Below are 56438 nucleotides of genomic sequence, written 5' to 3'. Positions count from 1 at the left end.
CACCCGGTCCGGCTATCCCAGTCCGGCGCCGCTGAGGGGGTCGAGCTTCAGTTTCATCCTGATGGACGATCCCGAACACGCCCGTCAGCGGCGGATGGTGACGGCACCCTTCACGATCAGGCGGGTGGAAGCGCTGCGGCCCGCCGTCCAGAAGATCGTGGACGGACTGATCGACGAGATGCTGTCCGGCCCCGCGCGGGCCGACCTCGTCCAGGCCTTCGCCCTTCCGGTCCCCTCGCTCGTGATCTGCGAGCTGCTCGGAGTGCCCTACGCCGACCACGACTTCTTCCAGGCGAACAGCAAGACCCTCATCAGCCGTACCGCACCGCCCGAGGAGCGGGGCGCGGCCCACGCCAACCTGATCGGATATCTGGACGAGCTGATGGGCTCCAAGATCGCCGGTCCGGCGGACGATCTCCTGTCGGGCCTCGGTACGCGCGTCGAGGCGGGGGAGCTGTCCCGGCGCGAGGCGGCCGAGATGGGCGTACTCCTGCTGCTCGCCGGTCACGAGACCACCGCGAACATGATCGCTCTCGGCACCCTCGCCCTCCTCGAGCACCCCGCCCAGCTCGCCCTGCTGCGCGACACCGAGGACCCGAAAGCGGTCGCCGGCGCCGTGGAGGAGCTGCTGCGCTACCTCAACATCACTCACGGGGGCCGCCGTCGTGTGGCGCTGGAGGACATCGAGATCGCCGGTGAGGTCATCCGGGCGGGGGAGGGGATCATCGTGCCCAACGACATCGGCAACCGTGACCCGGAGGTCTTCGCCGACCCCGACCGGCTCGACCTCCGGCGCGACGCGCGACGCCATGTCGCGTTCGGTTTCGGCGTGCACCAGTGCCTCGGCCAGCCGCTGGCCCGCATGGAGCTGCAGGTGGTCTACAGCACCCTCTACCGGCGCATCCCCACCCTGCGTCTGGACACCGGCCTCGACCAGCTGTCGTTCAAGCACGACGGAGCCGTCTACGGCGTCCATGAACTGCCCGTGGCCTGGTGACCCCGCACCCCCGTACCTGCCCGACAGCGACAGCGACACCGACGACGAAGGAGTGCTCATGAAAGTGACCCTCGACCAGGACAAGTGCGTGGCGTCCGGGCAGTGCGTGGTCGCGGCCGACGACGTGTTCGACCAGGACGACGACGGCATCGCGGTGCTGCTCGACCCCGCGCCGCCGTCGGAACGGGCCGACGACGTCCAGCAGGCCGCGGCGGTCTGCCCGGCCCTCGCCATCATGGTCCAGGACTGACGGGGAGGGGCCGGAGGCGGCGGTGGTCCACTGCCGCTCCCGGCCTCCGTCGCCCGTCCTCCTCCCGCCGTGGCCCTGTCCGCTACGGGACGGGGAGGAGCGTGCCCGTGGTGGAGCGGGACTCGATGTCGCGGTGCGCCCGCTCCGCGTCCCGCAGCGGGTAGCGCCCTCCGACACCGGAGGCGTGGCCATCCTGATGTCCACCGGCCGGACCGCCCATCTGGAGGCCGCGCCGGACACGTCGCCGGACCTGCTGCGCGCCACGGGCGCGCCGGCGCTCTCCCCCGAGGTCCGACCGTAGGGGTCTGACGCACGGGCGCGTCTCCGGCCGGGCGCGCCGCGGTCTGCCGGCGGCCCCTCCCGGCCCCGCCCCCCTTCCGGGGCGCCGCCCACCCCTTCCGCTCAGTGCGGACTCCAGCTGAGCTTGCCGCCTCCCACCCACCTGACGGACGCCGGGTCGTCGAGGTCGTGGACCGGGACACCGGCCGCGGCGGCGGCGATCAGGACGTCCGTCATGGCGGTCGCGCTCCCGATCACCTCCCCGTCGATCTCCACGATGCGGAAGGGCGGGTCGCCCGGCTGGACGGGCAGGACGGTGATCCGGGGGGTGGGGGCGTAAGGGCTCTCGGTCATAGGCGGATCGGTTCCACGCCGACGCCCCGGGTACGCCTGCAGACATCATCCGTGAGTCAAATGCCCGTTTTAGAACGTTTTTAGAAATTAATCCCGTAATCCATAAAAGGCCATTTCGTGGGACCTGGCCCCCTTCGCTCGGGCGCAAATCGCCCGAATCGGACTCCGTGACCAGGGTCACCTCCGGCGCCCCGGACGCGGGTGTGCGGCAGTCGGTTCCCTTCTGCGCCAAGAGAAATGAATGACGCGGTGTGGGGTGGATTACATGAATTCCCGTGAATCGATCTTGCGGATGAATTGTGATCACTCCGCCAGGCTTGTTCCTTTCCCTATTTCTCGCCTACGGTCACCATCACTCCGGGCGGAACGCCGAATCCTGCCGCCGTCCGGTTACCCGACCACTTCTCGTACGGCAGGAGCGGGGGACCCAAGTAAGCGCCGATCCGGTTTCCGGAGCGGCTCGGGGTGAAGTCGCATTCACATGCGGCCGGGCATCTCCAGCTCGAACCCGACAGCTCACTTCGCAGGCGACGGAGAGGAATTCAGCATGCCCGAAAACGGTAAGCACCGTCGTTCCAGGACCACTTCGCTCACCCGCGGCATCATCGCCGTGAGCACGGGTGGAGCCGCCCTGGCCCTTCCCCTGATCGGTGCGACCGGCGCCTTCGCCGCCCCGGCCCAGCCCGCCGCCGTGGAAAAGGCCGCAACGTCGACTGCTGTGTCCGGCAAGGGAATTGCCGCGCAGAAGTCCAAGTCCACCACCTATTCCGTCGTCCTGGGTGACACCCTGGCCAAGATCGCTCGCGAGCATTCCGTGAGCGGTGGCTGGAAGGCCCTGTACAAGGACAACGAGAAGGTCGTCGGCGGAAACCCCGACCTCATTCACCCCGGCCTGAAGATCACTATCGGCGCCAAGGGCGGGAACAAGTCCGCGGACAAGGCCGAGAAGGCCGAATCCAAGGCTTCCGACCGTGCCGAGAAGAGCGCCGACCGCGCCGACCGTTCGGAGCGCACGAGCACCTCGCTCGCCGCCGAGGGCGCTCCCGCCGCCGAAGCCGCTCCCGCGGCCGAGCCGGCCTCGTACACGAACGACCTCGACGGCTGGATCAAGGAGTCGCTGGCCGTCATGGCCGAGCACGGCATCCCCGGCACCTACGAGGGCATCCACCGCAACATCATCCGCGAGTCCGCGGGTGACCCGCAGGCCATCAACGACTGGGACATCAACGCGATCAACGGCGTCCCGTCGAAGGGCCTGCTGCAGGTCATCGACCCGACCTTCCAGGCCTACCACGTGCCCGGTACGTCGATGGACAGCTACGACCCGGTCGCCAACATCACGGCCGCGTGCAACTACGCCGCGGACAGGTACGGCTCGATCGACAACGTCTTCGGTGCCTACTGAGTCCTCATGGACGCGGGTCCTCCGACGCACGGGCGTGTGACGGAGGGCCAGAACTGACGGGTGGTACGGGTTCGGCGGAACCCGTACCACCCGTCTTTCGTGTCCGGGGGCCCATGTCGCGTCGCCGCAGCGCAGGCCGGCGCCCCCGCGACAGGCCGGTCGGAGTACGGCTGACTGGTCTCGTACAGGTTCGTCGTCCATACTGCCCGCCGTGGAGCAGCGCATAGATTCGAACGACAAGCCCGAGTTCGCCGCGGGGACAGACCCGGCGTACGTCCCCGGCCTGACGGCCCCTGCCCCCGCGCGGACGGAGGCGGAGGCGGCAGCGGAGAAGGCGGAGCCCGAGGGGGCCCCGGCGGCCGATGTCGCGGACGCTCCCGCCGAGGGGGCGGCCGTGGACGGTCCCACGGCCGCCGGCGCCGCGATCCCGGAGCACGGGGCCGAACCGGTCGACCGGGCCGACCCGGACGGCGAGGACGCCGGAGGCGGGGACGGCCCCGTCTTCGAGGTCAGCGACCGGCGCGGGTCCATCAGGGTGGACGCCGAGGGCGTCCGGTTCCGGCTCGACGACCAGGAGGCGGAGTTCGACTGGTCCGAGATCGGCGCGGTCGAAGTCAAGACCGGCCGTTTCGGACGCCGGTTCACCGTGACGGTGCACCTGTCGAGCCGCCGGTGGTTCAACGCCGAGGTCGAGGCCGGATCCCGGGGCGACCTCAAGGGGTGGACGGCGGAACTCGACGAGGTGCTCGACGCCTACTTCGAAGAGGCCTGACCTCCGCGTCCACGGCCGCACACCGGGCTGCTCGCCGGCCCGGTGTCCGGCATGCCGTGACGGGCTTCAGCCTCCGGCCACCGCGCCGAGCACCACGGACCGCGTCAGATGACGCGGCAGGTCGGGGTCGAGCCCACGGGCCTCCGCGCGGGCGATCGCCAGCCGCTGGACCCGGACCAGATCGGCCAGCGGGTCCAGGCCGCTCTCCACCCAACGGGCCCCGGTCGCCAGCACCTGCTCGCGGAGCCCCTCCGGAGCGGTGCCGAACATCCAGGTCGCCGTCCCGGCCGTGGCGATGCTGATGGGGCCGTGGCGGTATTCCATCGCCGGATACGACTCCGTCCAGGAGAGTGACGCCTCCTTCATCTTCAGCGCCGCCTCGTTCGCCAGCCCGACGGTCCAGCCGCGTCCCAGGAAGCTGAACTGGGTGCATTCCAGGAGCCCTTCGGGAAGCGGCTCCGCCAGTGCGGTCTCCGCGTCCCGTACGGCGTCCTCGGTGTGCAGTCCGAGATGGGCGCGGAACAGGGTCAGCGCGGTGGTCGCGAAACGCGTCTGGACCACGGACCGTTCGTCGGCGAAGTCGAGGACGACCACCTCGTCGGCGGCGTCCATCACCGGGGTCTGCGGGTCGGCCGTCACGGCGAGGGTCCGGGTCGTGCCGCGCAGGCGGGTCAGCAGGTCGAGCACCTCGGTCGTGGTTCCCGAACGCGTCAGCGCCACCACCCGGTCGTACGCGCGCCCGAAGGGGAACTCCGAAGCGGCGTAGGCGTCCGACTCGCCCTGCCCGGAGGCCTCTCGGAGCGAGGCGTACGCCTGTGCCATGTAGTACGACGTTCCGCAGCCGACGACGGCGATGCGCTCACCTGCGGCGGGCAGGGCCGCCTTCCGGTCGGCAGCGACCTCCGCCGCGCGGCGCCAGCAATCCGGCTGGCCGGCTGTCTCGGTCTCGACATGGGACATGTCCGCACTCCGCTTCCGCTGCTGCTCGCGCCTGATGGGTGGGGCCGGTTGGACGTGGGGCCGGTTGGGATCGTCACCCGTTTGTTCAATGTTGCATGTTAGCTGGGTCAATCGAGCAAGAACAAGCAAACCGGCTCTGCCGTCATGATCCACGCGTGGTCGGTTTTCAGCCATGCTCGGTGGGTAGTCGGCTCAATCCGGTTCTGTCGCCCGCGTGTGGGTATCCGTCCGGCGGCGCGACAGTGGCAGGCGATATCTGGTGCATCAGGTGAAAAGTTCCCCGTGAGGTCGATCTGCGGCAACCCCGGACGGTCACCGCCGCACGACGGTCCGTCCGGGCGAGGGGCGATTTCGCGTCATAGGCTTGAGGCATTGGCCGAGTTCGAACGCGCTGCCGGATCGGGGTCGGCATAATCGCCCCATGTCGATCACGGGTGGGGACGTCGTTGACCTCGGCAGGGGCCTGTACGCCTGGCTGCCGCCGAAGCGGGGCTGGGGCCTGGCCAACTGCGGCCTGCTCGTGTCGCCGCGCGGCGGGCTGTGGATCGACACCCCGTACGACCCGGTGCTGGCCGGCCAGTTCCTGGCGGAGAGCCGGAAGCGGCTGCCCGACGGGGCCGGGATCGACCGTGTGGTCGTCACCCATGCCAACGGCGACCACTTCTGGGGCGCCGGGGTGCTTCCGGACGCGGAGATCATCGTGACCCGGGAGGCCCGGGAACACATCCACTACGACCCCACCCCGCAGCAGCAGCACGCCCTGGTGGCCGGAAGTGATCCCTCCACACCCCTCGGCGCGTACCTCGGCCGGCACTTCGGAGGCTTCGACTGGTCGGAGACCGAGGCCGTGCGCCCGACGACCTACTTCACCGGAGAGCTCGAACTGACCCTGGGGAAGTACGCGGTGCAGGTCTCGTCCCTTCCGCCCGCGCACACGGGAGGTGACCTGATGGTGTACCTGCCCACGCAGCGGACGGTGTTCAGCGGCGACGTCATCTTCTCCTCCACCCCGGAACAGCCCGGGGACCACCCGGTGCACTGGGCCGGCCCCCTGAGCAATGTGATCGAGGCCTGCGAGCGCGTCCTGGCCACCGGCGCCGAAGTGATCGTCCCCGGCCACGGCCCCGTGCTCGACCCGGCCGGAGTGCGGGAGCACATGAGCTACCTCGCGTACGTACGTGAGCGCGCCCACGCCCTCCACGCGGCGGGGGTGCCCGCCATCGAGGCCGCGCGCCGCGTGATCGCCGAAGGCCGTTATCCGTCCCTCGGTCTGCCGGAGCGGCTCGTGGTCACCATCGGCAGCGAATACCGCCACCTCGACGGCTCCGAACTCCCCGGCGTCCTCCAGGTGATGGCGGACGTCGCCGCCCTCGCCCGCGAGACCGGCGCGGCGTGTACCGGCGAGCCGGCATGACGGCCGTCCGGCACGGTGGCGGCACGGACCGCCGGCCGTCCCCGACAACAGAGACGCGGTGACGCCGTGGTGGCATGGATCCTGGCCCTGATCGCCGTCGTGGTGGCGGTATGGACGTCGGAGCGCATGTACCGGGCGAGGCGGGAGGCCTACGGCGCCTCGGCCCACGCCGAGCTGGCCGAGCGTCAGGCCAGGGCGGCAGAGGCCCGGACCCTCGCCCTCACCGAGGAGATCCGCCAGCTCGCAAGAAAGCGGATACCCGCCGCGGCCACCGCGCTCTCCCACCGCACAGCCCCCGTTCCCGGCCTGCGCGAGGCCGCGGACATCGAAGGTGACGCCGCCCGTCTCCTGACCGAAGCCGTACAGGCGGCACGCACCGCGGTCCTGGAGGAACGCGGCCGGGTCGACGCGGCCGCAAGGTCGGCCATGCGCGGCACCTCCGCGAAGATCCAGTCGCTGCTCAACCAGTCGCAGCACCTGTTGCAGGAACTCCAGCACGAGTACGACGACCCGAGGATCCTCCAGCTCGACTTCCGCAACGAACTGGCGTTGCGCCGCACCCAGGCCACGGCCGTGCTCTGCGACGCCTGGCCGGGCCTCGCGCGGCAGAACTCCTCCCTCGTCGAGGTCGTGCTCGGCGCCCAGTCCCGGGTCGCGGGGTACGAGCGGATCAAGGTCGCCAACCACCTGCGCCAGGAGAGGCTCGCGCTGGTCGCCCGCGCCGCCGAACCCCTCGCCATCGCCCTCGCCGAGCTGCTGGCCAACGCGGCGGCGTACTCCCACCCGGACACCGAAGTGCCGGTGACGGTCCAGCAGACCCCCGGACGCGGCGCCCTGATCCTGGTCGACGACGCCGGGATCGGCATGGACGACGACGCGCTGAAGCGCGCCCGTGCCCTGCTGTCGGGCCCCTCCGAGGTGCTCCTCACCGAGCTCGGGGACCCGCCGCAGACCGGTTTCGCCGTCGTGGGGCGGCTCATCGCGCGCTACGGCTTCAGCTGCCACATCGAGTCGTCCCCGTACGGAGGCATGCGCGCGATGCTGCGCATCCCGGCCCATCTGCTGACCGTGATGGACGACGACCGGACCTTGTCCGTGCTCGCGCCGAAGCCGGTGCACGCGCGGGGGACGGGTGCCGAGCCCCACGCGGCCGACGCCCCGGCCTCAGCCGCACCACCGGCCGCGCCCTCGTCGGCCGGGTCCGACTCGCCGGTCCCTGTGCCGGCCGGGCCCGACTCGCCGGTCCAGGTCCCCGCGTCGGCCGAGCCCTCCGTGGTCGCGGAACCCGCTGCGCAGGCTCCCCCCGACGAGGGCGCGGCGCACACGGCGGAGCTGCCCACCCGGCGGCGCAGGTCCAGGAAGGCGGCCTCCCCGGAGGAGCCGGCCACCCGGCAGCAGGCGGCCGAGGAGCCTGTGCTCCGCACACCCGAACGGGCCGGAGCCGCCTGGTCCGCCCTCCAGGAGGGCACCCTCAGCGGCAGGAAGGCGCCCGACGCCCCGGCGCAGGCGCCCTCAGCATCCCCATCGGACGACCAAGGAGACGACGAGACGTGAGCGCCACCCCCACCGCCGGTGATCTCGCCTGGGTGCTGACCCCCCTGCTGGAGCTGCCCGGAGTGCAACACGCCGTGGTCGCCACCGGCGACGGGCTCGTCGAGGGCGCGTCGCCCGGCCTGGACCGCGCGTCCGCCGAACGCGTCGCGGCGATGACAGCCACCCTGCACGCGTCCGCCCGCGCCTTCACCACGGCCTTCACCGAGGCCGAGTCGCCGCGCCTGGCCCAGACGGTGGTGGAGTCCGATCTGGGCTTCGCCATCGTCGTACCGGCGGGCAGGAACACCACGCTGGCCCTGTTCGCGGCCCCCGACGCACACCTCGGGAACATCGCGTACCAGATGCAGGTGCAGGTCACCGCGCTGACCCGCGCCATGCACGCCCCCACCCGCCAACCGGACGCTGCCACCCGGCCATGACCCCCGGCCCAGGGCGCCGCCTGATCCCCGCCTATCTGGTCACCGGTGGCCGTTCCGTACCCACCGGTCCCGCACTCGACCGGCTCGCCGTGCTGCTCCGTACGGACTCGGCGCTGCCGCCGGACACCGGTTCGGAGCAGCGCAGGCTGTGCGAGCTCCTGGAACCGGGAGCCCTCACCGTCGTCGAATGCGCCGCCCACCTGGAACTGCCGGTCAGCGCGACGGTCTTCCTGGCCACGGACCTCGTGGCCGCCGGACATCTGCACGCTCGACCACCGATCCCCAGCGCCGGTGAGATCGACCGGTCGCTCGTCGAGAGGCTGCTCGTTGGACTCCGTTCCCTCCACTGACCGGGGCGGCATCGGCTATCTGCCGAGTGCCGCCGAGACCCTGATGAAACTCGTCGTCACGGGACCCTTCGGCGTGGGCAAGACGACCCTGATCCGCACCCTGTCGGAGATCCCGACACTGCACACGGAAGAAGCGATGACGCAGTCCAGCACGGGGCTGGACGACACCGCGGGACTTCCTGACAAGACCACGACCACGGTGGCCGTCGACTTCGGCCGGCTGACCGTCCAGGACGACCTGGTGCTCTACATGTTCGGCACCCCCGGCCAGGAGCGGTTCCTCCCCCTCTGGGAGGACATCGCGCGGGGTGCGCTCGGCGCCCTCGTCATGGTCGACACCCGCCGGCTCGAGGACTCCTTCGCCGTCATGGACATGGTGGAGGAGCAGGGTCTCCCGTACGCCGTCGCCGTGAACCGCTTCCCCGACGCCCCCGCCCACGCGGACGAGGTCCTGCGCAAACACCTCGACCTCGACGCCCGTACCCCGCTGGTGCAGTGCGACGCCCGCGAACGCCAGGGCGGCATCGACGCCCTGATCGCCCTCGCCGAGCACGCGCTGACCCGCCTGCCCACGTCCCAGGAACCGTCATGACGCCGACCGGCACCGGCACTTCACCCGGTACCACCCCCTCCGTCCTCGAGCCGATCGCGCTGTACGGCGCCGGTTTCGCCGCCGATCCGCACGGCCACTACCGCAGGCTGCGTGCCCAGGGGCCGGTGGCCAGGGTGCGTATCGCGCCCGGCGTCGACGCACTGCTGGTCACCGACTACCACGCGGCCGTCGACCTGCTGCGCGACACCGAGACCTTCACCAAGGACCCGCGCGCCTGGCAGGCGGGCATCCCCGCCGACTCGCCGGTCCTGCCCGTGCTCGGCCACCGGCCCACCGCCCTCTTCACCGACGGGGCCGTCCACGCCCGGTACCGCGACGCCATCAACGACACCCTCGCGCTGATCGAACCCCACCTGCTGCGTGCGGAGGTCGCCCGGGTCGCGCAGCGGCTCATCGCCGTGTTCTCGGCCACCGGCACCGGCGACCTCATCGCCCAGTACGCCCGCAGGCTCCCTCTGCACGTCTTCACCGCCTCCTTCGGTGTGGCGTCCCAGGACATCGAGCGCGTGGTCCGCGGCACCGTCGGGATGATGGACTCCGCGGCGGACGCGACAGCCGCCTACGACGACCTCGTCGGCGTCGTCACCGCTCTCGTCTCCGAGCGGCGGCGCAGACCCCGGCGCGACCTCACCTCGTACCTGCTGGAGCACCCGGCGGGACTCGACGACAACGAGGCCGTACGCCAGATCACGCTGATCATGAGCGCGGGCCACGACCCCACGACCAACCTGATCGGCAACGCACTGCTGCGCATGCTGAGCGACACCGGATACGGGGGGTCCCTGCACGGCGGCGCCATGACCGCGCGCGAGGCGGTGGACGACGTGCTCTGGCGCGATCCGCCGCTGGCCAACATGGGGGCCCACTTCCCGCGCCACGACACCGAGTTCCACGGGGTCCCGCTGCGCGCCGGGCAGTTGGTGCTGGTCTCGTTCGCCGCCGCCAACACCCAGTCGCCGCCCTCCGTCCAGGACCCCGCCGTGCGTTCCGGAGACGGCGCGCACCTGGCGTGGTCGACGGGACCGCACCGCTGCCCGGCCAAGCAGCCGGCCCTGCTGATGGCGATGACGGCCATCGAGCAGATCACCAGCCAGCTATGCGACCTGGAACTGGCGGTCGAACCCGGCGCGCTGGTCTGGCGGCCGGGCCCGTTCCACCGTGCCCCGGCCCATCTCCCGGTCCGTTTCACACCGCTCGACACCTTCCCCGAACCGGACGCCGCGGAAGCACCGGACACCTCCGATCACGTTCCGACCCGTGTCGGTGGTACGCCGAACGGGTGAGGGGCGAGAGAATTGCCCGATGAACAGCGAGCGCAGCCGGCGCACAGCCAACCGGCATACGGACGGGGTGGTTCTGTGAGCAGGTACGACAGGTACGACAGATACGACGCCACCGACGAACAGTGGGAAGGCCTCGCCCAGGTCGTACCCCTGCGGGGCCGCAACGAATGGCCTTCCCGGGTCGACCACCGGACGGTCCCCGGCCGGGAGGAGTCGGCGGAGCAGCGGCGCCTCGTCGTCCTGAGGGTGCAGGTGTTCGCCGACGCCCGCGAGGTGGCCGAGTACCTGGTGGCGCAGATCCCGGTCCTGCTGGACCTGACCGGGGCGGAGGGCGACGTGGCGAAGCGCATCCTGGACTTCAGCAGCGGCGTGGTCTTCGGGCTCGGCAGCGGGATGCACCGGGTGGACCGCAACGTCTTCCTGCTCGCGCCGGTCGGCATGGAGGTCGAGGGGGTCACAGCGGCGGGCGTACCCCAATCGTAGGAAGGTCGTGCGGGCGGAACGGTTCGCCGCTCAAGGGCGTGCGTACGGTCCGCTCATGACTGTGATCTCCTCGGGGAGGACGGCCCCTTCGCCGTCCGTCGCGGCCCGCCCCGCCCGCCCCTACGTCGGTGAACTCCGGCTCGACGCCTTCGCCTCGCACCGCCGTGCCGTCATCCCGCTCGGGCCGCTCACGCTGCTCACCGGGGGCAGCGGCAGCGGAAAGACGACCGCCCTGCGCGGGTACGAGGCGCTCGCCCGGCTGGCGGCCGGAGATCCGCTGGAGGACGTCTTCCCCGACCCGGCGTCGTGGGTGCCGGAACGGGCGGGCGCCGACGCGCAGGGCCGTCGCGGATTCCGGCTCGGCTGCACGGTCGAGGGCCCGGCCGGCCCGGTGCGGCTGGACCTCGCCGTGCAGGCCGAGCCCGTGCTCCGTATCGTCGGCGAGCGGCTGACCGACGACGGCGAGACCCTGCTGTCCACAGCACTGCTGGATCCCCGGCGCCCCTCCGTCCAGGCGGCCTGGCACACCGCGGGCGCCGTGCCGGTGACGCGTGCCCCCTTCCCCGACGACCGGCTCGGCACGGCGCTGCTGCCGCTGCGGGTCGCGGGGACGACCGATGGTCAGCTCAGGGTTCTGGCCGCCGCCGAACAGGTGGTGGTCGCCCTCCGGTCCGCCTTCGTCTGCGATCCGCAGCCCCGGCGGATGCGCGCGGCGGTCCCCGTCGGGGAAGGGCGCCTGACCTCGTCCTGCGACAACCTCGCCGAGGTCCTTTACCGCACCCACAGCCAGTGCGCGCAACGGCACGCCCGCCTGGTGGCCACCGCGGACTCCGGGTGTGCGGGGCGGGTCACCGGTCTGACCGTCGAGCGATTGGCGGACGGGACCGTACGCGCCATGACCGGCCGGGGCCCGGGACGCGGCACACCCATCGGCCGCCTCGGCGACGGCGAGCTCCGGTACCTCGCTTTCGCGCTCGTGCTGCTGACGGGCCCCCACGTCCTGGTGGTGGACCCGGCGGCGGAGGTGCCCTCGGCCATGCAGGCGCTCACCGTCCTGTCCGACGGACTCGACCGGAGCCTCGACGCCCGGCAGGCCGGGGAACTGCTGGCGCTGGCCGCCTCGATCTGCGCGGACGGGCACATGCGCCTGCTGGGGACTGTCGGTGAGGCGACGGCGGCAGCTGTCCGCGGAGCGACCGGCACGACAGTGGTAGACCTGGCTCCGTGACCGAACTGGATGTAGCACAACTGCAGCGGCGGCTGGCCGACTTCGCGGCGTCCCGGGCCTGGGAGCCGTACCACACCCCCAAGAACCTCTGCGTCGCGCTGAGCGTGGAGGCGTCCGAACTCCTGGAGATCTTCCAGTGGCTGACGCCGGAACAGTCGGCGAGGGTGATGGAGGATCCCGACACGGCGTTCCGGGTCGAGGACGAGGTCGCGGACGTCCTGGCCTATCTGCTGCAGTTCTGCGAGGCCCTGGGCGTCGACGTGCTGGCGGCGCTGGCGGCCAAGATGGAGCGGAACGAGACGCGCTTCCCGGTGCCGGGCGGCGTCGAGTCGGCAGGTCGTCACTCTTCGGAGTGATCGACTTATCCACAATCCATTTCCTGTCCACAGATTTCCGATTTCCTCTGGCTTTCATGTGCCGCGCAGCTCACTGTGGGTAATGAAGAAGTGAGCGGGTTTCTGTACGGGTGGTCTCGGCGACGGGGGAATCGCGTGGAAGCGGAGCGACTGATCGCGGCGGGGCGGAGCGCGCTGGCGGGGAGCCGGGGGGTGCCGGCCGTCATGGCGGAGGCATGGCAGGCCCAGGCACTCGCCCGGGCAGTCGGCGGACAGCTGGCGAGGTGCGGACCGGCGGAATTACGGACGGAGGCGCGGGAGCTGAGCGAGACCTGCGCCCTGGGCAGCGCCGTGCTCGACCACCCCATGGTTCCGGCCGGAGGTGTGCGGGCTTCACAGCTGACCGAAGTGGTCCATGTACCGCGGACGTTGGCCGCGCTCGCCCTCCTGCTCGGGGAGGCGGGCATCGGGCTGGTGGGTGTTGCCTGTGGCACGGAGGAGGAAGGGCTCTACTGGCAGTGCATCGAGGCGATAGACGCCGTCGACGAGTCCGTGGACCGGGTCCACGGCATGCTCAGACGGCTTGCGGAACAGGAGCGTGACCGGGAGAGGGAACAGGAGCCGGACCGGGAGCGGGACGGTCCGTACGGCGTGATCACCGGACCGGCGGGCTTCGTCGCCGGACAGCCGTGAACCCTGCGGCAGGGAGGCGACGCCTGCCGGCAGGCGGAAGGAGTGGGCCGGGGGAGACGGGGTGCGGCGGTTTCGAAGGTGCAGGATGGAGACATGGATCTTCGAATTTTCACCGAGCCCCAGCAAGGGGCGAGCTACGACACCCTGCTCACCGTCGCCAAGGCCACCGAGGAGCTCGGCTTCGACGCCTTCTACCGGTCGGACCACTATCTGCGCATGGGCTCGGGGGACGGGCTGCCCGGTCCGACCGACGCGTGGATCACCCTCGCCGGACTCGCCCGTGAGACCAAGCGGATCCGCCTCGGCACGCTGATGACGGCGGGTACCTTCCGTCTCCCCGGCGTGCTGGCCATCCAGGTCGCCCAGGTCGACCAGATGTCGGGTGGCCGGGTCGAGCTGGGTCTGGGTGCGGGCTGGTTCGAGGAGGAGCACACGGCGTACGGCATTCCCTTCCCGAAGGAGAAGTTCGGCCGGCTGGAGGAGCAGCTGGCGATCGTGACGGGTCTGTGGGAGACCGAGCCCGGCAAGACCTTCAGCTACGACGGGACCTACTACCAACTCACCGACTCGCCGGCGCTGCCGAAGCCCGCCCAGGCGAAGGTGCCGGTCCTGATCGGTGGCCACGGCGCGGTCCGCACGCCGCGGCTGGCCGCTCGGTACGCGGACGAGTTCAACATCCCCTTCGCGTCGATCGAGGACAGCGAGAAGCAGTTCGGCCGGGTCAGGGACGCCGCCGTGGCGGCCGGCCGCGCCCCTGACGACCTGGTGTACTCCAACGCCCTGGTGGTGTGCGTCGGGAAGAGCGACGCGGAGGTGGCGCGGCGCGCGTCCGCCATCGGACGGGAGGTCGAGGAGATCAAGGCGAACGGCCTGGCGGGCTCACCCGACGAGGTGGTCGACAAGATCGGCAGGTATGCCGCCATCGGCTCGTCGCGGATCTACCTCCAGATCCTGGACCTGCACGATCTGGAACACCTGGAACTGATCTCGTCGCAGGTCCAGTCACAGCTGGGCTGACGGCGACCGGCGACCGGCGACCGGCGACCGGCGACCGGTGACGGTGAGGTCCGGAGGGCGGCCTCCGTGCTGCCGCTGGGCAGCCGGGACCGGCGGACACGCGTCCGCGCACATGAAACAGCCGGCATCGCCGGGCCCATGCGAAGGGCCCGGCGGAGACCGGCCGAAGCAAGGGAGCAGCTGTGCACACCGACCGGACACCGGCCGACCCGCCCGGCCGTAGCCTCGGCGACGCGCTCGCCGAGGGGACCCTCCTGCTGGACGGGGGTCTCTCCAACCAGTTGGAGGCGCAGGGCTGCGATCTGTCCGACGCCCTCTGGTCGGCCCGTCTGCTGACCGATGCGCCCGGGCAGATCGAGGCCGCCCACACGGCGTATGCGAGGGCGGGTGCGCAGGTGCTCATCACCGCCAGCTATCAGGCGACCTTCGAAGGGTTCGCACGGCACGGGATCGGCAGGGCCCGGGCGGCGGAGCTGATGGCCGGAAGCGTGGAGTCGGCACGCCGGGCGGGCGCGGCGACCGGCCGGGAGCTCTGGGTCGCCGCCTCCGTCGGGCCGTACGGGGCGATGCTCGCGGACGGCAGCGAGTACCGGGGCCGGTACGGACTGACGGTCCGCGAGCTGGCGCGCTTCCACCGGCCCCGGGTGGAGACGCTCGCCGCTGCGGGCCCCGATGTGCTGGCCCTGGAGACGGTGCCGGACATCCTCGAGGCCGAGGCCCTGCTGGAAGTGGTCCAGGAGCTCCGGGTGCCGGTCTGGCTCTCGTACAGCGTGGCGGGCGACCGCACCAGGGCGGGGCAGCCCCTGGCGGAGGCGTTCGGGCTCGTCGCGGGCATCGACCAGGTCATGGCAGTCGGGGTCAACTGCTGCGATCCCGCCGACGCGGACCGAGCGGTGGAGGTGGCGGCCGCGGCCACCGGCAAGCCCGTCGTCGTCTATCCGAACAGCGGGGAGGAGTGGGACGCCGAAGGCCGGGACTGGACGGGCAGAGGAACCTTCGAACCGGCCAGGGTGCGGGACTGGCAGCGGGCCGGCGCGCGGCTGGTCGGCGGCTGCTGCCGGGTCGGTCCGTCCGACATCGCGGCGCTGGCCGGTCAGCTGGAGGCGCCGGCAGCGTGAAAAAGCCTGGTGGGAGACAGGTCGCCGCACCATACTCGGACGTGTGTTCCTGACTATCAGCACGACCGGCACCCCTGAGCGTCCCGCCACCGATCTCGGCTATCTCCTGCACAAGCATCCGGACAAGGCGCAGACGTTCTCCACCTCGCACGGCACCGCCCATGTCTTCTACCCCGAGGCCGCTGCGGAGCGCTGTACCGCGGCGCTGCTGCTGGAGGTGGATCCGGTGGCGCTGGTGAGGCGCGGCAAGGGCAAGGGCCGGGGCGGAGCTCCCGACGCGGCGCTCGCGCAGTACGTCAACGACCGGCCGTACGCGGCGTCGTCGCTGCTCTCCGTCGCGATGACGACGGTGTTCAAGTCCGCCCTGAAGGGGGACTGCCGGGCGATGCCCGAGCGGGCCGGGGAGCCGCTTCCGCTGCGCATCGAGGTCCCCGCTCTCCCCGCACGCGGCGGTGCGGAGCTGGTGCGCAAGCTCTTCGTCCCGCTCGGCTGGACGCGGGTCGAGGCCGTGGCCGTACCACTGGACGAGCGGTTCCCGGAATGGGGCGACTCGCGCTACGTACGGCTTGTGCTCGAAGGGGAGCTGCGGCTCGCGGACGCCTTGCGGCAGCTGTACGTGCTGCTGCCGGTGCTCGACGACGCCAAGCACTACTGGGTCGCACCCGACGAGGTGGACAAGCTCCTCCGGGCCGGCGAGGGCTGGCTGGCGGGTCACCCCGAGCGGGGGCTGATCACCAGCCGCTATCTCTCCCGTCGCCATGGGCTCACGCGGCAGGCGACGGAGCGGCTCGAGCTGGTCCGGCTCGCCGAGTCGGACGACCTCGAGGTGGAGAGCGTCGACAACGCCGTGGACGAGACCACCGACACGGAGGAGAAGCCGCTCCCGCTCGCCGAGCAACGCCGTGCGGCGGTCCTGGAGGCGCTGCGCGCCGCCGGGGCGGGCCGGGTGCTCGACCTGGGCTGCGGCCAGGGCCAGTTGGTGCAGGCGCTCCTCAAGGACGTGCGCTTCACGGACATCGTGGGGGTCGACGTGTCGGTGCGTGCCCTGACCGTCGCCGCTCGCAGGCTGAAGCTGGACCGGATGGGCGAGCGGCAGGCGGGGCGGGTCACCCTCCGGCAGGGCGCGCTCACCTACACGGACAAGCAGTTGAAGGGATACGACGCCGCCGTCCTGAGCGAAGTGATCGAACACATCGACCTGGAGCGGCTCCCCGCCCTGGAATACGCGGTGTTCGGCTCGGCGCGACCGCGGACCGTGCTGGTGACGACGCCCAACGTCGAGTACAACGTCCGCTGGGAGACACTCCCCGCCGGGCACGTGCGCCACAGCGACCACCGCTTCGAGTGGACCCGGGAGGAATTCCGGGACTGGGCCGGGCGGGTCGCCGGACGCCACGGCTACACGGTGGCGTTCGTACCGGTGGGACCGGAGGACCCCGAGGTCGGGCCCCCCACACAGATGGCCGTGTTCACGATGACCACGGCTCAGGAGACGACGAAGGAGGCGAAAGCCGCATGACCGGTACCCCTCGCACCCTGCCGGTGACCGACCTGTCCCTCGTCGTCCTCATCGGCGCCAGCGGATCGGGCAAGTCCACCTTCGCCCGCAAGCACTTCAAGGCCACCGAGATCATCTCGTCGGACTTCTGCCGGGGCCTCGTCGCCGACGACGAGAACGACCAGAGCGCCAGCGGTGACGCGTTCGACGTGCTCCACTACATCGCGGGCAAACGCCTCGCCGCAGGCCGCCTCACCGTCGTGGACGCCACCAACGTGCAGCCCGAGAGCCGCAAGCAGCTCGTCCAGCTGGCCAGGCAGCACGACGTGCTGCCCATCGCCGTCGTGCTCGACCTGCCGGAAGAGGTCTGCCAGGCACGCAACGCCACCCGCCCCGACCGCTCCGGCATGCCCCGCCACGTCGTGCAGCGCCACCGCCGTGAGCTGCGACGCTCCCTGCGCGGCCTGGAGCGCGAAGGCTTCCGCAAGGTGCACGTACTGCGCACCGAGGAGGAGGCCGACACCGCCGAGATCGTCCTGGAGCGCCGCTACAACGACCTGCGGCACCTCACCGGCCCCTTCGACATCATCGGCGACGTCCACGGATGCAGTTCCGAGCTGGACACCCTGCTCGGCGAGCTGGGGTACAAGGAGGGCGCGCACCCCGGGGGACGGACCGCCGTGTTCGTCGGGGACCTCGTCGACCGCGGCCCCGACAGCCCCGGTGTGCTGCGCCGCGTCATGTCCATGGTGGCGTCGGGCAACGCGCTGTGCGTTCCCGGCAACCACGAGAACAAGCTCGGCCGCTATCTCAAGGGACGCAAGGTCCAGCACAGCCACGGCCTCGCCGAGACCATCGAGCAGCTGGAGCGGGAGGACGCCGAGCACCCCGAGTTCCGTGAGCAGGTCGCGGAGTTCGTCGACGGGCTGGTGAGCCACTACGTCCTCGACGAGGGCAAGCTGGTCGTCTGCCACGCGGGGCTGCCCGAGAAGTACCACGGGCGCACGTCCGGGCGGGTCCGCTCGCACGCCCTGTACGGGGAGACGACCGGCGAGACAGACGAGTTCGGCCTGCCCGTGCGCTACCCGTGGGCCGAGGACTACCGGGGCAGTGCCGCGGTGGTCTACGGACACACCCCGGTGCCCACGGCCTCCTGGGTGAACAACACGCTCTGCCTGGACACCGGCGCGGTCTTCGGCGGGAAGATGACGGCCCTGCGCTGGCCGGAGCGCGAGCTCGTCGAGGTGCCGGCCGAGCGCGTCTGGTACGAGCCGGTGAAGCCGCTGACCACCGAGGCCCCCGGAGGGCGGGAGGGCCGGCCGCTCGACCTCGCCGACGTACAGGGCCGCCGCATCGTGGAGACCCGGCACATGGGCCGTCTCGCGGTGCGCGAGGAGAACGCGGCCGCCGCGCTGGAAGTGATGAGCCGCTTCGCCGTCGACCCCAGACTGCTGGCCTACCTGCCTCCGACCATGGCACCGACCGCCACCTCCCACGAGGAGGGCTTCCTGGAGCATCCGGCCGAGGCCTTCGCGCAGTACCGTGCGGACGGCGTCGGCAAGGTCGTCTGCGAGGAGAAGCACATGGGCTCGCGGGCAGTGGCGCTGGTCTGCCGCGACGCCGGTACCGCCCGGGAGCGCTTCGGCGCGGACGGGCCCACCGGCGCCCTGCACACCCGCACCGGGCGGCCGTTCCTGGACGACGCGGCACTCACCGAGGTCGTCCTCGGCCGACTGCGCACGGCGGTCACCGCCGCCGGCCTCTGGGAGGAGTGGAACACCGACTGGGTGCTGCTCGACGCCGAGCTGATGCCCTGGTCCCTCAAGGCCGCCGGACTGCTGCGTTCGCAGTACGCGGCCGTGGGCGCCGCCGCGGGAGCGGTCCTGCCCGTGGCGGAGGACGCCCTGGCGGCGGCCCTCGCCCGAGGCGTCGACGTCGGCGCCCTCGCCGGCCGCCATCGGGAACGCGCCACGGACGCCGCCGCCTTCACGGAGGCCTACCGCCGCTACTGCTGGAGCACCGAAGGGCTCGACGGCGTCCGGCTGGCGCCGTTCCAGATCCTCGCGGTGCAGGGCCGCTCCCTCGCCTCCGTAGCGCACGACGAGCAGCTGGTCTGGCTGGACCGCCTGGTCGAGCACGACCCGACCGGTCTGCTCCAGGTCACGCGGCGCCTCGTCGTCGACACCGGTGACGAGGCCTCCGTGCGCTCCGGGATCGACTGGTGGCTGGAGATGACCGGCCGCGGTGGCGAGGGCATGGTCGTCAAGCCGCTCGGCGCCCTGGTCCGGGACGCGAAGGGCAGGCTCGTCCAGCCCGGCATCAAGGTACGCGGCCGGGAGTACCTGCGGATCATCTACGGTCCCGAGTACACGCGGCAGGAGAATCTCGACCGACTGCGTTCCCGGTTCCTCGGCCACAAGCGGTCGCTGGCCCTGCGGGAGTACGCCCTCGGCCTGGAGGCGCTCGACCGGCTGGCCGACGGAGAGCCGCTCTGGCGGATCCACGAGGCGGTGTTCGCCGTTCTGGCGCTGGAGTCGGAGCCGGTCGACCCCCGGCTGTAGGAGGACCGGGCCCCGGACGGGAGGCCCACCCGTCCGGGGCCCGGCCCCGACACGGCCCGGCCCTGACACGGCCCGGCCCTGACACGGCCCGGCCCTGACACGGTCAGGCCCTGACACGGTCAGGCCCTGACACGGTCAGGCGGTGATGCGGTGGCGCGGTCAGGCGGTGATGCGCATCAGGCTGATGAGGCCCTCCCGTACGGCGAACGTGAAGTGCGAGGGGCCGTTGAAGCCGTCGCCGCCCACCTGCGCCAGAACGGTGACCTCCTCGTCGCCCGGACCCGCCGACACCTCGGTGACGTCGAGGGTGACACGGGCGCCGATGAACTCCGCGTCGCTCCAGCCGTGCAGCGCCTCGTACCCGGTGAACACGCGTCCCCAGTCGTCGACGGCGCCGTCCGGTGCGAAGGTGCGCAGCCAGGCGGCCGTGTCATGGGCGTTCGCGGCGTCCAGGAACGTGCTGACCACGGGAGGCAGGGCCGGAGTGGCTGACATGAGGGGAGGCTCCTTCGATGCGTGGGGGGTGACGGATCCCAGTCTCGGTGGCGGACCCGAAGAGCAGCCCGGTCGGCACGCCGGTGCCGGCGGGCGAGTGGACTCCGCCCTTGTTCACCCACCGGCGGGCACGCGTGCCCGTACCGGGAGCGTGGGCCGTGAGGAGCGGGGGCACTGCCGGCGCGGGAGGGAGCGAGGGCCCTGCCGGCGCCCGTTCCCGGCCTGCTCCGAATCAGGTGGCGGTTCGCAGGGTGAACGGCGCTCCGCGCGGTGAGGATGAAGGCATGGGATTCCATGTCGATTCCGAGGCCGGGCGGCTGCGCCGCGTCATCCTGCACCGCCCCGATCTGGAGCTGAAGCGGCTCACCCCCGGCAACAAGGACGCTCTCCTCTTCGACGACGTGCTGTGGGTCCGCCGCGCGAGGGAGGAGCACGACGGTTTCGCCGATGTGCTGCGCGACCGGGGGGTGGAGGTCCATCTCTTCGGCGACCTGCTCCGGGAGTCCCTCGACATCCCGGTGGCGAGGCGGCTCGTCCTCGACCGGGTGTTCGCGGAGAAGGAGTACGGCCCGCTCGCCACCGAGCATCTGCGCACCGCCTTCGAGGAGCTGCCCGCCGCGGAGCTGACCGAGGCCCTCGTCGGCGGGATGACGAAGCGGGAGTTCCTGGAGCGGCACGCGGAGCCGACCTCCGTGCGCTTCCACGTCATGGATCTGGACGACTTCCTGCTCAGTCCCCTGCCCAACCACATCTTCACCCGCGACACCTCCGCCTGGATCTACGACGGCGTGTCCATCAACGCGATGCGCTGGCCGGCACGACAGCGCGAGACCGTGCACTTCGAGGCGATCTACCGGCACCATCCCCTGTTCACCGGACCCGAGGCCGGCGTCTTCCACCACTGGTCGGAGGGCCAGGACGACTATCCGTCGACCATCGAGGGCGGCGACGTCCTCGTCATCGGCCGGGGGGCCGTCCTGATCGGAATGAGTGAGCGCACCACCCCGCAGGCCGTGGAGATGCTGGCCAGGGGGCTCTTCGACGCGGGGTCGGCCCGGACGATCGTGGCGCTGGACATGCCCAAGCGCCGGGCGTTCATGCACCTCGACACGGTGATGACGATGATCGACGGTGACACCTTCACCAAGTACGCCGGGCTCGGGATGCTCCGCTCCTACACGATCGAGCCCGGCAGCGGCCCACGTGAGCTGAAGGTCACCGATCACCCGCCCGAGCACATGCACCGGGCCATCGCCGCCGCGCTCGGCCTGGACTCGATCCGGGTGCTCACCGCCACCCAGGACGTGCACGCGGCCCAGCGGGAGCAGTGGGACGACGGCTGCAACGTGCTGGCCGTGGAGCCCGGTGTCGTCGTCGCGTACGAGCGGAACGCCACCACCAACACGTATCTGCGCAAGGAGGGCATCGAGGTCATCGAGATCCGGGGCAGCGAACTGGGGCGGGGCCGTGGCGGCCCGCGCTGCATGAGCTGCCCCGTGGTGCGTGACCCCGTGTGAGGGACTGCCTGTGAGGGGCCGTGTGACGGGTCTGGGACCGGCGACGGACCTGGGACCGCGCGACGGCCTGGAACGGGGCTGAGGGACAGCGCGACGGAACACACTGTATAGCGATGCGGTGTCTCGTATAGACTTCCAGAATAAGCGCCCCCACGCCCAGTCGGAACCAGGAGCAGTCACCATGGCCATAGACCTCACAGGCCGCCATTTCCTCAAGGAGCTGGACTTCACGGCCGAGGAGTTCCGGGGCCTGATCGCCCTGTCCGCCGAGCTCAAGGCCGACAAGAAGGCGGGCGGTGAGGTGCGACGGCTGTGCGGCAAGAACATCGCCCTGATCTTCGAGAAGACCTCGACGCGTACCCGCTGCGCGTTCGAGGTGGCCGCCGCCGACCAGGGTGCCTCCACGACGTACCTCGACCCCTCCGGCTCGCAGATGGGGCACAAGGAGTCGGTGAAGGACACCGCCCGGGTGCTCGGCCGGATGTTCGACGCCATCGAGTACCGGGGTGACAGCCAGCAGGCGGTCGAGGAGCTGGCGGCCTACGGCGGTGTGCCGGTCTTCAACGGGCTGACCGACGACTGGCACCCCACCCAGATGCTCGCCGACGTCCTCACGATGACCGAGCACAGTGCGAAGCCCCTGGAGGAGATCTCCTTCGCCTACCTCGGCGACGCCCGCTTCAACATGGGCAACTCCTACCTGATCACCGGAGCCCTGCTCGGCATGGACGTCCGGATCGTCGCACCCGCCGCCTACTGGCCGGCGCGGGAGATCGTGGACCGGGCCCACAAGCTGGCCGAGTCCAGCGGGGCGCGCATCACCCTGACCGAGGACGTGGCCGAGGGCGTCCGGGGGGCCGACTTCGTCGTCACCGACGTCTGGGTCTCCATGGGCGAGCCCGTCGAGGTCTGGGACGAGCGCATCACCGCCCTCGCGCCGTACGCCGTGACCATGGACGTGCTCCGGGCCACGGGCAACGACGAGGTGAAGTTCATGCACTGTCTCCCGGCCTACCACGACCTCGGCACGAAGGTGGGCAGGAGGATCCACGAACGGCACGGCCTCTCGGAGCTGGAGGTCACCGACGAGGTCTTCGAGTCCTCCCACTCGGTCGTCTTCGACGAGGCCGAGAACCGGATGCACACGATCAAGGCCGTTCTCGTCGCGACGCTGGCGGGCGACGGGCAGAGCGCATGAACATGCACCCGATTGGGTGAAGATGCGCACAAGTGGCTACGATGGTGCTACTTGGTGGGGTTCGGGCTCGCACGCCCGAACCCCTTTCTCATGGGCCCGGTCCGGAGCGCATGGCCAGGTGAGAGCCTCCCCACGGGCTCGGTCCCCCGCACCACCAGAGAAGAGACCCGTCCCCCATGAGTCCCGCCTCCCCCACCCGGAACAGCCCTGCGCGCAGGTCCGGGGCGCGCATCAAGAGCCCCGATCTGCTGCTCGCCGAGTCCGGCGCCGACCTGGAGGGCCACGGTCTGCGGCGCAGCATGGGGCTGTTCCAGCTCGTCTGCTTCGGCGTCGGGGCGATCGTCGGCACCGGGATCTTCGTCGGGCTGTCCGACAGCGTCGCCGAGGCGGGCCCCGCCGTGGTGGTCTCATTCGCCCTCGCCGCCCTGACCTGCATCTTCACCGCCTTCTCGTTCGCCGAGCTCGGCGGGGCGATCCCGGTGTCCGGCAGCTCCTACTCCTTCGCCTACGCCACCCTCGGGGAACGCGTCGCGTTCCTGGTCGGCTGGTGCCTGCTGCTGGAGTACGGCGTCTCGGTCTCGGCGGTCGCGGTCGGCTGGAGCCAGTACGTCAACGAACTGCTCGACAGCCTGATCGGCTGGAGCCTTCCCGAGGCGCTCTCCTCAGGTCCCGGCGACGGCGGAGTGATCAACCTGCCGGCGGTCGTCGTGGTCATGATGGCGGCCACCCTGCTGGTGCGCGGCATCCGGGAGAGCGCGGGGGCCACGGCGGCGATGGCGGTGCTGAAGATCGGCATCCTCATCGCGTTCTGCGCGATCGCCTTCACCGCGTTCGAGGACGGGCACCTCTCGCCCTTCGCCCCCCAGGGCATGGCAGGGATCACCGCCGGGGCGTCGGTGGCGTTCTTCTCGTACATCGGCTTCGACGCCATCACCACCGCCGGTGAAGAGGTCAAGAACCCCCGCCGGAACATCCCGATCGCGATCATGGTCTGCATCGGCGTGGTCACGCTGCTCTACTGCGCCGTCGCCCTCGGCGCCATCGGAGCGCTGGGCGCGGACGCCGTGGGCGACAAGCCGGCCGCGCTCTCGCTGGTCGTCGACAAGGTCACCGAATCGAGTGTGGGTGGCGGGATCATCGCCTTCGGCGCCGTGGTCGCCATCGCGTCGGTCGTCCTCGCGGTGATGTACGGCCAGACCCGGATCCTGATGTCCATGTCCCGTGACGGTCTGGTCCCGCGCGTCTTCGAGCGGGTGTCGCCGAAGACGCGCACGCCGGTCGCCAACACCTGGATCGTGGCGGTCGTCTTCGCGGTCCCGGCCGCGTTCTCCTCCCTCGACGTCGTCGTGAACCTGACGACCATCGGCACGCTCGCGACCATGGCCGTGGTCAACGTCGCCGTCATCACGCTGCGTCGCCGCAACCCGGAGCTGAAGCGCTCCTTCCGGGTGCCGCTCTATCCGCTGAGCCCGATCCTGGGCGTCGGCTTCTGCCTGTACCTGATGTACGGCACGGGCTGGACGACCTGGGTGCAGTTCGTCGTCTTCCTCGCCGCGGGCGCCCTCGTGTACGCGGGGTACAGCCGCAGCCGCTCCCGGCTCGTCAGCCCCGGGGCGCCGGGGGACCGGGCGGCGTCGTAGCCGACCGGAGGGTGAACCACACCGCCTTGCCGTGCTCGGTGGGGCGGTGGCCGCAGGCGGAGCTGAGGGTGCGGATCAGGAGCAGCCCCCGCCCGTGCTCCTGCCACGGGTCCGGCGCACTGCCGGGCAGCAGGCGGGACAGGTCTCCGGGCGGGCCCGGATCGTGGTCGTGGACCTCCACCTGGCATCCGGACGCCAGCAGCTCGACCACCAGCTCGATGGGGCCCGAGCCGTCGGTGTGCTCCACGGCGTTGGCGACCAGTTCGGCGGTCAGCAGCTCGGCGGTGTCGCTGTCCGCGGGCGCGTCGAGGTCCGCCAGCGCCGTACGGACGAGGGCGCGGGCGATCGGCACGGCTGCCGTCGAGTGCGGCAGTGCGATGCGCCAGGAGCGGGGTGGGGGTGCGGAGACGTCGGGCGGCAAGGCGGGATTTTCCGTTCGGGAGCGAGACTTCCGGCAGGGACTTCCGGCAGGGACTTCCGCCCCGGGCTGCTGGGTCCGGGGCCGCGTCCTCCGGCGCCGGAGGGTACGGATTTCTGTACCAGGACTTCCTGCGCTCAACCATACGAAGCGCGACGCCGCAGACATAGGGGCTGCCGACCGGTACAAAGGGGACCTTCGCCACAGTGGCCCCGACCGTGCTATCGCGTACTCATGACGGAAGTCATGGATGAGTGATAACTTCGGAAGCGCACAAGCAGCAGCCCGACGGCTGGAGGGGACCCTTCCATGAGCCCGTTCACCGGCTCCGCCGCGCGCACGGAGCGCTGGCAGCATCTGCGCCTGACGGTCCAGGGCGGTGTGGCGACCGTCACGCTCGCCCGTCCCGAGAAGATCAACGCGCTCACCTTCGGCGCCTACGCCGATCTGCGCGACCTCCTCGCCGAGCTCTCCCGCGAACGCTCCGTGAGGGCCCTCGTGCTCGCCGGTGAGGGGTGCGGGTTCTGCTCCGGCGGTGACGTCGACGAGATCATCGGTGCCACGCTCGCCATGGACACCGCGCAGCTCCTGGACTTCAACCGGATGACCGGACAGGTCGTACGGGCCCTCCGGGAGTGCCCCTTCCCCGTCATCGCCGCCGTGCACGGAGTGGCCGCCGGTGCCGGGGCGGTCCTCGCGCTGGCCGCCGACTTCCGGGTCGCCGCCCCCTCCGCGCGCTTCGCCTTCCTCTTCACCGCCGTGGGACTCTCCGGCGGCGACATGGGCGCCGCCTACCTCCTGCCCCGGGTCGTCGGCCTCGGCCACGCCACCCGGATCCTGATGCTCGGCGAACCTGTCCGCGCACCCGAGGCCGAGCGCATCGGGCTGATCAGCGAACTGACCGGCGAAGGGGAGGCCGACACCCGCGCCGCGGCACTGGCCGGACGGCTGGCCGACGGTCCCGCCCTCGCCCTGGCCCAGACGAAGGCGCTGCTCACCGCCGAGCTCGACATGCCGCTCGCCGCTGCCGTGGAGATGGACGCCGCCACCCAGGCCCTGCTGATGAACGGCGAGGACTACGCGGAATTCCACGCCGCCTTCACCGAGAAGCGGCCGCCGAAGTGGCGGGGCAGGTAGCGCGATGTCCTCCTCGGACACGGGGCGGATCGCGGTCATCGGCGGCGGGCCCGGCGGGCTCTACGCCGCCGCCCTCCTCAAGCGGCTGCGCCCCGGCCGCGAGATCACCGTGTGGGAGCGCAACGCGCCCGACGACACCTTCGGCTTCGGTGTGGTCCTCTCCGACGAGACGCTCGGCGGTATCGAGCACGCCGACCCCGTCGTGTACCGGGCGCTCAGTGACGCGTTCGTCCGCTGGGACACCATCGACGTCGTGCACCGGGGTGCGACACAGACCTCCGGGGGGCACGGCTTCGCCGCGCTGGGGCGCCGTACGCTGCTGCGGATCCTGCACGAGCGCTGCGCCTCCCTCGGCGTGCGGCTCCGCTTCGGGACCGAGGCGCCGCCCGCCGCCGAGCTCGCGGCCACCCACGACCTGGTCATCGCCGCCGACGGGGTGCGCAGCGCCACCCGCGAGGCCCACGCCCGTCACTTCCGCCCCACCGTCACCGACCACCGCAACCGCTACATCTGGCTCGCGGCCGACTTCGCGTTCGACGCCTTCCGCTTCGAGATCGCCGAGACGGAGTACGGCGTGATGCAGCTGCACGCCTATCCCTTCTCAGCCGCCGCCTCCACTGTCATCGTCGAGATGCGCGAGGAGGTCTGGCGGGCCGCGGGACTCGACACCTGCGATACGGCCCGGTCGGCCGAACACTGCGCCAAGGTCTTCGCCGAAGCGCTCGACGGCCGGCCGCTCCGGTCCAACAGGTCCTCCTGGCTCACCTTCGCCACCGTCACCAACGCGCACTGGTCGCACGGCAGGACGGTCCTCATCGGCGACGCCGCCCACACCGCCCACTTCTCCATCGGCTCCGGCACCAAGCTCGCCGTCGAGGACGCCCTGGCCCTGGCCGCCTGCATCGAGGAACAGCCCGACCTGCCCACCGCCCTCGCCGCGTACGAGGCCGAGCGCCGACCCGTCGTCCTGTCCACGCAGCGGGCCGCCGCGGCCAGCCTGCGCTGGTTCGAGGAACTCCCGCAGTACGTCGACCAGCCCCCGAAGCGGTTCGCCTTCAACCTCCTCACCCGCAGCCGCCGCGTCACCCACGACAACCTGCGGCTGCGCGACCCCGGCTTCACGGCGGCGGTCGAGGAGGAGTTCGGCTGCCCGCCGGGGACCCCGCCGATGTTCACCCCGCTGCGGCTGCGCGGCCTCGAACTCCGCAACCGTGTCGTCGTCTCGCCCATGGACATGTACTCCGCCGCCGACGGGACGCCCGGCGACTTCCACCTCGTCCACCTCGGCGCCCGTGCGCTCGGCGGCGCGGGCCTCGTCATGACCGAGATGGTCTGCGTCGGCCCCGAGGGCCGCATCACGCCCGGCTGCACAGGCCTCTGGAGCGACGAACAGGCCGAGGCCTGGACCAGGATCACCGGCTTCGTCCACGACGCCGCACCCGGGGCCGCCATCGGTGTCCAACTCGGCCACTCCGGCCGCAAGGGCTCCACCCGGCTGATGTGGGAGGGGATCGACCAGCCGCTGGGCGACGGCGACTGGCCGCTCATCGCCGCCTCGCCCGTCCCGTACGCCCGGGGGGTCAGCCAGATCCCGCGGGAACTGGACCGGGCCGGGATGGACAGGGTCAGGGACCGGTTCACCGAGGCAGCCCGGCGGGCGGCCCGCTGCGGATTCGACCTGCTCGAACTGCACTGCGCCCACGGCTATCTGCTCTCCGGCTTCCTCTCCCCGCTCACCAACCTGCGCGGCGACGCCTACGGCGGGCCCGTGGAGAACCGGCTCCGCTTCCCCCTGGAGGTCTTCGACGCCGTCCGCGCCGCATGGCCCGAGGACCGGCCCATGACCGTACGGATCTCCGCCACCGACTGGGCGCGGGGCGGCACGAGCGACGAGGATGCCCTGACGGTCGCGGACGCGTTCGCCGCCCACGGTGCGGACGCCATCGACGTCTCCACCGGTCAGGTGGTCCCGGAGGAACGCCCCGCGTACGGCCGCTCGTACCAGACCCCGTACGCCGACCGGATCCGCAACACCCTGGGCGTGCCCGTCATCGCCGTCGGCGCCATCTCGTCCTGGGACGACGTGAACTCGCTGCTGCTCGCGGGCCGCGCCGACCTCTGCGCCCTGGCCCGTCCCCACCTCCACGACCCGCACTGGACGCTCCACGCGGCGGCCGAGCAGGGCTACGCCGGGCCTGGGGTCTCCTGGCCGCTCCCGTACCGCGCGGGCAGCCGCCCGCCGCCGACGGGCCGCACCGACGCCCCGAAGCCCCGGCTCACACTGGGCTGAGCGTCAGGCACTCGTGGCACCGGCAGGGGACCGGGTGCGCGGTGGCCCAGTCGGTGGTGCGGTACTCGACGGCCAGCTTCTCCAGGCGGACGGCGAGTTCCTCGGCGTCCGCACGGGTCGTCCAGCAGCCGCCCACGTCCGCCTCCTCGCACAGCCGCAGCACGGTCGGGCTGTGGACCGGCACGGCCCGGAACGTGTGCAGATTGCGCGTCGCCATGTCGAGCGTGATGTACGTGCCGGTGTGGCGCCCGCGCCCGATCGTGGTCAGGTGCTCGTGGGCCGAACCGGCGTAACTCTCGATCACGTACACCTTGGAGCCGCCCCGGTAGGACTTGGTGCCGGGCCGCAGCTCCTGGCCGCCCTCGCCGTAGCGCCGCCACCGCACGACGTTCGCGGCGATCAGCCAGCTCTGCTCCGCCGGATTCTCCCCGGTTCCGGAGCTCACTCCGGCTCCGCGGTGATCAGCAGGCGGTCGGAGACGGCCTCGTAGCCGATGCGCCGGTAGACGCCGTTGCTCGTCGGATTCGCGAGATCCGTGAAGAGCAGCACCTCCCGGGCGCCCTCCTCCCGTGCGACGCGGCTCGCCTCCGCCGTCACCGCCGCCGCGTATCCGCGGCCCCGGTGCTCCGGTGGTGTGTAGACGTTCGCCACGCGCACCGTGCCCGCGATCCGGCGCGAGACGCCCGCCATCGAGACCGGAGCGCCGTCCGTCTCCCAGAGCGTCAGGCCGCCGTGAGCCGTGCGGTCGTCCACGATCCGCTCCGCGCGAGCGGCCGACTGGCCGGTCTCCCGGCCGAACGCCTTCACCCACTCCACGAGCACCGCGCGGTCGGCGGTGGTGGCGGCCCGGGGGGCTCCGGCCGGCGCGGGGGAGGGCGGCAGCAGCGTGCCCAGCCGGTAGAGCCGGTGCTCCTCGTCGACCCGGTGGCGGGGCCAGCGGGCGGCGAGGACGCGAGCGCTGTCGCGGTCCGCGTTGACGCCCGGCAGCGGCAGCGCGTCGGCCAGCGCGTCGACCGCCTCGGCGGAAGCCGTGCCCAGGAGCGGCGGGAAGGGCGGCGTGCGCACCAGCGCGCCGGCCACCTCGCCGTCCGCCCCGCGCCACCAGCCCAGCACCGGCGGCTCCGGTCCGTAGGCCTGCGGCCCGTTGTCCCGCAGGGTGGCGGTGACCGTCAGCAGCAGGGTGTTCGCGGCGGGCCGGGCGGCCAGGGACGCTCCCGCCGCGTCCAGGAAGGCTTCCACGTCATCGGTGAAGGTCCAGGTCATGCTCCATCCTGGCGGGTCACCCGGCCCCGGGTCATCCCGATTTCGGCCCCCGGATCAGGTGCTGTCCCGGACGAACAGGGCACCCGCGTCCCGCAGTCGGGCGTGGAGCAGCCCGAACACCTCCGCCGAGCGGCCTCCCGGCCAGTCCTTCGGCAGCAGCTCGCCGGGCAGGCCCGGGTCCGCGTACGGCAGCCGCCGCCAGGAGTCCAGCGCGCGGAGGTAGTCGCGGTAGGCCTCCTCGGGCTCGTGGTCCGCGCCGTCCGGCCGCGCCTCCCAGGACCGCAGCACCGGCTCCTGCTGTGCCAGGAAATCGAGGTGCAGCCGGGCGATCGCCTCCAGGTCCCACCAGCGCGCCACCGCCTCCGCCGTGGCGGCGAATCCGAGGTGTTCACCGCGGAACAGGTCGACGTAGGGCGCGAGTTCGAGGCGCTCCAGCGTGTGCCGCGTCTCCTCGTACAGACCGGCGGGCGCGATCCAGACCCCGGGCGCCGCCGTGCCGAAGCCGAGCCGCGCGAGACGGGAGCGCAGCAGGTGGCGCTTGTGGCGTTCGGCCTCCGGCACGGAGAACACGGCGAGCACCCAGCCGTCCCCCGGCCGGGGCTCCGGACGCCGGTAGATCCGCCGGTCGCCGTCGTCCAGCAGCTGACGGGCGTCGGCCGACAGGGCGTACCCGGCCGCCCCGTCCGCCGTACGGCCGGGGAGCAGCAGGCCGCGACGCTTGAGCCGGGAGACGGACGAGCGCACCGACGGGGCGTCGACCCCGACCGCGTGCAGGAGCCGGATCAGCTCGGACACCGCCAGCGGGGCGTCGCCGGGGCGACGGCCGTAGGCGCCGTACAGGCTGACGATCAGGGAACGGGGAGTGTGCTCGGCCACGGGATCACTCTAGAGCGGCGGCGCCGCGCAGCAGGAAGCGCTGGAGTTTTCCGGTCGCGGTCCGGGGGAGCGCGGGCAGGAACTCGATGGCGCGCGGGCACTTGTGCGGGGCCAGTTCGGACTTCATGTGTGTGCGAAGCTCTTCGGCCGAGAGCCGTGCGCCCTCGCGCGGGACGACGTACGCGGCCACGATCTGCCCGCGCAGTTCGTCCGCCCGGCCCACCACGGCTGCCTCCGCCACGTCGGGGTGGCGCAGGAGGGCCTCCTCGACCTCGGGACCCGCGATGTTGTACCCGGCGGAGATGATCATGTCGTCGGCCCTGGCGACGTAGCGGAAGTATCCGTCGGGCTCGCGGACGTAGGTGTCGCCCGTGATGTTCCAGCCGTGGCGTACGTACACCCGCTGCCGCTCGTCGGCGAGATACCGGCAGCCGACCGGACCGCGCACCGCGAGCAGGCCGGGTTCGCCGTCGGGCAGTTCCTCGCCGTCCTCGTCCACCACGCGCGCCCGCCAGCCCGGCACGGGAACACCGGTGGTGCCCGGCCGGACGGCCTCGTCGGCCGCGGAGATGAAGATGTGCAGCAGCTCGGTCGCCCCGATGCCGTTGATGATGCGCAGCCCCGTCCGCTCGTACCAGGACCGCCAGGTCGCCGCGGGGAGGTTCTCCCCGGCGGAGACGCAGCGGCGCAGCGCGGAGAGGTCGTGGCCGTCGAGCGAGTCGAGCATCACGCGGTACGCGGTCGGCGCGGTGAACAGCACCGACACCCGGTGGGCGGCGAGTGCGGGCAGGAGCTGCTTGGGGCCGGCCTGTTCCAGCAGCAGGGCCGAGGCTCCGACGCGCAGGGGGAAGACGACCAGCCCGCCGAGCCCGAAGGTGAAGCCGAGCGGCGGACTGCCCGTGAACACGTCGTCGGGCTCCGGCCGCAGGACGTGGCGGGCGAAGGTGTCCGCGACGGCCAGCACGTCGCGGTGGGCGTGCATGCAGCCCTTGGGCCGTCCGGTGGTCCCCGAGGTGAACGCGATGAGCGCGATGTCGTCGGCGGCGGTGTCCACCGCCCGGTAGGGCCCGGGCCTGGCCGCCGCGAGCCCGGTCAGATCGCCGGGGGAGCCGCCCCCGTACGTCGTGATGCGCAGTCCGGGCACGGCGGCCGCGGCCAGGTCGTCGACCGACCTGATGTCGCAGAGGGCGTGACCGACACGGGCGATGGAGCAGATCGTGGCGAGTTCCGACGCCCGCTGCTGTGCCAGGACCGTCACGGCGACCGCCCCCGCCTTCATCACGGCGAGCCAGCAGGCCGCGAGCCAGGGCGTGGTGGGGCCGCGCAGCAGCACGCGGTTGCCGGGGACGACGCCCAGGTCGTGGTGGAGCACCTGGGCGATCCGGTCCACGCGGTCCAGCAGCTCGCCGTAGCTCCACACGCCCCCGTCGCCGCTCCGGAAGGCCGGGCGGTCGGGGCCGAAGCGGCCGGTGGTGCGGTCCAGCAGCTCGTACCCGCAGTTGAGCCGGTCCGGGTAGGCCAGTTCGGGGAGGTCGAAGACCAGCTCGGGCCGGTCCTCGGCGGGTGGGAGATGGTCGCGCGCGAAGGTGTCGGTGTGCGCGCTCGCGGTACCTGACTGCTTCATGAAGCATCGCCCCCTTGTCGCCCTCGGAGCGTATCGTTTGGGTGACGGTAGTCAACGGTCCGCGATAAGTCGTGACAAGAGAGGCGCCGGTATGACGGCATTCTCCCTCGATCCCGGTCAAACCGCCTGGTGCGACGAGCTGTACGCCCTCGCCCGTGACGAGCTGCGGCCTCTCGCCGAGAAGGGTGAGCCCGGCCGTGTCAACCGCCCGCTCGTCGCCGCGCTCGGCGGGCTGGGGCTCCTGGACCGGCTCCTCGGCTCGGGTGCGCTCGACCTCTGCCTGCTGCGCGAATCGCTGGCACGGGGCTGCACCGAGGCGGAGACCGCGCTCGCACTCCAGGGCCTCGGCGCCGGGCCGGTCCGGCAGGCGGGCACCGAGGCCCAGCGCGCACGCTGGCTCCCCGAGGTGCGTGCGGGCCGCGCCGTCGCCGCCTTCGCGCTCAGCGAGCCGGGAGCCGGGTCCGACGCGGCGGCTCTCGCCCTCGCCGCCCGGCCGGCCCCCGGCGGCGGCTGGCGGCTCACCGGCGAGAAGTGCTGGATCTCCAACGCCCCCGAGGCCGACTTCTACACCGTCTTCGCCCGGACGGGCGAAGGGGCGGGGGCCCGTGGTGTCACCGCGTTCCTCGTCCCCGCGGACCGCCCCGGACTCATCGGGACGGCCCTGGACATGCTCTCGCCGCACCCCATCGGTGCGCTGGACCTCGACGCCGTACCGGTGACCGCCGAGGACGTGCTCGGGGAGCCGGGCCGGGGGTTCCGGGTCGCCATGGACACCCTGAACCTCTTCCGGCCCAGCGTCGGGGCGTTCGCCGTCGGCATGGCGCGCGCCGCCCTCGACGCCACCCTGGAGCACACGGCGCACCGCACCGCCTTCGGCGCCCCGCTCAAGGACCTGCAGGCCGTCTCGCACCAGGTCGCCGAGATGGCCACCCGCACCGAGGCCGCCCGGCTGCTGGTCCTCGCGGCCGCCGCCGCCCACGACGCGGGCGAGCCGGGGGTGCCCCGGCGCGCCGCCATGGCCAAGCTGTACGCGACCGAGACCGCCCAGTACGTCGTCGACGCGGCGGTCCAGCTGCACGGTGCGCGGGCCCTGCGCAGGGGCCATCTGCTCGAACACCTCTACCGGGAGGTCCGCGCGCCCCGGATCTACGAGGGCGCCACCGAGGTGCAGCGCACCATCATCGCCAGGGAGCTGTACGCGACACAGGAGACGCCCGCATGAACCCGATCACCCGGATCAACCCCGCGGAACTCGCCCCGCCCAGCGGCTTCTCGCACGCCGTCACGGCGACCGGCGGCACGCTGGTCCTCCTGGCCGGCCAGACGGCTCTGGACGGCGACGGCAAGGTCGTCGGCACCACCCTGCCGGAGCAGTTCGAGACGGCCCTGGGGAATCTGCTCACCGCCCTGCGCGCGGCGGGCGGCGCCCCGACCGCCCTGGCCAGGGTCACCGTCTACGCCACCGACGTCGCCGACTACCGGGCCCATGCCGGCGAACTGGGCGCCATCTGGCGGAGGCTGGCGGGCCGTGAGTACCCGGCCATGGCGGTCATCGGCACGGTCAGGCTCTGGGACGAACAGGCCCTGGTGGAGCTGGACGGCATCGCCGTCCTGGACTGAGACGTCGGGCGAAGGGGGGCCGCGCCGCCCCCTCGCCCGACGCGGATCAGTAGGGCTTGACCAGGATGTGGGCGGCGCCCGGCATCCCGATCTTCAGCAGCTCGTCCTCCTCGGGCGTCGTGGCACTGCCCGTCTCCTCCTTGAGGAGCGCGCGCGAGAGGTTCTGCACGAACATCGCCCGGGAACGGCGGCGCTCCTCCCAGGCGCGGAGGGCCGCCGCGACGTCGTCCTCCGCGTCCAGCGAGCGGGCCAGGACCAGTGCGTCCTCCACCGCCATCGCCGCGCCCTGCGCGAGGTTCGGGGTGCTCGCGTGGGCGGCGTCACCGGCGATGACGACCCGGCCGACGTGCCAGGGCGCGTCGACCGTGACCTGCGAGATGCGTGAGTAGACGACGTCGTCCGGCGCGGTGACCGTGGCCAGCGCCTCGGCGACCGGCCCGCCGAACGCGGCGAGGCGCTCCGCCAGCTGCTCGTGGGCCCGCGCGGGGTCCGGGCGGAAGTCCGGCTCCTCGGCGGTGACGGCAGCCAGGTACATCAGCTCGTCCGTGATGGGGGTGAGCAGCGCCTTGGTGGACGACCGGCCCGCACTCACCACGACACCCTGCACCTCGGGCAGACGGGGCACAGTGACCCGCCAGTTGGCGAAGCCCGTGTACTCGGGGGTGAAGGCGTCGCCGTACAGCCGGGTCCGCAGCGGCGAGCCGATGCCGTCGAAGCCGACGACGAGGTCCCAGCGGGCGGAGGAACCGTCGGACAGGACCACCTCGGCACCGGAACCGTCGTCGGTCAGCTCGGTGATCGTCACACCGAAGCGGATGGGGACCCCGGCGGCCGCGGTGGCGTCGCCCAGCACCTTCGCCAGGGCGGGGCGCGGTATGCCGTTGGCGGCCGGCGCCTCGTCCATCCGGGGCTGCGGGATCTTGGCGAGCGTGGCGCCGGCCGGGTCGCAGATGGTCAGCACCTCCCACTCGAAGCCGGCCGCCACGCACTTGTCGAGCACGCCGATCTCGCGCATGACGTGCAGCGCGTTGGACGGCTGGATGATGCCGACGCCGAGTGCGTCCAGCTCGTCACGGAGCTCGACGACCTCGACGGTGTGCCCGCTCCGGGCGAGCGCGACGGCAAGGGTGAGGCCGCCGATGCCGCCGCCGTGGACCAGTACACGCAAGGGTTCTGTCATCTCAGATCTCTCCAGGCGAGAAAGAAGGAAGGGAAGCGGGAGGGGGAGCCCCGGGTCAGCCGACCGCCGCGGGCAGGCTCATCAGGTGGTCGACCAGGGCCAGCAGCACATCACGGCCGAAGGGCCGCTCCCGGACGTCACCGATCAGCAGCGGCACGTGCGGATCCAGGTCCAGGGCGGCCCGGATCTCGTCCGTGGTGCGGGTGTTGTGGCCGTGGAAGCAGTTGATCGCCACCACGAAGGGGATGTCCCGGCTCTCGAAGAAGTCGATCGAGGCGAAGCTCGTCTCGAGCCGGCGGGTGTCGGCGATCACCACTCCGCCGAGCGCGCCGTTGACCAGGTCGTTCCACATGAACCAGAAACGTTCCTGGCCGGGCGTCCCGAAGAGGTAGACCACCAGCTCCGGGCTGACCGTGATGCGGCCGAAGTCCAGCGCCACGGTGGTGGTGTTCTTCCGGTCGACGCCCGCGAGGCTGTCGACGCCGATGCTCGCCCGGGTGAGGTACTCCTCGGTGCGCAGGGGGGCCACCTCGCTGACGGCGCCCACCAGGGTGGTCTTTCCGACGCCGAAGCCACCGGCGATCAGGATCTTGACGGCGGCAGGCGCCGTCTGACTGCTTGTCATATCGGTTCAGAGTCTCCGGAGTCCGTCACGTACGGCGGCCAGCAGGCCCATGTCGGCCCCGCCGGACGCCCGGGCCACCGACAGCGGGGCGCGCGCCAGCAGCAGGCCCTGGGTGACCAGATCCGCCAGCAGGATCTTGGTCACCGAGACCGGCAGGTCGAGGCCGGCGGATACCTCGGCGACCGCGGCCGGCCGGCGGCAGCGGTCGAGGATCATGCGGTGCTCCGGCTGGAGCCGGCCCACCCGCAGGGGCGCACCGTGCTCGTCCACCGGCTGTTCGGCGGTGGTGAGCACGGTGATGAGGCTGAAGTCGTCCCGTTCGGGGGCGGTCCGGCCGCGGGTGATCGTGTACGGGCGCACCATCGTGCCCGCGCCGTCCTCCTCGGCTTCCTCGTCGTCCCGGTAAGGGATCACACCCGCTGCCCGTCCCCGGTACCGAAGGCGTCGAAGTCCCCGCGTGCCGGTGCGGTGAGCTTCTGGCCGACCTGCTGCACGAGGTTGTGCATCGCCAGGGACATCACCTCCGCGTCGACCTCCTGGGAGGCGACGACGGCGAGGTGGGTGCCCTGGCCGGCGGTGATGATGAAGAGCCAGAGGTCGGCCAGCTCGACGATCACCTGGTGCACCGAACCGCCGTCGAACAGCTGGCCGACGCCGCGGGCGAGGCTCTGCTGGCCGGTGCATATCGCGGCGAGCCGTTCGGCGTCGGCACGGTCGACGGAGCGAGAGTGGCTCACCACCAGTCCGTCGTCGGACAGCAGCACGGCGTTCAGGGTCTCGGCGACCGAGTCCACCAGACCGTCGAGCAGCCAGTCCAGATCCTGGAGGGTGGCCGTTGTGCGTGTCATGACCGTTCTTCTCTCGTAGGGGAGGGTGCGACGGGTGCGGGGCCCGGCGGCTCCTCCGCCGCCCGTGCCGCGCGCGAGCGCCGCTGGAATGCCCCGATCGCCGCACCGGCCCGTCGGGGGACGGGGCGCAGCAGCGGGTTCTCGTCCCAGCTCGGGGGCTTGGGCGGGGACGTCCGGGCGGCCGGGTTGACCCGGAGCTCGTCCACCAGGCTGGCCTGGCGTACGCGGCGGGGGAGCGGGAGCTCCCCGCCTGTGAGGGCCTGCTGTTCGGCCGGGCCCGGGGGCGCGGCTTCCCGGCCGGCCGCACCGTAGCCGTGCGGGCCGGTGGTGGCGCCCTCCGCCGGGTAGGGCTGAGGACGGCCCGGCCCGGGCGCCGTGTAGGCGTCCCCGGCCGGCTCCGCATAGGTGTGACCCGGCACGGGGTACTGGCCCGCGGCCGTCATGTACGGCTGCTCCTGGCCGGGGTAGGGCTGTTCGGCGCCGGGGTACCGGAGAGCACCCTCGGAGTACGGGTCGCCGTCCTCGGAGTACGGGCCGCCGGCCTCCGCGTACGACTGCTCGGGTCCCGGATACGGGCCGTCGGCGTACGGCTGCCCGGATCCCGGGTACGCGGCGTCGCCGGGGGCGTACGGCTGACCCGGGCCCTGGAACGCGGTGTCGCCGGAGGTGTACGGCTGTTCCGCGTCGGAATACGGGGTGTCGCCCGGGGCGTGGGTCGGGCCGTCCGGCGGGAAGGGCTGTCCGGCCGTCGCGAACGGGTCCCCGGATCCGGCGTACGGCTCCTCGGGGACCGGCGGCTCCCCACCGGCGGGCCGCGACCTGGAGGTGTGGTCGGCGAGGGCCGTGACCCCGGCCATCGCACGCCCCTGCACCCGGGTCGGCAGCGCGCCGGGGGCCGCGGGGGAGTGCTCCACCGCAGGCGCTGGGGCGGCCGACGGCACGCCGGCCGGTTGTGTGCCCGGCTCGGGAACGGTCAGCTCGTCCGGGACCAGGACGACCACGCGGGTGCCGCCGAAGGCGGACGGCCGGAACTCGACCCGCAGCCCGTGCTGGTCCGCGAGGCGTGAGATCACGTAGAGGCCGAGCCGGATGTCCTCCGAGTGGGCCAGCACGTCCATCCGGGGCGGACGGCTCATCAGTTCGTTGGCCTCGGCGAGCTGCTGCTCGTCCATGCCCAGACCGCGGTCCTCGACCTCGATGGCCAGACCCCGGCTCACCTTCGCCGCACGGACCTCGACCGGACTCGGCGGCCGGGAGAAGGTCAGCGCGTTCTCGATCAGCTCCGCCAGGACGTGGGAGACCGGGCCGACGGCCCGCTCGGCCAGCCACGGGGCGCCGTCGAGGTCCAGCACCACCCGGCGGTAGTCCTGCACCTCCCCCTGCGCGGAACGCATGACGTCCAGCAGCGGTACGGGCTTGCGCCAGCGCCGGTGCGGGGAACCGCCCGCGAGGATCACCAGGTTCTCCTCGTAGCGGCGCAGACGTGCCGTCAGGTGGTCGAGGTCGAAGAGACCGTCGAGCACCTCGGGGTCCTCGTGCCTGCGCTCCAGCTCGTCCAGCTTCTTCAGCTGCTGGCCGATCAGCTGCTGCGTACGGCGCGCGATGCGCTGCAGCAGCCGCTCGAAGCCGCGGTGCTGGTCGGCCTGCCTGACGGCGGCCTGCAGCGCGCTGGTGCGGGCCTGGTTGAGCGCGCCGCCGAGCCGTGTGAGCTCGTCGCCGTCCGCGCTCCGGGTGTCGATCGCGCGGGCCTCGGCCTCGACATCGATCTTCTCCCCCCGGGCCAGCCGTTCGACGACCTCCGGCAGGTCCCTCTCCAGCTCCTCGGCCCGCTCCTGGAGCCCGGAGATGCGTCGGCGCAGGTTACGGGTGAGGCGCCAGGTGGTCCAGACGACCGCGACGACGGCGAGCAGACCGATCACCGAGGTGAGGACCATCTTGAGGAGCAGGGACATGACGGTGCCCTTGCCCGTCACCATGACCGCGTCGGTGCGCTTCTCCAGCAGATCGACCAGTTGCGGGGTGACGCCGTCCATGGCCTTGCGCCACTTCTTCTCGTCGGCCTTCAGCTCGACGCGGCCGGACCGGTCGGCGGAGGCGGGACGCAGGATCTGCTCCTCGACCTCCGTCTTGGCCGCCCAGGCGGAACTCCCGGTCAGCTTCTGCCACTGCGCACGCTCGTCCTCGGGGAGGAACGGGACCACTTTCGTCCCGGCCTGGAAGGACTGGCCGGAGACCGCGTTCCGGACCTCCTGGAGGTCCTCCGTGCTCAGCTTGCCGGAGGGCCAGCCGCGGGCGAGGACCGCGTCCGAGCGGGAGATCATCTCCTTGGCCCAGAAGAGGTCCACGAGGGGCTGCCCCAGCGTGGTCACCTCGCCGTTGTCCACATGGCTGAGGGCCGAGAACAGCTCGAGGTCCACGGCGATCAGGCCGGTGTAGTAGTCGTAGACGACCGCCTGCTGGTCGCTGTCGCCCTCGTCGACCAGGGAGCGCTGGGCGGGCAGCCGGCCGATCGCCTCCCGGGCCCTGCCGACGGCGTCCCGCACCTCTTCGGGTGCGTCGTCCGCGCTCACGTCCGAGAGGGACTCGAAGGTGGTGATCGCCTCGTCGGTGAGCGTGCGCTGCTGCTTCAGCGCCGTACCGGAGTCGCCGGGCCGGGCCAGCGCCTCCGCGCTGAGCCGGCGCTCCTCCTGCAGGTTGTAGTACACGATGTTGGACGGTTGGCCCGCTTGTTCGGCCAAGAGTCCCTGGGCTGCCTGGCGTTGGAAGTCCAGGAGTGTCTGGCCACTGGTGACGGCCCACAGGGCTGTCAGTGCGACTCCGGGGACGATCGCCAGTACGAGTAGGGCCGTCCGCAACGACATGGGTGCCGAGTCGGTCCGCCGTGACGCGCGCGTGCGCAGGGGATTCTCCTTGACGATGATGCCAGCCGGTGACTGGTCAAATACGTTGAGAACTTGGACACATGGATATTAGTCACAGTGCAAAAAAGAAGAGAAAGTGGCCTCACATGTGCAACACGGCGCGCCCACATCACGCGCACAGATGTCTGCCGAAGTGTCGGTGATGCCTGCCCTGCCCCGGTAGCGCCCTGCGCGCTCCGGAGTGAGGCTTGAGGTGCACGTATACGTTCTGTGTGGCACCCGGGAGGCGACGGCGATGGCCGGGGAGCCCCCTCCGTGCGGAGCGCGGCCGCACGGAGCCGATCCGGACGCCGCGTACGCGCACGGCGTGCGCAGGTCGTCCGGCGTGAGCAGGTCGTCCGAGGGTGACGGGCTCACGGTGCCCGGAGACGCGCACTGCCTGCCCGCGGACGCGCACTGCCGGCCGCGCGCCGCCGAGGGTGTCCGGGGCATGCCCGGCGAGATGCCCGACGTACCGGTCCACCTGTCCATGAACGCGGACCGGGTGCTCCGTCCGGGGGTAACGGCCGGGGTGCCGTCGCCGGAAGAGTCCCACGTCATGCCGTACGAGCACGGGCGAACAGGGCGGGCGGCGTTCTGTGATCACAGCGGGACGACAGCCCACCCCCACCGCCGCCGACCGGAACCAGCGGACCGGTCGCCGCGCGGCGCGCCGGACGGGTGAACCGGGCCGGGGGATATATCTGTATTCGGTGGCCTTTGCTCCGGACCCTTCGTCGTGATCGCGCTCATCGTCAGTCATTTCGTCCTGGCGGTCTGCGCGGGCCCGCTGGTGCGGCGGCTCGGCAGGCTCGCCTTCGTCGTGCTCGCCCTGCCGCCGGCCGCAGCCACCGTGTGGGCGGCCACCCGATGGGCGGGCGCGGCCTCCGGCAAGGCGGTCACCTGGTCCTGGGAGTGGATCGGCACGTACGACGTGTCGGTCGCTCTACGCCTGGACGCGCTCGCCGAGCTGATGGTGCTGCTCGCCGCCGGGGTGGGCATGCTCGTCCTGCTCTACTGCGCCTCCTACTTCACCGACGACTCACCCCAACTGGCCTCCTTCGCGGGCAACCTGCTGGCCTTCGCCGGAGCCATGCTGGCCCTCGTCCTCGCCGACGACCTGATCACCCTGTACGTGTTCTGGGAACTGACGACGGTCTTCTCCTATCTGCTGATCGGCCACACCAGCGAACGCAAACAGAACCGCCGCTCCGCCCTCCAGGCCCTGACGGTCACCACGCTGGGCGGGCTCGCGATGCTGGTGGGCTTCCTGATCCTCGGTCAGGCGGCGGGCACCTACCGGATCTCCACGATCGTCGCCGACCCGCCCGAGCCCACCCTCGCCGTGTCCGTGGCCGTCGTCCTCGTGCTGTGCGGGGCCCTGTCCAAGTCGGCGATCTGGCCGTTCAGCCTCTGGCTCCCCAACGCCATGGCCGCCCCCACCCCCGTCAGCGCCTACCTGCACGCCGCGGCCATGGTCAAGGCCGGGGTCTACCTCGTGGCGCGGCTCGCTCCCGCCTTCGCCGACGTCCCCGTCTGGCGGCCCGTCGTCCTGGTGCTGGGAGGAGCGACCATGCTCCTCGGGGGCTGGCGCGCCCTGCGCCTGAACGACCTCAAGCTCGTCCTCGCCTACGGCACCGTCAGCCAGCTCGGCTTCCTCACCGTGCTCGCCGGGGCGGGGAGCCGGGACGCCGCGCTCGCCGCCGCCGCGATGATCCTCGCGCACGCCCTGTTCAAGGCCGCGCTGTTCCTCGTCACCGGCATCGTGGACCACGCGGCCGGCACCCGTGACCTGCGCAGGCTCTCCGGTCTCGGCCGCACCATGCCGTACGTCAGCATCGTCGCGGTGCTCTCCGCCGCCTCCATGGCCGCCGTGCCCCCACTCCTCGGTTTCGCCGCCAAGGAGGCTGCCTTCGAAGCGCTGCTGCACGGCGACACCGCCGACCGCTGGGCACTGGCCGTCATCGTCGTCGGCTCGGTGCTGACCGTCGCGTACACCCTCCGCTTCGTGTGGGGAGCGTTCGCCCGCAAGCCCGGTGTCGCCGACACCCCTGTCCGGCGCGTCGGCGCCCCGCTCCTGGCCCCGCCCGCCGTGCTCGCCGTCGCCGGGCTGGTGCTCGGCCCCGGCGTCGGATGGACGGACCGGCTGTTCGCCGCGTACGCCGATGCCTTCCCCGCCCCCGCCCACCCCTACCACCTCGCGCTCTGGCACGGCTTCGGCTGGGCCCTGCTGCTGTCCGCCCTCGCCTGGGCGGCCGGCGTCGCGCTCTTCGCGGCACGCGGGACGGTCGCACGGATCTCCCGGCGCATCGCCTGGCCGACGGCGGACAGCGTCTTCGGGCATCTCCTGCTCGGCCTGGAACGCGTCGCACTCCAGGTCACCGGTTTCGTCCAGCGCGGCTCCCTCTCCGGCTACCTGGCCATCACCCTGCTGGTCATGCTGGCCGGCCAGCTCGCGGTCCTGGTCACGGACCGCCCCTGGGGCGGAGCGGTCGCTCCCCGGGTGTGGGACAACCCCCTCCAGGGCGCGCTGGCCTTGCTGACCTGTGCGGCCGCCCTCTCCTGTCTGACCGTCAGCCGCCGTATGAAGGCGGTGGTGCTGGCGGGGCTCACCGGGTACGGAGCGGCGTTGCTCTTCGTCGTCCAGGGGGCGCCCGACCTGGCGCTCACCCAGTTCTGCGTCGAGACCGTGTCGATGATCGTGTTCGTCCTGGTCCTGCGCCGGATGCCGGTCCGCTTCGAGGAGTCGATCGGCACGTGGCGGCGGGCGCTGCGCATCCCGGTGGCGCTGGGCGCCGCGGCGACGGTCGGCGTGGCCGTCTGGGCGGCCGGCGCCGCGCGCATCGCCGAACCCGCGGGCGCCGCGATGGTCGAGGAGGTCGCCCACCACGGCCTGAAAGACGTGGTGGCCACCATCCTGGTCGACCTGCGCGCCTGGGACACCATGGGGGAGTCCGCCGTGCTCGCCGCGGCGGCGATCGGAGTGACCAGCCTCATCTATCTGCACCGCCGCGGCGAGACGCCCCTCGACAGGGACGAGCTGCGGGGGGAGACCGCGTGGACGCTCCCGGGCCGAAGCCTGGCCGGCCTGCCGCAGGGCGACGACACGGCGCCCGAGCGCGGTTGGCTGGCCGCCGGATCCACCCTGGCGCCCGAACACCGGTCCGTCGTCTTCGAGGTGGTGGGCCGGCTGCTCTTCCATCCCATCCTGGTGCTCTCCCTCTACCTGCTGTTCTGCGCGGAGAACATGCCGGGAGGCGGTTTCGTGGCGGGGCTCGTCGCGGGGCTCGCCCTCATCACCCGTTACCTGGCGGGCGGCAGGTTCGAGCTCGCCGAGGCCGCGCCGCTGCAGCCTGGACTCTTCACCGGGCTCGGCCTGTTCCTGTCCACCGGAGTCGCCCTGGGCGGTCTCGCGGAGGGGACGGTGCTGCACGCCTGGACCTACCACGGGCATCTGCCCGTGTTCGGTGACTACCACCTGAGCACCTCGGTCCTCTTCGACTTCGGCGTCTACCTGCTGGTCCTGGGCGTGGTCCTGGACATCGTCCGGGCGCTGGGCGCCAAGGTCGACCGGCAGATCGAACGAGCGGCGGGCGCGCTGGCCCCCGCGACGGACAGCGGGACCGGGGGGCCGAACCGATGATCATGAGCGTCTCGCTCCTCGCCACGGCGGTGGTCCTCTGCGCGGTCGGCGGCATACTCATGCTCACCCGGCCCCTCACCCGCATCCTGCTCGGCGCGGTGATCGCGGGCAACGGCATCAACCTGCTGGTCCTCTCGTCGACCGGATCCGCGGGCGCGGCACCCCTGCTCTACGGCGCCCCGCTGCGCCGGATCACCGACCCGCTGCCCCAGGCCATCGCCCTCACCGCCATCGTCATCACGCTGGCCACCACGGCCTTCCTGCTCGCCATGGCCTACCGCAGCTACCAGCTGACCGGCACGGACGAGGTCCACGACGACCTGGAGGACCGTCGCATCTTCCTGCGCGCCGAGGTGCTGGGGGAGCGGGCCGAACTCCGCGAGGAGTACAGGGCGGAGTCCGGCCGTACGGGGAAGGAACGCGCACGCTACCGCCAGGAGCACCGGCGGCTGCGCGGCCGCCTGCGTGCCGACCGCGCCCTGCAGGCCCGGGGCCGGGACGCCAGTGGTGACCTGTGGCACGACGTGCTGGGAGCCGATCCGGAGGACTACGTGAACCATCCCCCCGACAGCACCGGCCGGAGGCCTTCCGGCGACGCTCCCGAGGGCCCCGCCGCTCCCGGCCCCGACCGTGGAGCCGCCGGATGAACGCACTCGTCCCGCTGCCGGTCCTGCTGCCGCTCTGCGCCACCGGGCTGAGCCTCGCCTTCGGCACCCGGCTCGCACGCTTCCAGCGCGCCATCAGCGTCGCCGTCCTCACGGCCGTCCTCTGCCTCTCGGTGGCGCTGATGATCGCCGCCGACCGGCAGGGGCCCCTCTCCGTCCACCTCGGGGACTTCGCGCCGCCGCTCGGCATCACGCTGGTCGCCGACCGGCTCTCCGGGCTGATGCTGACCGTCTCCTCGGCCGTCACGCTCTGCGTCCTGGTCTACTCCCTCGGCCAGGGCATGGCGGACCGGGACAAGGAGACGCCCGTCGCCGTCTTCCACCCCGCCTACCTCATCCTGGTCTCCGGGGTCTCCCTCACCTTCATCGCCGGTGACCTCGTCAATCTCTACGTCGGCTTCGAGATCATGCTGGTCGCCAGCTTCGTCCTGCTCACGCTCGGCGGGACCGGGCCGCGGATCCGGGCCGGATCCACGTACGTGATCATCTCGCTGTTCTCCTCGATGCTGTTCCTGACCGCCATCGCGATGACCTACGCCGCGGCCGGAACCGCCAACTTCGCCCAGCTCGCCCTCCGGCTGCCCGAACTGCCCCTCGGCGTACAGACCCTGATCCAGGCGATGCTGCTCACCGTCTTCGCCATCAAGGCCGCCGTCTTCCCCCTCGCGGCGTGGCTCCCCGACTCCTACCCGACCGCGCCCGCGCCCGTCACCGCGGTCTTCGCGGGTCTGCTGACCAAGGTCGGCATCTACTGCATGCTGCGGGTGGAGACCCTCCTCTTCCCCGGCAACCGGCTCGGCGACCTGCTCATGGCCGTCGCCCTCGCCTCGATGATCGTGGGCATCCTCGGGGCGGTCGCCCAGACGGACCTGAAGCGGCTGTTCTCGTTCACCCTCATCAGCCACATCGGGTACATGGTCTTCGGGATCGGCCTCGCCACCCGTGACGCGTACGGCGGCGCGATCTTCTACGTCGCCCACCACATCACCGTCCAGACCTCCCTCTTCCTCGTCGCGGGACTCATCGAACGCCGGGGCGGCACCAACGAGCTCACCCGCCTCGGCGGGCTGGCCAGATCCGCTCCCCTGCTCGCGGTGCTGTTCTTCGTCCCCGCGATGAACTTCGCCGGGATCCCCCCGCTCTCGGGCTTCATCGGGAAGCTCGGCCTCATGCGGGCCGGGGTCGCCGACGGCAGCGCCTGGGCCTGGGTCCTCGTCGCGGGAGCGACCGTGACGAGCCTGCTCACCCTCTACGTGATGGCCAAGATCTGGAATCTGGCCTTCTGGCGTGTCGAGCCACCCGGTCAGGCCGCCTACGGCACCGTCCTGGAGGCCGCCGACGACAGCGACGACGACGACGCCGACACCGGACCCGACCGCATCCCGGGGACCGGCGACGAGGGGGTGGTGACGGCCGGCGGCCCGGCCGGGCAGACCGTGGCCGCCACCCTTCAGGGGCGGACCGTCATCACCACGGTCCGCCCGCCCGCCGCCATGACCGCAGCCACCGCCGGCGCCGTCGTGCTCGGGCTCGCCTTCACCGTCCTGGCCGGCCCCCTGACGGCCTTCACCGACCGTTCGGCGGCCGAACTCATCGCCCGCCGGCCCTACGTGGAGGAGGTGCTCGGCCCATGAGGCGCCTGATCACCCTGTCGCACCACAATCCCGACCTGCCCCCGTTCAGCGTCGAGTTCGCCGGCCGCCGGCGCCGGGTGCTCGACCTCCCGCTGATCGCCTGGCTCACCCTGATCTGGGTCCTGCTCTGGTCCACCCTGACCTGGGCCAACGTCATCACCGGCGTGGTCGTCGCGGCCACCGTCTGCCTGGCGTTCCCGCTGCCCCAGGTCGACCTGGGGCTCCGGCTGCACCCCTGGGGCATCCTCCGGCTCGCCGCCTATCTCCTCTACGACATGTACACCTCGGGCATGAAGGTCACCCGGCAGATCTTCGCCGGCCGGCCGCACCGGCCCGCCGTCATCGGCGTACCGCTGCGCTGCCGCAGCGACCTGATGCTCGCCGCCACGGCCGTCACCGTGTCGAACGTGCCGGGCGGCGCCGTCATCGAGGTGCGCAGGGCCACGGCCACGCTCTTCCTCCACGTCCTGGACGCGGACAGGCCCGCGGAGCTCGAGGCGGCCCGGCGCTCGGTCTGGAAGCTGGAGGAGTTGACGGTCCGCGCGTTCGGCACCCGTGACGAGATCAACCGGGTCTCCGGGCCTCCACCCGCGGTCGCCGGGTCCGACGGCGGAGAGGAAGGATCATGAGCGGTCCCGAGAGCGTCGACCGGGTGCTGATGACCGCGGCCGTCGTGTTCGTCGTCGTGGCGGGCGCGCTGCTGCTCTTCCGGGTCAGCCGGGGGCCCTCCATGCTCGACCGGGCCATCGCCCTCGACGTCCTGGCCGCGGTGATCATCGCGGGACTCGGTGCCAAGTCCGCATTCGCCCGGGACTCGTTCTACTTTCCCATCATGCTGGTGCTCGCCTTCCTCGGCTTCACCGGATCGGTGGGCATCGCCCGCTTCATCGCCGTGCGGGACAAGCCCCTGCCGCGCCGGAAGCCCGCCCGGAAGGAAGGACGACGGTGAACGTCTGGCTGCAGGTCGCGGACACGGCCGGTGCGGTGCTGGTGTTCCTCGGTGCCGCGATCAGCCTCCTCGGGGTCGTCGGGATGCTGAAACTGCCCGACGTCCTGTCGCGCAGCCACGCGGCGACCAAGCCGCAGACCCTCGGGCTGCTGCTGGTGCTGGCGGGGGTCGCACTGAGGCTGCGGGGCGGCATGGACCTGGCGACGCTGGCTCTCATCGGCTTCTTCCAGCTGATGACGGGACCGGTGGCGGCCCACCTGGTGGCCCGGTCGGCGTACCGGACGGGCCAGATCGAGCGTGGTGAGCTGCTCTTCGACGACCTGGACGCGCAACTGACCGAGCCGGGACCGGAGCGGGAGGCGGGGCCGGGCCCGGACCCCGGCGCCCGGCAGGACTGAGCCCCTGGCCCCGGGCGAGCCGCGAAGTGCCGCGTACCCGTCACGCGGACGCACCGGGTCTGCGATGATGCGGCCGGGAACCACCGGGCGCTGGGGGGCGTATGTCGGGTACGGGTACGGTGCTGCGCGAATTGCGCGGTGCACAGAAGTCGTCCAAGGGCGTGTCGCTCTACTCGCGGTACGTGAACCGGCCGGCCGGGCGCCTGCTCGCGGCGGGCGCGTGTCGCGCAGGGCTGACGCCCAATCAAGTCACGCTGGTGAGTGCGGCGTTCACCTTCTCGTCGATCACCGCCGTAGCGCTCGTGGAGCCGTCCTGGTGGCTCGGGGTGCTCGTGTACGCGGGCCTCGTCGTCGGCTTCGTCTTCGACTCGGCCGACGGGCAGCTCGCGCGGCTGACCGGGAAGGGCGGGCCGGACGGGGAGTGGCTCGACCATGTCGTCGACTGCGCGAAGATGGTCCTGGTCCACAGCGCGGTGCTGATCTCCTTCCACCGCTTCGGCGGACTGCCCGGTGAGGGCTGGCTCCTGCTGCCGCTCGGCTTCCTGTTCGTCGCCGTGCTCACCTTCTGCGCGGGGCTGCTGCGGGAGCAGCTCGGCAAGGCGGCGGCCCGCGCCGCGCCGGTGGCCGCGGGGCCCGCGGCCCCGGTGTCCCGGGTCCGCGCCGTCGCGCTGCTGCCCGCGGACTACGGGGTGTTCTGCCTGGTCTTCCTGCTGCTCGGCGCACCCGGCGCCTTCCGGGCCGGGTACGCCGTGCTCGCGGCCGTGCACGCCTTGTTCCTCGTGGCGTTCCTCGCCAAGTGGTTCAGGGAGCTGAAAGCGCTCCGGGCCGGCTGACGAGCACGTCCAGCGCCCGGCGCAGCTGGGTGCTGGACGTGTGCACGGTGTACGGGAAGTAGACGACCTCCACGCCGACCTCGGCGAAGTCCCGTTCCAGGCGTTCGCCCTTCTCCGTGCCCCGCCAGTCGTCGCCCTTGAAGATGACGTCGAAGCGGACCTGCTGCCAGGTCTCGACCTTGTCCGGGACGGTCTCCACGAACGCCGCGTCCACGTAGCGCACGCTGCGCACGATCTCCAGCCGCTCGGGCAGCGGGATCACCGGCTTGTGGCCCTTGGCCAGCGAGGCCATCTCGTCGGAGACGACCCCGGCCACCAGGTAGTCGCACTGGCTGCGGGCATGTCGCAGGATGTTCAGGTGGCCGACGTGGAACAAGTCGTACACCCCCGGTGCGTAACCGACTCTGTGCTGCACCATCCGTTCTCTCCCCCCACGGTGGAACTGGTGGAACGACCTTACTGTGAAGAACACTTGTGCAACCCGTGAACGGATAAGCTCAAGGAAGAGGCTGTTCCGGGGGGAAGGCGATCATCCGTTGTCCGCTGCTGAGCATCAGAGACCGTTCGAAAACCGCAGACTTCTCGTGGTCTCCACCAACTACGCCCCCGAGCTGACGGGCATCGGGCCGTACGCCACCCAGCTCGCGGAGCACTGGGCGGCGTCGGGAGCCAGGACCGAGGTCCTGACCGGCATGCCGCACTACCCCGCGTGGAGGGTGGACGAGCGGTACCGGGGGGCGTGGCGGAGGCTGGAGAGCCGCGAAGGGGTGCGCGTGCACCGGCGGCGCCACTACGTGCCGTCCAGCCAGACCGCCCTGCGCAGAGCGGCGTTCGAGGCCTCCGTCCTCGTCCACGGCGTTCTCGCCCCGCCGCCCGGACGTCCCGACGCGGTGATCTCCCAGATGCCGAGCCTCGCGGGCGGCGTGATCGCCGCCCGGCTGGCACGCCGCCACCGCGTCCCCCACATACCCGTCGTCCAGGACCTGATGGGCGCCGCCGCCGCGCAGAGCGGCATCCGCGGCGGGGGGAGGGCGGCGGTCGTCGCCTCGAAGGCCGAGAGGTACGCACTGCGCGGCGCGGCCCTCGTCGGGGTCATCCACGAGAGCTTCGTGGAGGGCGTCACCGCCCTCGGCGTGGACCCCGGCCGCATCCGTGTGGTCCCCAACTGGACCCATGTGCGGCGTCCTTCGGTCGACCGCGCCGCCACTCGCGCGCGGCTCGGGTGGCCCGAGGGCACCCCCGTGCTGCTGCACTCCGGGAACATGGGCCTCAAGCAGGGACTCGACGTCCTCGTGGACCTGGCGCGGCTCGCCCCGGACGTCAGGGTCGTCCTGATGGGCGACGGCAACCAGCGCGACGGGCTGCGCGCACTGGCCGCCGGGCTTCCGAACCTCGACTTCCTCCCGCCGGCGGGCGCGGACGACTTCACCGATGTGCTCGCCGCCGCCGACGTGCTCGCCGTGACCCAGCGGGCCTCCGTGCTCGACATGAGCGTGCCCTCGAAGCTCACCTCGTACTTCGTCTCCGGGCGCCCCGTGGTCGCCTCCGTGGCCGACGAGGGCGGTACGGCCGACGAGGTGCGCCGCTCCGGTGCGGGAGTCCTGGTGGCTCCCGAGGACCCGGCCGCTCTCCTCGCCGCCGTACGCGGACTGGCCGCGGATCCGGCGGCCGCCGACGCGCTGGGAGCCCACGGGCCGGGCTACGTCGCACAGCACCTGAGCAGGGAGGCGGGTCTGGCCCGCTTCGACGCCCTGCTCACCGAGGCGCTCGGGGACGCATCAGCCGGGACAGCGCGATCCGGGACAGCACGGGCCGGGGACGCGCCGGCCGGGGACACACAAGGGGGAGCACGCCGATGACGCATCCGATCCGTCCCGCGGACGACCACGACGAACCGGCGCTGCTGCGCGACCAGTTCCGCCAGCTCCTGCGGTACCGGGCCCTGCTCGCCGCAGGCGTCGTCGTGGGCCTGCTCGGCGGCGGGTTCCTCGCCCTGAGCGGCGACGACACCTACACCGCCAGCGGCGAGGTCCAGGTGCGCTCCGCGACCGCCGATCCCTTCGCCACCGGGGCCTCCGCCGACAAGGGCATCAACATCGGCTCCGAGCGGCAGACCGCGGTCAGTGACACCGTGGGCGATCTGGCCGCCGGGACCCTGCTCAAGAAGGGGGACGACGTCACCTCCAGGAAGCTGCTCGCCGGCCTCCAGGTCACCAACCCGCCCAACACCCTCACCCTCCGCTTCTCCTACACCGGGGCCACGCCCGAGCAGGCCCGGTCCCGTGCCGAAGCCCTGGCCAATGCCTACCTCGCGCACCGCAAGGCGCGCACCGAGGAAAGCATCGACAACATGGCGAACGGCTACCGCGCCCAGCTCGAACCGCTGGAGGAGAAGCGCGACCTGCTGGAGGAGCGGGCCGGGGTCGACGGCGACGACGTCAGCAGCGCCCGCGCCAACATCATCGTCTCCATCTCCGAGCTGAGCCGGAAGATCTCCGAGCTCAAGGCGCTCGACACCACCCCCGGCTACCTCAACAAGAAGCCCGTCGCCCCTACCGAGCCCGCCGGAGCCGGCCTGCTGCTGCTCCTCGGACTCGGCGCGGTCGTCGGCCTCGCCCTCGGGCTGCTGCTCTCCTGGGTGCGCCTCGTCTTCGACCCCGCCGTACGCTCCCCCCGCGAGCTCGTCCGCTCCCTCGGGGCCCCGCTCCTCGGCACACTGCCCAGGGAGCGCGCCGCCGCCGGCACCCTGCTCGCGATCGGCCGCAGCGGTTCGCGGCTCGCCGAGGAGTACCGCGCGGTCGCCTTCCGGCTCGCCTACGACCCGTCGTTCGCCGAGCGGCGCCGGCTCCTGGTCACCGCCCCGCGCGGCGACAACGCGGCGGCCGCCGCCGCGGCCGTCAACCTCGCCGCAGCCTTCGCCGAGATGGGCCGCGACGTCCTGCTCGTCGAGGCCGACCTGCGCACCCCGTCGCTGGCCCGGGACCTGGGACCGGCGGCCCACGAGGTCCGGCCGCCGCGCTGGGCCGCCGAGGAGGGCGACCGCAGCTGGCCCGCGGGCGGCCGGTCCAACGTGGACGTGCCCGGCTCCGGCGCCTTCGCCCTCGTGGCCGGCGCGCCCGCGGACAACGTGCCGCGTGCGCTCACCTCCGCGTCCGTCGGGCGGATCGTCGCCGAGGCGGACCGCCCCGGCGCCGTGGTCATCGTCCTCGCACCGCCGGTGCTGTCCTACGCCGACGCCGTCGCCCTCGTCGACAGGGTCGAGGGCGTCATGATCGTCTGCGACCCCCGTGAGGTGCACCGCAGCGACCTGGAGCGCATCCGCGAGATCATCGGGGCCTCCGGCGGCCAGGTGCTCGGGGCCCTGCTCCACCCCGGCCGCGGCCGGCTGCGCCGCGCGGACCGCCGGCCCAAGTCGGCCCGGCGCCGCACGGGCGGAGGACCCGAGGGACCGGCCGCCGGCGAGGACGCGCCGGAGGTCACCGGGGACCCCGCCGAGACCATGGGCCTGCGCTCCTTCACCCTCCCGGGGGCGCGCCGGTGAGAGCCCGCACCGCGATCCTCTGCTCGGTCGCGGACCAGGGCGTGGCCGCGCTCACCAACATCCTGGTGCTCGTGGCCGCCGCCCGGCTCTCCACCGTGGCCGACTTCGCCCGCTTCTCCGCGGTCTACCTCGTCTTCACGGTGCTGCTGGGCATCTCCGGCGCGTACAGCGGGCAGCCCCTGGTCCTGCTCCGCGGCGACGGCGCCGTCCGGGGGGCCTGCCGCTCGGCCGTGGTCTTCACCGTGGCCGCCTCGGCGGCGCTCGGCGCGCTGCTGGCCGCCGTCTGCCTGCTCGTCCCGGGGGACACCGCACGCGCCCTGGTGATGCTCGGCCTCGTCCTGCCGGTCGTGCTCGGCCAGGACGCCCTGCGGTACGCCTTCTCCGCCCTCCAGCGGCCCCATCTCGCCCTGGGCTCCGACCTGGTGAGGCTGGCCTGCGTGCTCGGTGCCCTGTCCGTCCTGGAGTACGGGGCGGCCCCCGCCCGGCTGATCGCGGTCTGGGGGCTGTCCGCCCTGCCGGCGCTCCTGCTGTCCGCCGTGCTGCTGCACCGCCGGACCGCGGGGGCCGCGATGCCGCTGCGACCGATGCTGAGGCGCGGCCACCTCGGACAGCGCTTCGTCGTCGAGTTCGGTGTCGGCAACGCGACCAGCCAGCTCTCCGTCCTCGGCCTCGGCGCCGTGGGCAACCCGCTGCTGGTCGGTGCGCTGCGCGGGGCGACGACCCTGTTCGGGCCGCTCAACGTGCTGTTCACCTCCGCCACCTCCTTCGGCCCGCCACTGCTCGGCCGCATCGGCGACGAGAGGCGCAGGGTGCGGGCCACCGCGGGGCTCGCCGCCGTCCTCGCCGCCACCGCCGCTCTCTGGGCCACCGCGCTGGCCCTTCTCCCCGAGCGGGCGGGGCGTGAACTCCTCGGCGACACCTGGCCGACGGCCGCCGCCCTCTTACCGGCGACCGGCAGCCAGTACGCGGCGATGGCCGTGGGCACCTGCGGGCTGCTCGCCCTGCGCATGCTCGACCCCCGTACGACACTGAGCATCCAGGTGGTCTTCTCGCTCACCGCCGTGGCGCTCATGGCGGGGGGCTACGCCCTCGCAGGCGTCCCCGGGGCCGCCTGGGGGCTCTGCCTCGGATCGCTCTGCAAGGCCGCCGCCACCTGGGCCAGGGTGGCCGGACTCCGCCGCCGGAAGCCGGCGACGGAGGAGGCAGTCAGCGCCGACGCGCTGCCCTCTGCTCCCTGAACGTGCTGACCAGCAGCAGACACAGCGCGGCGATGGCCAGCTTCCCCGCCGCCTGGAGCAGGGGACCACGCAGCAGGATGAAGGTGTACCCGGCGATCAGCGGTGCCGCGATCGCCAGCACACTGCCCGGCCCGGGACCCGCCCGGGTGACGGCCCGGGCGTACCGGCGGTCGGTGCGCGCCACCGCGTAACCGATCAGTGCGAGCCCGCCGATCACCCCGGAGGCGCCGAAGTCGACCCAGAACTCGGTCCACAACGGGGCCGAGAGGTTGGTCATCCGCAGCCCCATCCACTGCCCGACCCGGACCCCGGTGTCCTCCGGCTTCCCGCTCCACACCGCACGCGGCACGAAGAACAGCGCGGAGCCCGTCAGCTGGCGGCCGTAGGTGTGGCCCCGGGTGTCGACCCACGAGATGGTGTTGGCGAACATCACCATCTGGTCGTAGTCCTTGGTCACCAGCGGCTCGAAGACCGAGGCCGACTGCGCGGGCCGCTGTCCTTCGTCGTCGTACCGGAACTTGTCGGCGTACGGGAACACCACCAGTGCCCCCACCACCCCCGTCGCCAGCACCATGCGGTAGATCGCCGCACTGCTCGGGAACGCGGTGAACACGAAGGCCATCAGCACCGTGAGGAACCAGTAACGGGCGTTGGAGACCGGGTTGTTCACCACGAGGTTCAGCGCCACCAGCGCCACCCACACCAGCGCCGTCGACGGGGTGCGCCGGGCCCGGTAGGAGGTTGCCAGACGGCGGGTGTAGAAGAGCAGCGCCAGCAGGGCCGGGACCTGGCCGAAGCCCTTGATGAACGCCGAGCCGACATTGGACCCTTCCGAGACCACCCCGCTCGCCGCGACGGTCTCGGTGATCTCCTGCCTGCTGGAGAAGAAGACCGAGGGCCCGCCCAGCTTCAGCACGTAGAACGCGCTCGCCGCGAACGCCAGCAGCACCAGCAGTCGCAGCCGCACCGGATGCGCCACGGCCGGCCCTCCGCCCGGGCCCCGCGTGGAGGGCGTACGGCGCCGCAGCGGGCGCCGCGAGGCCAGCAGCGCCCCCAGGTCGAAGGCGGCGCACCCCACCAGGACCATCGCGATGGCCGTGACCAGGTCCTGGCGCGGTCCCACCATCGGCGTCGGCGTCTGCCCGATCACCACCTGGGCGAACGGCGCCACACCCATCGCGATGTACACGAACATCCAGAAGACGCCCTGGAGCAGCCGTCGCCGGGTGGAGAGGATCATCGTCGCCAGCCGGGCCCCCGCATAGCAGGTCAGCACCAACTGGAGCCAGTACGCGGTGTCCCGGACCCCGCTGCCGGGCTGGGCGGCGATCACCGCGGGCAGGAAGCACACCAGGCCGAGGATGAGCGGCACGGACAGGGCCCGCGACAGCATCGACCAGGCGATCGGCTGCTCGGGCGGCTCCGGGACGCCGCCCCGGGCCCGCGGCCACCCCGGACGCGCGACCGCGAGGGCGGCCTGCTCCTGCGCCGATGTGTGCACCGACGTCATGCGCCCCCCCCGGGATCAGTGAACCGGTGAACACTCTAACGAATCAGCCCACGTGAGAGGGCGCGATGACTAGTCTGTGAAGTATTGGCCGCAGTTGAGGGGAACTCTGGTGAAAATCCTGCATGTTGTCACGCTCCACACTCCGGACCATGCCTTCGGCGGGCCGACCAGGGTGGCGTTCAACCTCTCCAAGGTCCAGCGGGCGAACGGCGACGACGCGCGCGTCATGGCCCTCGGCGACGGCTTCCCCGGCGGTGAACTGCCCAGCCATGTCGAGGGAGTTCCCGTCCACCTCTTCCAGGCACGGCACCTGCTCCCGATGTTCGAGGTCAGCGGCATCACCTCCGCCGCACTGCTGCGCACCGCACGCCGCATGATGCGCGGCGCCGACCTCGTACACGTCCACCTGATGCGGGACCTGGTGACCCTGCCGGCGGCGCTGCTCGCGCTCGCGACCCGCACACCCCTGGTCGTCCAGACCCACGGCATGATCGACCCCACCGAGAAGAAGGTCGCCCAGCTCACCGACGTCCTCGGGGTCCGCAAGGTGCTGCGCGAGGCCGACGCCGTCCTGCACCTCACCGAGATGGAGCGGGTCGATGTGAACGCCGTCGCAGCTCCCGTACCGCTCACCCGTACCGTGCGGCTGGTCAACGGTGTCCGCCCGCAGGAGCGCAAGCCCGCCCGCGCCCCCGGCCGCCCGCCGACCGTGCTGTACCTCGCCCGCATCCAGGAGCGCAAGCGGCCCGAGGACTTCATCGCCGCGATGCCGCACGTCCTCGCCCACCACCCGGACGCCCGCTTCGTGCTGGCAGGCCCGGACACCGGCGCGCTGGCCGGCACCCTCGCCCTCGCCCGGAAGCTGGGTGTCACGGACTCCCTCGACCACGTCGGCCCGCTGGAGCACGACGAGGTCCTCGCCGCCGGCCGGGACGCCGATGTGTACGTGCTGCCGGCGATCGAGGAGCCGTTCCCGGTCTCGGTCCTGGAGGCGATGTCGGTCGGCACTCCGGTCGTCATCACCCGCACCTGCGGGCAGGGCCCCGATGTGTCGGGGGCCGGTGCGGGCCGGGTGATCGACAGCCGGGTCGGCGAGGACGCGGCCAACGCCCGTAAGGTCGCCGACGCGATCCTGGAGCTGCTGGAGCCGGAGGCCGCCGAGCAGGCGGGCAAGGCCGCCTGGCAGCTGGTCAACGACCAGTTCACCATCGAGGCCGTCACCGCCACCCTCCGGCGGACCTACGAGGACGTGGTCAGCCGGAGGCGAGGGTGACACCTGGACCTGTCAGCCTCCGGGCGTCTCGCGGGACTTGAGAGCTATCTGCCAGCGGTAGAAGCTCATCGCAAGCGCGAAGTCGAGCCCCGCGCGCCCGTCCAGGAAGCCCCGCCGGTAGACGTACATGTAGGCGAAGGACACCAGCGGCTTGAACGGCGCCTTGTGGAAGAGCTGCCCCTGACGGGACTTCACCTTCCGCACCTGCTCCTTGACGTCGGGGTGGTGCTCCAGCCACGCCTCCCAGTCCGAGTAGCGGTTGTGCCGCTCGAACCAGGCGGTGACGGGGTCGAGGTCCTGGTGCTCGATGGGGTTGCTCAGCGCCTCGGCCGTCGCGGCGACCGGCTGGTAGTGCCCCTCGACCTCCCCGATGCCGGGCGCCGCGAGGTCGCCGACCTCCGGGTAGTGGCACCGGGTCCGGTCGGTCAGCGACCGCTTGCGGATCGTGTAGCCGTGCCGGAGCCGCTTCCCCGAGAACCAGTAGCCGAGCGGTATGTCGTACGCGGCCGGCTTCGGGCTGTCCCCGTCCGCGAAGATCCTCCGCAGCTCGGCGAGCAGCCCTGGGCTGAGCCGCTCGTCGCCGTCGAGGAGCAGGATCCAGTCCAGATCGGTACGGACGTTCTCCAGGCACCACTGCTTCTTGCGCGGATGCCCGCCGTCCCAGGTGTACGCGACCACTTCGGCCCCGCACTCCTCGGCGATCTTCGCCGTGTCGTCGGTGCTGTGGGAGTCCACCACGACGACCGCCTCGAAGTGGCCCAGGACCGACTTCACCGCCTCGGCGATGTTCAGGCCCTCGTTCTTCGTGGGGATCGCCACGGCGATGGGCAGCTTGTTCATCCGTTGTCTCCTCGGGGCAGCCAGGCGTAGCAGCCTGTGGAGGTGAAGGTGCGCGCGGATTCCGGGACGGTGATCTCCACCTGTTTGCCGGTGGCCGAGGAGCCCGATGCCAGCACCTTGCCGTTCGCCCCCGCCACCTGCCAGCTGCAGGCGGTGGTGGGCGAGGCGGCCCTGTACCGGCCCGGCCGGATCTTCCCGCCCTCGTACGTGCCGTCGGCGTACCCGAGCGCGGCCTCGTCGACGAGGTCCTGGTGCCGCGGGCAGAGATGGGTCACGGCCGGCTCCGCGTCGGTGACCTCGCCGGAGACGATCGCGCCGACGGCGATGTCCCGGTCGGCCTTGACCAGATAGCGGAGCCTGTCACAGGTCTCCTGACCCGTCTGGAGCACCGCGGCCGGGTCCATGCCCTTGGGGACGCGCTCGGTCAGGTACTCCTTCTGCTTCTTGGTGAAGGAGCCCGTGGCCGGGGTGATGTCCCCGGCGGGCGCCTTCGGCGTACGGCTGGGCCCCTGGGGCCGTGGTGTCGTCGAGTCGGCCGCCGGGCCGGCCACGGAGGGCGTGGGGGAGGCCGCAGCGGGCGGGCCGGCCACGGAGGGCGTGGGGGAGGCCGCAGCGGGCGGCGTACTGCCCGCGGCGGCCACCCAGCCCCCCACCCCCGCCCCCCCCGACGAGCCCCAGCCCGCCCCCACCCCCCGCGCCA

53 protein-coding genes and 1 riboswitch (1 of these 54 only partly in view) are annotated in these 56438 nt (G+C 72.1%); of the genes, 36 read left to right on the top strand and 17 right to left on the bottom strand.

The window, feature by feature from the left end:
* On the top strand, positions 1-997 hold the 3' portion of the coding sequence (locus ACFUNE_RS31175) for a cytochrome P450 (RefSeq protein WP_383574936.1). It extends 227 nt beyond the left edge of the window; the window shows 997 of its 1224 coding nt (coding positions 228-1224); the start codon falls outside the window, past its left edge; it ends in the stop codon at positions 995-997.
* 58 nt (positions 998-1055) lie between these two features.
* The gene (locus ACFUNE_RS31170) at positions 1056-1247 is read left to right on the top strand and encodes a ferredoxin (RefSeq protein ID WP_383574934.1); all 192 of its coding nucleotides are present in this window, start codon (positions 1056-1058) and stop codon (positions 1245-1247) included.
* A gap of 402 nt (positions 1248-1649) precedes the next feature.
* Here ACFUNE_RS31170 and ACFUNE_RS31165 read toward each other — a convergent pair whose 3' ends face one another.
* Complete coding sequence (locus ACFUNE_RS31165) at positions 1650-1880, bottom strand: hypothetical protein (protein WP_383574932.1); 231 nt, start codon at positions 1878-1880, stop codon at positions 1650-1652.
* Positions 1881-2237: 357 nt separating this feature from the next.
* Positions 2238-2423, top strand: a riboswitch (cyclic di-AMP (ydaO/yuaA leader).
* Positions 2424-2427: 4 nt separating this feature from the next.
* Between ACFUNE_RS31165 and ACFUNE_RS31160 the strand changes: the two genes are divergently transcribed.
* Together ACFUNE_RS31160 and ACFUNE_RS31155 are read left to right on the top strand one after the other, a co-directional pair.
* On the top strand, positions 2428-3285 hold the full coding sequence (locus ACFUNE_RS31160) for a transglycosylase SLT domain-containing protein (protein WP_383574930.1): 858 nt from the start codon (positions 2428-2430) through the stop codon (positions 3283-3285).
* 211 nt (positions 3286-3496) lie between these two features.
* Positions 3497-4057, top strand: coding sequence for a hypothetical protein (locus ACFUNE_RS31155; RefSeq protein ID WP_383574928.1), 561 nt, complete (start codon positions 3497-3499; stop codon positions 4055-4057).
* 66 nt (positions 4058-4123) lie between these two features.
* Here ACFUNE_RS31155 and ACFUNE_RS31150 read toward each other — a convergent pair whose 3' ends face one another.
* Positions 4124-5017, bottom strand: a complete 894-nt coding sequence (locus ACFUNE_RS31150) for an SIS domain-containing protein (protein ID WP_383574927.1) — start codon at positions 5015-5017, stop codon at positions 4124-4126.
* A 421-nt stretch (positions 5018-5438) separates the two neighbouring features.
* Here ACFUNE_RS31150 and ACFUNE_RS31145 point away from each other — a divergent pair, with 421 nt between their 5' ends.
* The 14 genes from ACFUNE_RS31145 to ACFUNE_RS31080 all read left to right on the top strand — a co-directional run bounded on the left by ACFUNE_RS31145 (position 5439) and on the right by ACFUNE_RS31080 (position 19583).
* The gene (locus ACFUNE_RS31145) at positions 5439-6431 is read left to right on the top strand and encodes an MBL fold metallo-hydrolase (RefSeq protein ID WP_383574925.1); all 993 of its coding nucleotides are present in this window, start codon (positions 5439-5441) and stop codon (positions 6429-6431) included.
* A 66-nt stretch (positions 6432-6497) separates the two neighbouring features.
* Entirely contained in the window at positions 6498-7985 is a 1488-nt protein-coding gene (locus ACFUNE_RS31140) for an ATP-binding protein (protein WP_383574923.1), read from the top strand.
* A complete protein-coding gene (locus ACFUNE_RS31135; protein WP_383574921.1) occupies positions 7982-8404 on the top strand; it encodes a roadblock/LC7 domain-containing protein in 423 nt (140 codons plus the stop codon). Before ACFUNE_RS31140 ends, ACFUNE_RS31135 begins: the two co-directional genes overlap by 4 nt.
* Positions 8401-8754, top strand: coding sequence for a DUF742 domain-containing protein (locus ACFUNE_RS31130; protein WP_383574919.1), 354 nt, complete (start codon positions 8401-8403; stop codon positions 8752-8754). The genes ACFUNE_RS31135 and ACFUNE_RS31130 overlap by 4 nt, the downstream gene beginning before the upstream one ends.
* Entirely contained in the window at positions 8732-9346 is a 615-nt protein-coding gene (locus ACFUNE_RS31125; protein WP_383574917.1) for an ATP/GTP-binding protein, read from the top strand. The genes ACFUNE_RS31130 and ACFUNE_RS31125 overlap by 23 nt, the downstream gene beginning before the upstream one ends.
* Positions 9343-10650 (top strand): cytochrome P450, encoded by a 1308-nt coding sequence (locus ACFUNE_RS31120; protein ID WP_383574915.1) that lies wholly within the window; start codon positions 9343-9345, stop codon positions 10648-10650. Before ACFUNE_RS31125 ends, ACFUNE_RS31120 begins: the two co-directional genes overlap by 4 nt.
* A 75-nt stretch (positions 10651-10725) precedes the next feature.
* Entirely contained in the window at positions 10726-11133 is a 408-nt protein-coding gene (locus ACFUNE_RS31115; protein ID WP_383574913.1) for a cell division protein SepF, read from the top strand.
* A gap of 55 nt (positions 11134-11188) precedes the next feature.
* Entirely contained in the window at positions 11189-12361 is a 1173-nt protein-coding gene (locus ACFUNE_RS31110; RefSeq protein WP_383574911.1) for an AAA family ATPase, read from the top strand.
* Positions 12358-12717: a nucleotide pyrophosphohydrolase gene (locus tag ACFUNE_RS31105; RefSeq protein WP_383574909.1), complete on the top strand. Its 360-nt coding sequence runs from the start codon at positions 12358-12360 to the stop codon at positions 12715-12717. The genes ACFUNE_RS31110 and ACFUNE_RS31105 overlap by 4 nt, the downstream gene beginning before the upstream one ends.
* A gap of 135 nt (positions 12718-12852) precedes the next feature.
* The gene (locus tag ACFUNE_RS31100) at positions 12853-13389 is read left to right on the top strand and encodes a DUF6099 family protein (RefSeq protein WP_383574907.1); all 537 of its coding nucleotides are present in this window, start codon (positions 12853-12855) and stop codon (positions 13387-13389) included.
* A 93-nt stretch (positions 13390-13482) separates the two neighbouring features.
* Positions 13483-14406, top strand: a complete 924-nt coding sequence (locus ACFUNE_RS31095) for an LLM class F420-dependent oxidoreductase (protein WP_383574905.1) — start codon at positions 13483-13485, stop codon at positions 14404-14406.
* A gap of 182 nt (positions 14407-14588) precedes the next feature.
* A complete protein-coding gene (gene mmuM, locus ACFUNE_RS31090; RefSeq protein WP_383574903.1) occupies positions 14589-15524 on the top strand; it encodes a homocysteine S-methyltransferase in 936 nt (311 codons plus the stop codon).
* Between the two features lie 43 nt (positions 15525-15567).
* Positions 15568-17043 carry a 3' terminal RNA ribose 2'-O-methyltransferase Hen1 gene (locus ACFUNE_RS31085; protein WP_383574901.1) on the top strand — a complete coding sequence of 492 codons (1476 nt, stop codon included), beginning with the start codon at positions 15568-15570 and terminating at the stop codon, positions 17041-17043.
* The gene (locus ACFUNE_RS31080; protein ID WP_383574899.1) at positions 17040-19583 is read left to right on the top strand and encodes a polynucleotide kinase-phosphatase; all 2544 of its coding nucleotides are present in this window, start codon (positions 17040-17042) and stop codon (positions 19581-19583) included. The genes ACFUNE_RS31085 and ACFUNE_RS31080 overlap by 4 nt, the downstream gene beginning before the upstream one ends.
* Before the next feature lie 159 nt (positions 19584-19742).
* Here ACFUNE_RS31080 and ACFUNE_RS31075 read toward each other — a convergent pair whose 3' ends face one another.
* Entirely contained in the window at positions 19743-20078 is a 336-nt protein-coding gene (locus tag ACFUNE_RS31075; RefSeq protein ID WP_383574897.1) for a nuclear transport factor 2 family protein, read from the bottom strand.
* Between the two features lie 284 nt (positions 20079-20362).
* On the opposite strand from ACFUNE_RS31075, the gene ACFUNE_RS31070 reads away from it, so the two are divergent.
* The 3 genes from ACFUNE_RS31070 (at position 20363) to ACFUNE_RS31060 (ending at position 24433) form a co-directional block, all read left to right on the top strand.
* Positions 20363-21595 (top strand): arginine deiminase, encoded by a 1233-nt coding sequence (locus tag ACFUNE_RS31070; RefSeq protein WP_383574895.1) that lies wholly within the window; start codon positions 20363-20365, stop codon positions 21593-21595.
* Positions 21596-21776: 181 nt separating this feature from the next.
* On the top strand, positions 21777-22793 hold the full coding sequence (gene argF / locus ACFUNE_RS31065; protein WP_383574893.1) for an ornithine carbamoyltransferase: 1017 nt from the start codon (positions 21777-21779) through the stop codon (positions 22791-22793).
* Between the two features lie 176 nt (positions 22794-22969).
* Positions 22970-24433: an amino acid permease gene (locus ACFUNE_RS31060; RefSeq protein WP_383574891.1), complete on the top strand. Its 1464-nt coding sequence runs from the start codon at positions 22970-22972 to the stop codon at positions 24431-24433.
* Here ACFUNE_RS31060 and ACFUNE_RS31055 read toward each other — a convergent pair.
* Complete coding sequence (locus tag ACFUNE_RS31055; protein ID WP_383574889.1) at positions 24396-24854, bottom strand: ATP-binding protein; 459 nt, start codon at positions 24852-24854, stop codon at positions 24396-24398. The two genes, ACFUNE_RS31060 and ACFUNE_RS31055, sit on opposite strands and share 38 nt — an antisense overlap.
* Positions 24855-25160: 306 nt before the next feature.
* Between ACFUNE_RS31055 and ACFUNE_RS31050 the strand changes: the two genes are divergently transcribed.
* Both ACFUNE_RS31050 and ACFUNE_RS31045 read left to right on the top strand, forming a co-directional pair.
* A complete protein-coding gene (locus tag ACFUNE_RS31050) occupies positions 25161-25988 on the top strand; it encodes an enoyl-CoA hydratase family protein (protein WP_383574887.1) in 828 nt (275 codons plus the stop codon).
* Positions 25989-25992: 4 nt separating this feature from the next.
* Positions 25993-28278 carry a bifunctional salicylyl-CoA 5-hydroxylase/oxidoreductase gene (locus tag ACFUNE_RS31045; protein ID WP_383574885.1) on the top strand — a complete coding sequence of 762 codons (2286 nt, stop codon included), beginning with the start codon at positions 25993-25995 and terminating at the stop codon, positions 28276-28278.
* On the opposite strand, the gene ACFUNE_RS31040 is transcribed toward ACFUNE_RS31045, so the two are convergent.
* From ACFUNE_RS31040 to ACFUNE_RS31025, 4 genes are read right to left on the bottom strand one after another with little or no spacing between them, the layout of a single operon-like run.
* Positions 28265-28723 (bottom strand): hypothetical protein, encoded by a 459-nt coding sequence (locus tag ACFUNE_RS31040; protein ID WP_383574883.1) that lies wholly within the window; start codon positions 28721-28723, stop codon positions 28265-28267. The genes ACFUNE_RS31045 and ACFUNE_RS31040 overlap by 14 nt on opposite strands.
* Positions 28720-29541: a GNAT family N-acetyltransferase gene (locus tag ACFUNE_RS31035; RefSeq protein WP_383574881.1), complete on the bottom strand. Its 822-nt coding sequence runs from the start codon at positions 29539-29541 to the stop codon at positions 28720-28722. Before ACFUNE_RS31035 ends, ACFUNE_RS31040 begins: the two co-directional genes overlap by 4 nt.
* A 54-nt stretch (positions 29542-29595) precedes the next feature.
* Positions 29596-30417 (bottom strand): PaaX family transcriptional regulator C-terminal domain-containing protein, encoded by an 822-nt coding sequence (locus ACFUNE_RS31030; protein WP_383574879.1) that lies wholly within the window; start codon positions 30415-30417, stop codon positions 29596-29598.
* A gap of 4 nt (positions 30418-30421) precedes the next feature.
* A complete protein-coding gene (locus ACFUNE_RS31025; RefSeq protein WP_383574877.1) occupies positions 30422-32041 on the bottom strand; it encodes an AMP-binding protein in 1620 nt (539 codons plus the stop codon).
* A 91-nt stretch (positions 32042-32132) separates the two neighbouring features.
* Here ACFUNE_RS31025 and ACFUNE_RS31020 point away from each other — a divergent pair, with 91 nt between their 5' ends.
* Positions 32133-33263 (top strand): acyl-CoA dehydrogenase family protein, encoded by a 1131-nt coding sequence (locus tag ACFUNE_RS31020; protein WP_383574875.1) that lies wholly within the window; start codon positions 32133-32135, stop codon positions 33261-33263.
* Positions 33260-33661: a RidA family protein gene (locus ACFUNE_RS31015; protein ID WP_383574873.1), complete on the top strand. Its 402-nt coding sequence runs from the start codon at positions 33260-33262 to the stop codon at positions 33659-33661. The genes ACFUNE_RS31020 and ACFUNE_RS31015 overlap by 4 nt, the downstream gene beginning before the upstream one ends.
* Positions 33662-33707: 46 nt before the next feature.
* Here the strand turns inward: ACFUNE_RS31015 and ACFUNE_RS31010 are convergent, their stop codons facing one another.
* From ACFUNE_RS31010 to ACFUNE_RS30990, 5 genes are read right to left on the bottom strand one after another with little or no spacing between them, the layout of a single operon-like run.
* A complete protein-coding gene (locus tag ACFUNE_RS31010) occupies positions 33708-34841 on the bottom strand; it encodes an FAD-dependent monooxygenase (RefSeq protein WP_383574871.1) in 1134 nt (377 codons plus the stop codon).
* A 55-nt stretch (positions 34842-34896) separates the two neighbouring features.
* Positions 34897-35466 (bottom strand): ATP/GTP-binding protein, encoded by a 570-nt coding sequence (locus ACFUNE_RS31005; protein ID WP_383574869.1) that lies wholly within the window; start codon positions 35464-35466, stop codon positions 34897-34899.
* 6 nt (positions 35467-35472) lie between these two features.
* Positions 35473-35880: a DUF742 domain-containing protein gene (locus tag ACFUNE_RS31000; RefSeq protein ID WP_383574867.1), complete on the bottom strand. Its 408-nt coding sequence runs from the start codon at positions 35878-35880 to the stop codon at positions 35473-35475.
* Positions 35877-36314 carry a roadblock/LC7 domain-containing protein gene (locus tag ACFUNE_RS30995; RefSeq protein WP_383574865.1) on the bottom strand — a complete coding sequence of 146 codons (438 nt, stop codon included), beginning with the start codon at positions 36312-36314 and terminating at the stop codon, positions 35877-35879. The genes ACFUNE_RS31000 and ACFUNE_RS30995 overlap by 4 nt, the downstream gene beginning before the upstream one ends.
* On the bottom strand, positions 36311-39175 hold the full coding sequence (locus tag ACFUNE_RS30990; RefSeq protein ID WP_383574863.1) for a nitrate- and nitrite sensing domain-containing protein: 2865 nt from the start codon (positions 39173-39175) through the stop codon (positions 36311-36313). The genes ACFUNE_RS30995 and ACFUNE_RS30990 overlap by 4 nt, the downstream gene beginning before the upstream one ends.
* 778 nt (positions 39176-39953) lie before the next feature.
* Here ACFUNE_RS30990 and ACFUNE_RS30985 point away from each other — a divergent pair.
* The 7 genes from ACFUNE_RS30985 (at position 39954) to ACFUNE_RS30955 (ending at position 47336) form a co-directional block, all read left to right on the top strand.
* On the top strand, positions 39954-42857 hold the full coding sequence (locus tag ACFUNE_RS30985) for a Na+/H+ antiporter subunit A (protein ID WP_383574861.1): 2904 nt from the start codon (positions 39954-39956) through the stop codon (positions 42855-42857).
* A complete protein-coding gene (locus ACFUNE_RS30980; RefSeq protein ID WP_383574859.1) occupies positions 42854-43504 on the top strand; it encodes a Na(+)/H(+) antiporter subunit C in 651 nt (216 codons plus the stop codon). Before ACFUNE_RS30985 ends, ACFUNE_RS30980 begins: the two co-directional genes overlap by 4 nt.
* Positions 43501-45156 (top strand): Na+/H+ antiporter subunit D, encoded by a 1656-nt coding sequence (locus ACFUNE_RS30975; protein WP_383574857.1) that lies wholly within the window; start codon positions 43501-43503, stop codon positions 45154-45156. Before ACFUNE_RS30980 ends, ACFUNE_RS30975 begins: the two co-directional genes overlap by 4 nt.
* Complete coding sequence (locus ACFUNE_RS30970) at positions 45153-45785, top strand: Na+/H+ antiporter subunit E (protein ID WP_383574855.1); 633 nt, start codon at positions 45153-45155, stop codon at positions 45783-45785. The genes ACFUNE_RS30975 and ACFUNE_RS30970 overlap by 4 nt, the downstream gene beginning before the upstream one ends.
* The gene (locus tag ACFUNE_RS30965; protein WP_383574853.1) at positions 45782-46105 is read left to right on the top strand and encodes a monovalent cation/H+ antiporter complex subunit F; all 324 of its coding nucleotides are present in this window, start codon (positions 45782-45784) and stop codon (positions 46103-46105) included. Before ACFUNE_RS30970 ends, ACFUNE_RS30965 begins: the two co-directional genes overlap by 4 nt.
* Complete coding sequence (gene mnhG / locus ACFUNE_RS30960; RefSeq protein WP_383574851.1) at positions 46102-46503, top strand: monovalent cation/H(+) antiporter subunit G; 402 nt, start codon at positions 46102-46104, stop codon at positions 46501-46503. The genes ACFUNE_RS30965 and mnhG overlap by 4 nt, the downstream gene beginning before the upstream one ends.
* 101 nt (positions 46504-46604) lie before the next feature.
* Positions 46605-47336, top strand: coding sequence for a CDP-alcohol phosphatidyltransferase family protein (locus ACFUNE_RS30955; protein WP_383574849.1), 732 nt, complete (start codon positions 46605-46607; stop codon positions 47334-47336).
* Here the strand turns inward: ACFUNE_RS30955 and ACFUNE_RS30950 are convergent.
* Positions 47305-47754 (bottom strand): adenylyltransferase/cytidyltransferase family protein, encoded by a 450-nt coding sequence (locus ACFUNE_RS30950; RefSeq protein ID WP_356530761.1) that lies wholly within the window; start codon positions 47752-47754, stop codon positions 47305-47307. The two genes, ACFUNE_RS30955 and ACFUNE_RS30950, sit on opposite strands and share 32 nt — an antisense overlap.
* Positions 47755-47920: 166 nt before the next feature.
* Between ACFUNE_RS30950 and ACFUNE_RS30945 the strand changes: the two genes are divergently transcribed.
* From ACFUNE_RS30945 to ACFUNE_RS30935, 3 genes are read left to right on the top strand one after another with little or no spacing between them, the layout of a single operon-like run.
* Complete coding sequence (locus ACFUNE_RS30945; RefSeq protein WP_383574846.1) at positions 47921-49195, top strand: glycosyltransferase; 1275 nt, start codon at positions 47921-47923, stop codon at positions 49193-49195.
* Entirely contained in the window at positions 49192-50877 is a 1686-nt protein-coding gene (locus ACFUNE_RS30940) for a lipopolysaccharide biosynthesis protein (protein ID WP_383574844.1), read from the top strand. The genes ACFUNE_RS30945 and ACFUNE_RS30940 overlap by 4 nt, the downstream gene beginning before the upstream one ends.
* Positions 50874-52115, top strand: a complete 1242-nt coding sequence (locus ACFUNE_RS30935) for a hypothetical protein (protein WP_383574842.1) — start codon at positions 50874-50876, stop codon at positions 52113-52115. The genes ACFUNE_RS30940 and ACFUNE_RS30935 overlap by 4 nt, the downstream gene beginning before the upstream one ends.
* Here ACFUNE_RS30935 and ACFUNE_RS30930 read toward each other — a convergent pair.
* The gene (locus ACFUNE_RS30930) at positions 52084-53625 is read right to left on the bottom strand and encodes a hypothetical protein (protein ID WP_383574840.1); all 1542 of its coding nucleotides are present in this window, start codon (positions 53623-53625) and stop codon (positions 52084-52086) included. The genes ACFUNE_RS30935 and ACFUNE_RS30930 overlap by 32 nt on opposite strands.
* Positions 53626-53734: 109 nt before the next feature.
* On the opposite strand from ACFUNE_RS30930, the gene ACFUNE_RS30925 reads away from it, so the two are divergent.
* Positions 53735-54898, top strand: coding sequence for a glycosyltransferase (locus ACFUNE_RS30925; protein ID WP_383574838.1), 1164 nt, complete (start codon positions 53735-53737; stop codon positions 54896-54898).
* A 12-nt stretch (positions 54899-54910) separates the two neighbouring features.
* Here ACFUNE_RS30925 and ACFUNE_RS30920 read toward each other — a convergent pair whose 3' ends face one another.
* The gene (locus tag ACFUNE_RS30920; RefSeq protein WP_383574836.1) at positions 54911-55738 is read right to left on the bottom strand and encodes a glycosyltransferase family 2 protein; all 828 of its coding nucleotides are present in this window, start codon (positions 55736-55738) and stop codon (positions 54911-54913) included.
* On the bottom strand, positions 55735-56438 hold a 704-nt coding region (locus tag ACFUNE_RS30915; protein WP_383574834.1), incomplete at its 5' end, for a hypothetical protein. The genes ACFUNE_RS30920 and ACFUNE_RS30915, both read right to left, overlap by 4 nt.

Origin of the sequence: Streptomyces sp. NPDC057287 (genome assembly GCF_042667905.1) — a bacterium.
Lineage (GTDB): Bacteria > Actinomycetota > Actinomycetes > Streptomycetales > Streptomycetaceae > Streptomyces.
The sequence above is the reverse complement of the archived record's forward strand: the minus strand, read 5'-3'. Positions and strand labels throughout refer to the sequence as shown.

Coding starts and splice junctions, on each gene's coding strand:
- ACFUNE_RS31050 (WP_383574887.1), top strand. CDS start 25,161: ATGAGCCCGTTCACCGGCTCCGCCGCGCGCACGGAGCGCTGGCAGCAT.
- ACFUNE_RS31095 (WP_383574905.1), top strand. CDS start 13,483: ATGGATCTTCGAATTTTCACCGAGCCCCAGCAAGGGGCGAGCTACGAC.
- ACFUNE_RS31010 (WP_383574871.1), bottom strand. CDS start 34,841: ATGACAGAACCCTTGCGTGTACTGGTCCACGGCGGCGGCATCGGCGGC.
- ACFUNE_RS30975 (WP_383574857.1), top strand. CDS start 43,501: ATGAACGCACTCGTCCCGCTGCCGGTCCTGCTGCCGCTCTGCGCCACC.
- ACFUNE_RS31165 (WP_383574932.1), bottom strand. CDS start 1,880: ATGACCGAGAGCCCTTACGCCCCCACCCCCCGGATCACCGTCCTGCCC.
- ACFUNE_RS31080 (WP_383574899.1), top strand. CDS start 17,040: ATGACCGGTACCCCTCGCACCCTGCCGGTGACCGACCTGTCCCTCGTC.
- ACFUNE_RS31075 (WP_383574897.1), bottom strand. CDS start 20,078: ATGTCAGCCACTCCGGCCCTGCCTCCCGTGGTCAGCACGTTCCTGGAC.
- ACFUNE_RS30930 (WP_383574840.1), bottom strand. CDS start 53,625: ATGACGTCGGTGCACACATCGGCGCAGGAGCAGGCCGCCCTCGCGGTC.
- ACFUNE_RS31020 (WP_383574875.1), top strand. CDS start 32,133: ATGACGGCATTCTCCCTCGATCCCGGTCAAACCGCCTGGTGCGACGAG.
- ACFUNE_RS31005 (WP_383574869.1), bottom strand. CDS start 35,466: ATGACAAGCAGTCAGACGGCGCCTGCCGCCGTCAAGATCCTGATCGCC.
- ACFUNE_RS30995 (WP_383574865.1), bottom strand. CDS start 36,314: ATGACACGCACAACGGCCACCCTCCAGGATCTGGACTGGCTGCTCGAC.
- ACFUNE_RS31145 (WP_383574925.1), top strand. CDS start 5,439: ATGTCGATCACGGGTGGGGACGTCGTTGACCTCGGCAGGGGCCTGTAC.
- argF (WP_383574893.1), top strand. CDS start 21,777: ATGGCCATAGACCTCACAGGCCGCCATTTCCTCAAGGAGCTGGACTTC.
- ACFUNE_RS30965 (WP_383574853.1), top strand. CDS start 45,782: ATGAGCGGTCCCGAGAGCGTCGACCGGGTGCTGATGACCGCGGCCGTC.
- ACFUNE_RS31045 (WP_383574885.1), top strand. CDS start 25,993: ATGTCCTCCTCGGACACGGGGCGGATCGCGGTCATCGGCGGCGGGCCC.
- ACFUNE_RS31060 (WP_383574891.1), top strand. CDS start 22,970: ATGAGTCCCGCCTCCCCCACCCGGAACAGCCCTGCGCGCAGGTCCGGG.
- ACFUNE_RS31070 (WP_383574895.1), top strand. CDS start 20,363: ATGGGATTCCATGTCGATTCCGAGGCCGGGCGGCTGCGCCGCGTCATC.
- ACFUNE_RS31120 (WP_383574915.1), top strand. CDS start 9,343: ATGACGCCGACCGGCACCGGCACTTCACCCGGTACCACCCCCTCCGTC.
- ACFUNE_RS31130 (WP_383574919.1), top strand. CDS start 8,401: ATGACCCCCGGCCCAGGGCGCCGCCTGATCCCCGCCTATCTGGTCACC.
- ACFUNE_RS30970 (WP_383574855.1), top strand. CDS start 45,153: ATGAGGCGCCTGATCACCCTGTCGCACCACAATCCCGACCTGCCCCCG.
- ACFUNE_RS31170 (WP_383574934.1), top strand. CDS start 1,056: ATGAAAGTGACCCTCGACCAGGACAAGTGCGTGGCGTCCGGGCAGTGC.
- ACFUNE_RS31160 (WP_383574930.1), top strand. CDS start 2,428: ATGCCCGAAAACGGTAAGCACCGTCGTTCCAGGACCACTTCGCTCACC.
- ACFUNE_RS31110 (WP_383574911.1), top strand. CDS start 11,189: ATGACTGTGATCTCCTCGGGGAGGACGGCCCCTTCGCCGTCCGTCGCG.
- ACFUNE_RS31025 (WP_383574877.1), bottom strand. CDS start 32,041: ATGAAGCAGTCAGGTACCGCGAGCGCGCACACCGACACCTTCGCGCGC.
- ACFUNE_RS30950 (WP_356530761.1), bottom strand. CDS start 47,754: ATGGTGCAGCACAGAGTCGGTTACGCACCGGGGGTGTACGACTTGTTC.
- ACFUNE_RS31015 (WP_383574873.1), top strand. CDS start 33,260: ATGAACCCGATCACCCGGATCAACCCCGCGGAACTCGCCCCGCCCAGC.
- ACFUNE_RS30955 (WP_383574849.1), top strand. CDS start 46,605: ATGTCGGGTACGGGTACGGTGCTGCGCGAATTGCGCGGTGCACAGAAG.
- ACFUNE_RS30990 (WP_383574863.1), bottom strand. CDS start 39,175: ATGTCGTTGCGGACGGCCCTACTCGTACTGGCGATCGTCCCCGGAGTC.
- ACFUNE_RS30920 (WP_383574836.1), bottom strand. CDS start 55,738: ATGAACAAGCTGCCCATCGCCGTGGCGATCCCCACGAAGAACGAGGGC.
- ACFUNE_RS30940 (WP_383574844.1), top strand. CDS start 49,192: ATGACGCATCCGATCCGTCCCGCGGACGACCACGACGAACCGGCGCTG.
- ACFUNE_RS31150 (WP_383574927.1), bottom strand. CDS start 5,017: ATGTCCCATGTCGAGACCGAGACAGCCGGCCAGCCGGATTGCTGGCGC.
- ACFUNE_RS31035 (WP_383574881.1), bottom strand. CDS start 29,541: ATGACCTGGACCTTCACCGATGACGTGGAAGCCTTCCTGGACGCGGCG.
- ACFUNE_RS30980 (WP_383574859.1), top strand. CDS start 42,854: ATGATCATGAGCGTCTCGCTCCTCGCCACGGCGGTGGTCCTCTGCGCG.